Source organism: Streptomyces sp. NPDC018263 (genome assembly GCF_055562575.1).
Map to the genome: position 1 here is coordinate 339,524 of NZ_JBVHFA010000004.1, position 55,793 is coordinate 395,316.

The following is a 55,793-nucleotide window of genomic DNA, read 5'->3' on the forward strand; positions in this document are numbered from 1 at the left end:
GCCCTCGGCGGTCGTGCGGGAACGGTTCCCGAGGCTGGCCGAGTTCCGGGCGCTGGCGGCCGGGCTGGACCCCGCGGGCAAGTTCGCCAATGAATTCGTGCGGGAGATTCTTTCCTAGACCCTCTAGGATGCGGGCTAAGCATCCAAGGAGGTGGGTTCATGGCACGCGCGGGGATCACGGCCGACCGGCTGGTCGCGGCCGCCGCCGAACTCGCGGACGAGGCCGGTTTCGAGCACGTCACCCTCTCCGCCCTGGCCCGGCGCTTCGGGGTGAAGGACGCGAGCCTGTACTCGCACGTGCGGAACCTGAACGACCTGCGCACCCGGCTGGCGCTGTACGCGGGCGGCGAGCTGATCGACCGCATCGCGGCGGCGGTCGCCGGACGCGCCGGCCGGGACGCGCTGACCGCTTTCGCGGACGCCTACCGCGCCTACGCCCTGGAGCACCCCGGCCGGTACGCGGCCACCCAGATCCGTATCGACCAGTCCCTGGTCACCGACTCCCCCGCCCTGCGCCGCACCGCCGAGATCACCTACGGCATGCTGCGCGCCTACGGCCTCTCCGAGCCCGACCTCACCGACGCGGTACGCCTGCTGCGCAGCACCTTCCACGGCTACTGCGTCCTGGAGTCGGCGGGCGGCTTCGGCGCCGGCCGCGCGGTGGACGCCTCCTGGGACAAGGGCGTCGAGGCACTGCACCGGGCGCTCGAACACTGGCCGAGGGAGAGCGAGTGACGACCCCCGACTCCGACATCACCGGCACCGGCCCGGTGCTCCTGCTCCTGCCGGGCGGCGCCGGGCATCCGATGGGGCTGGGCCCGCTGGTCGCGCGGCTGGCGCGCCGGTTCACCGTGGTGACGTACGACCCGCTGGGCCTGGCGCACGGGCGCCTCGGGGAGCCGGTGCCGGACCAGCGGCCGGAGGACTGGGCCGACGGCGCGGAGCGGGTGCTGGCCGCCGTGCTGCCGCCCGGTGAGCGGGGGTATGTGTTCGGGACCAGCTCGGGCGGGATCGCGGCGCTCGCGCTGGCCGCGCGGCATCCGGCGCGGCTGGCGCACGTGGTCGCGCACGAATCGCCGTGCGCGCTGGTGCTGCCGGACGGGGCGGAGCGACGGCGGGAGCTGATCGCCGCGCTGGAGGGCGCCGGGCGTCCGCCCGCCGAGGGTCCGGACGCGACCCCGATGGGAGTCTTCCTCGCCCATGTCCTGCGCCCGTTCACCGCGTACGTCCCGGCACCCGCGCTCGCCCGGATGACGCTCGCCGCAGGAGCGGAGTCACGCGGCCAACTCCCCTACCGCACGGCGGAGTTCCTGGCCGACGGCCCCCTGCTGGAACTCCCCGGCGGTCACCTCGGCGCCCTGGAACACCCCGAGGAGTTCGCGGACCGGCTCGCCGAAACCCTGAGCTCGGTTAACGTCGGGGGATGAGCACCGACCTGACCACCGCGCTCGCCGAGGGGCCGCCGCTGGTCCTGGACGGCGGGCTCTCCAACCAGTTGGCGTCGGCCGGGCACGACCTCGGCGACGAGCTGTGGTCCGCGCGCCTGCTCGCGGAGGACCCGGAGGCGATCACCGAGGCCCACCTCGCCTACTACACGGCCGGGGCGGACGTGGCGATCACCGCCAGCTACCAGGCCACCTTCGAGGGCTTCGCCGGGCGCGGCATCGGCCGGGCGGAAGCCGCACGCCTGCTGGCCTCCAGCGTGGAACTGGCCCGCGAGGCCGCCCGGCGCGCCCAGGCAACCCGCCCCCTGTGGGTGGCCGCCTCGGTGGGCCCGTACGGCGCGATGCTCGCGGACGGCTCCGAGTACCGGGGCCGCTACGGCCTGACCCGCACCGAGCTGGAGCGCTTCCACCGCCCCCGCCTGGAGGTCCTCGCCGAGGCGTCCCCCGACGTCCTGGCCCTGGAGACGATCCCCGACACCGACGAGGCGGAGGCCCTCCTGCGCGCGGTACGCGGCCTGGGCGTCCCCGCGTGGCTCTCCTACAGCATCGACGGCGACCGCACCCGCGCGGGCCAGCCCCTGGAGGAGGCGTTCGCCCTGGCCGCCGACGCCGACGAGATCCTCGCGGTGGGCGTGAACTGCTGTGCCCCGAAGGACGTCCCGCGAGCGGTGGAAACGGCGGCGCGTGTGACGGGCAAGCCGGTGGTCGCCTATCCCAACAGCGGCGAGACCTGGGACGCGCGAACCCGCTCCTGGGACAACGCCCCCACCCTCGGCCCCGCCCTCTCGACCCCCGGCGCCCGCCTGATCGGCGGCTGCTGCCGCGTGGGCCCGGAGACGATCACCGCGCTCGCCCGGGCGCTGGGCCGGGTCTGACCGCCCGGTCAGCGCCTCCGCAGCACCGGTGACCTCCGCAGTCGCCGTACCGCCGCCAGCCGGTCGGCCGAGGGGGGCTGGTGAGGGACGAGGGGGCTGGTCCAGAGGGTGAGTTCCGCGTCTCGGGGGCCGTGGGCGAGGTGGGGGCCGGTGGTGTCGAAGACGCGGGTGGGGTGGGTCGGGCCCCAGGAGGGCCAGCCGGGGTCGCCCGTCGTGGCGAAGTCGACCCAGGAGGCGTGCATGGTGTCGGCCAGGGACTGGGGGGCGCCCTTGCCGGCCAGTTTCACCGCCTCCTCGACCTCGCCGGTGTCGAAGACGAAGCCGAGTTCCAGGGAGTGGCAGGCGCCGAGGGCGGGGCGGAGGGACGGCCAGGCGAACTCGTACACATGGGAGCGGGACGGGCGGGCGTCGGCCAGGCGGTGCAGGGGGAGGCGGAGCATGTGGTCGGTGACCATCTGGCCGACCAGTTCGGCGGCGCCCGCCGAGGGGCGCAGGGCGCGGTAGCCGCGCGGGACCTCGGAGCCGACGTGGCAGCGGGCCATCGCGCCGGCCAGGGCGACCGCGCCGAGCCGGTCGACGTGCTCGACCAGGCCGCCGGGCACCAGCCAGAGCCGGTACTCGTCGCGGGTCCAGCCCATCAGCAGGTCGACGCCGGGCGCCGCGCCGCCGTCGGTGACGGCGGCCAGCGGGTCGGTGGGGACCAGGTCGCCGTCGACGACGATGCCGAAGCCGGGACCGCCCAGGATCGGGCTGCTGCGCCGGCTGACCTCGGCCTGGGTGCGCAGCAGCAGGTCGCGGTCGACGCCGGCGAAGGCGGCGGCGGTCGCGGGGACCTTGAGGCGGGTCGCCATCCGGCGGACCATGCGCCGTACCTTCTCGCGGTCCGAGACCTCCGGCGCCCCGCTCTGGAGCACCGCCCGCCGAAGAAGCCCGCGCGCCTGCGGGGCCGCGATCAGGACGCCCGTGCTGATCGCGCCGGCCGACTGCCCGGCCAGGGTGACGTTGCCGGGGTCGCCGCCGAAGGCCGCGATGGACTCGTGCACCCAGCGCAGCGCGGCGAGCTGGTCGCGCAGGCCGAGGTTGGCGGGGGCGTCGGGGAAGAGGCCGTAGCCCTCGACGCCGAGCCGGTAGTTCACCGAGACGAGGACGACGCCGTCGCGGGCGAAGGCCCGCCCGTCGTACACCGGTACCGCCGAGGAACCCCTGGTCAGCGCGCCGCCGTGCAGCCAGACCAGTACGGGGAGGCGGGCGCCGGGGCCGGGCTCGGGGGTCCAGACGTTGAGGTTGAGACAGTCGTCGCCGGGGATGGAGGGGTCGGAGAGGTACTGGGCGAACGCCTCGGAGTACGGCGGTTTCGGCGGGGTCGGCCCGAAGGCTCCGGCGTCGCGCACACCGTCCCAGGGCTCGGGCGGCTCGGGGGCGCGGAAACGGCGGGTGCCGAAGGGCGGTGCCGCGTACGGAATGCCACGGAACACCGCGTTCCCGTGCTCGTACCGGCCGCGTACCGCGCCGTACGGGGTACGGGCCACCGGGCCCGTCCGGTCAGTCCGGTCAGCCGTCATCGCCCACCAGCCCTTCGTCGCCGGTGCTGCCGCCGTGGCGGCACGCACCACATCTGTCTCCCAGAGCGCCGGGCGGAGTGGATCTATTCCGGCGCACCGACCGTCCGTACGGTCAGTCGTCCGGGGAGCCCTTGGGCGGCTGGTGGCCGTTCCTGGTGTGGCCGCGCAGTCTCCCGGTGATGTCCTCCGGGGGCAGGAAGCGGGACCAGCGCTCGGGGAACTCGGACGGCATGTCCGGGTCGTCCGGGTCGGCCTCGCGCAGCCCGGCCGCCCAGGCGACGTACTCCGCGACCTGGGCCTCCCGCTGGCGCTCGTTGGCCTCACGGGCGGCGGCCGTGGCCGCGGCGGGCCAGACCCGGTCGATGGCGGCGTTGACGGCGGCGCCGACCAGCACGGCGAAGGCGGACACGCCGATCCACAGCAGCACGGCGACGGCGGCGGCGAGGGAGCCGTAGATGGTGGCGCCCTCGATGGTGTGGGTGAGGTAGACACGCAGCAGGAGGCTGCCCAGGACCCACATGGCGAGGGCGACCAGCGCGCCGGGCACGTCCTCGATCCACGGCGAGCGGACCGGGACGGAGACGTGGTAGAGCGTGGTCAGGAAGACGATGGACAGCACGATGACGACCGGCCAGTACAGCACCTGGACGACCGTCGCCGACCAGGGCAGCACCCCCACCACCGCGTCCGGCCCGGCCACCATCAGCGGCAGCGCCACCGAGCCGATCAGCAGGGCGACCACGAAGAGCAGGAACGCCATGATCCGGGTCTTGACGATGCCCCGGACCCCGTCGAGGCCGTACATCACGGTGATGGTGTCGATGAAGACGTTCACCGCGCGCGAGCCCGACCAGAGGGCGAACAGGAAGCCGATGGAGATGACGTCGGGCCGGCCGCCCTTCATCACGTCGTCCAGGATCGGCTCGGCGATCTCCTTGACGCCCTTGTCGGACAGGACGGTGCGGGAGGCTTCCAGGAGGTTGGTCTCCAGGCTGTGGATCGTGTCGGCGCCGGTCCAGTCGTCGACGTAGCCGAGCAGGCCGATGAGGCTGAGCAGCAGCGGGGGCACGGACAGCAGCGTGAAGAACGCGGCCTCGGCGGCGAGGCCCAGGATGCGGTACTCCATGCAGGAATTGACGGTGTCCGTCAGCAGCAGCCAGGCCGTCCTCCGTTTGGAGACGTTCCGGTAGAGAGCCTTGGCCCGGTGGAGGCGACCGTGGGGCCGCTGGGGGGATTCGCTTGCTGACTGCACGTCCTAACGGTATCCGCCGCACCGCGCGCCCCTCACCTCGCGGGGGCACGCTTCGGGGCGGGCCGGGCGGCGGTGCGGCGCCGCGGGGGTGGTGCCGCGCCGACTCGGCACCGCCCCCGCGACACGGGCCCGCGACGGGGCGCGAACGCCGCCCTTGCGGCGGCGCGGGACTCAAGTCTCCTGCCGCCCTTCCGCGTTCACCAGGGTTGCAGGGGGTTGCAAGTTGTCGCCGACAGTGCGCGGAGGGTGTTCCCCCCGTCCCGGACCGACGGCAGTATGGGGGCGTCGGCCGACCGGAAACCGCCGTCCGGACGGCTTGACACAGCCGTACGCGCTGTCCGGACAGGGAAGGACCGACGTGGTGAACCCGCCGAGGGACGTGGCGCGTCCGACCGCCGCCGACGCACCGCGCACGGCGCGGCTGCTCGCGCAGGTCCGCGAGGCCACGCTCGCCGGACGACATGCGCCGATGACCCCCCGGCCGGTGATCGGACAGTCCTGGGAACGGATGCTGCGCGACGGCGTCGACCCCGACCGGGACGTGAGATCGGGGCTGTTGACGGCCGAGGAGGTGCGCCGCCGCCGGGAGGAGTCGCCGCTCAGACACGTCCTGCCGGCCTTGCGCGAGGGGCTGCTTTCGGTCGCGGACGCGGCCCGGCACATCATGGTCGTCGCGGACGCGGACAGCCGGGTGCTGTGGCGGGAGGGGTCGCCCGCGGTGCTGCGCCGGGCGGACGGGCTCGGCTTCGAGATCGGCGCGGACTGGAGCGAGGCGGTCGTGGGCACCAACGGGATCGGCACCCCGGCGGTGGTGCGGCGGCCGGTCCAGGTGTTCGCCGCCGAGCACTTCGTCCGCTCGCACGCCTCCTGGACCTGCGCGGGCGCACCGGTCACCGATCCCCGTGACGGGCGGCTGATCGGCGTGGTGGACGTCAGCGGCCCGCTGGAGAGCATGCACCCGGCGACCCTCGCCTGGGTGGAGTCGGTCGCCCGGCTCGCCGAGGCCCGGCTGCGCGAGCTGCACCTCGGCTCCCTGGAGCAACTGCGGTCGGTGGCCGCGCCGGTGCTCGCCCGGCTGGACGGACGGGCCCTCGTGGTGGACCGGGACGGCTGGTCGGCGGCGGTGACGGGGATGCCGTACGTACGGCGGATCACGCTGCCCAAGTCCCTGTCGCCGGGCAGGCATCGGCTGCCGGGGCTGGGGATGTGCGCGGTGGAGCCGCTGGCCGGAGGCTGGTTGCTGCGGGCGTCCGCGGAATCACCGGCCGGTGCGGGGAGGCTGGTTCTCGACCTGTCCCGGCCGGAGCGCCGGCTGCTCACGGTGTCCGACGCGGGCGGCACCTGGACCCGTGAACCCAGCGAGCGGCACGCGGAGTTGCTGTACCTGCTCGTGGCGCAGCGCGCGGGGCGCAGCGCGGCGGGGCTGGCCGAGGACGTGTTCGGCGACCCGTCCCGCACAGTCACCGTCCGCGCCGAGATGTCCCGGGTACGCCGATATCTCGGGGCGCTCCTCCTGCATCGGCCGTACCGGCTCCGGGAGGACGCGGAGGCCGAGGTGCTGCTCCCGGACGACCCACGTGACCTGCTGCCCCGCTCCACGGCACCGGGGGTGGCGGTGCGCCGTACGGCACACGGGGCGCGTTGAGCGCCCCCTTTCACGCCGGGCGCCTCCCGCCGCACGGCGGGCACCGTCCGCGTATTTGCGGCCTCTTGGCCCCGGCGCACCGCGTGCTGCCGTAGCATCCGAGGCGGGTCCGCCCCGTGCCGGGTGATCAACATGACGATCGCCGGGTGCAGTTGGCCCGCCTCGGGAGGAGACATGAAGCAACGCGGCAGACACCGCAGGCGCAGACGGGGCGTGGCGTTGCGCGCGGCCCTCACCGGGACCGGGCTGGCGCTCACCGCGGCGGCCACGCTGATCAGCACCTCCCAGGCCGAGGTCGCCTCGAACCCCGGCGCGCTCAAGCCGCTCACCTCCGCTTCCGACACCGCCCCGCTGCGCCTCCAGGAGCGGCTGGAGCCCGCTCCCGTACTGAACCGGCTCTCCGCAGCCATGGGCCGCCCGGTCGGCGTGGACACCGTGCTGGGCGACGCCGACCGCCGGATGCGCGTGGGCGCCGACTGCGCGGGCGACGACCGCTCGTCCCTGCCCCTGGCCCCCGAGGCCACCCGTTCCTACTGCTGGGACCCGGCCGACACCGCCGACACCGCCTGGCGCCCCGCCGCCGTGACCACCTCCGGCGACGCCGACGAGGACGGTGTCTGGGGCAGCCACCGGGTGGTGCTGACCGGATGGACGCACGCCACCGACACCGGCCGCGCGGCCGAACGCGGCCTGACCCGCGTCGCCTTCACCGATCTCGACGACCCCGCCCGCCCGGTCTACCGCTGGGTGCTGCTGGTGGTGCCGGTCGACGGCGGCCGGGACTACCGGCCTCTGACCTCGGGCGTCTCCGGCATGGTCTGGAACCACGGAAAACTGCTGGTCAGCGCCTCCGACGGCGGCGCGGAGGCGCTCTACGTCTACGACCTCGACCGCATCCAGCGCACCACCACCAACGAGCCCGCTGTCGGCCGGGTCCCGCACGGCTGGTCGGCCGCCGGATACCGGTACGTGCTGCCCGCCGTGGGCTCCTACCGCTACACCCGCGGCCGCTGCGAGGGTGGCCGGCCGCCCTGTCCCGGCCCGTTGGCGGTGGACCGCAGCACGGGCCCGGACACCCTGGTCGCGGCCGAGCGCACCTCCGCGGACGGTGCGCGCCGCGCGCGGCTGTGGCGGTACGCGTTCAGCTCCGCCCCGGCGCGGGCGGGCCTGCTCGCCACCGACTCCGCCGGGCACACCGACGCCGTCGAGGTGTTCGGGACCAGGGCGCGCGGGGTGCGGGGCGTGCTGTCGTACCGGCACGCCGGGGCGGCGGGAGCGTCCTGGTACACCGGCCAGTTGCCCGGCGCCCAGGACGGGCGGGGCGGCCTCTGGCGGCAGGACGCGGACGGCGCGAAGGGCGCCCGCTGCGGGGCGGACGGCTCGCACCACTGCTGGACGGAGTCGGCGGTGTCGCTGTCGTACTGGCAGGAGACCGGCGAGGTGTGGTCGCTGTCGGACCGCATGCTGTTCGCCGTCCCGCTGGCCTCGCTCGAACGCTCGCTGGACTGAGCCGGGATCTCAACCGGCGACGATCGACAGTCCGGTGGGCGGGATGATTCCCTGAGCCCATGAGCAGCGTCCCTGTCACCACCTGGTCCCTGGAACAGACCTCGCCGTCCGACCTCCTGCCCGCAGCGGCCCCCGAGGACGACGCGGTCCGGATCGTACGGGCCGAGGTGCCGTCCCCCGAGTTCAGCCGCTTCCTGTACGCCTCGGTCGGCGGCGACATCCGCTGGACCGACCGGCTCGGCTGGACGCACGCGCGGTGGCGGGAGTACCTGGGCCGGCCCGGCGTGGAGACCTGGGTGGCGTACGAGCGGGGCACGCCCGCCGGGTACGTCGAGATGGAGGCGACGGAGGAGGGCGTGGTGGAGATCGCCTACTTCGGGCTGCTGCCCGCGTTCCGGGGGCGCCGGATCGGCGGACACCTGCTGTCGGTCGGTACGGCCCGCGCCTGGGACCTGGCGAGCCGGTGGCCGGATCTGGCCCCGGTGAAGCGGGTGTGGCTGCACACGTGCAGCAAGGACGGCCCGTACGCCCTGGACAACTATCTGCGGCGCGGGTTCACCCTGTTCGACACGAAGGTGGAGCTGGAGGCGGACCTCCCGACCCCCGGACCGTGGCCGGGGGCGTTCCTGGGCGACTGACGCGCGCCTCTCTCGCGAAGTTGTCTCGGTATTCAGAATAGATCCGTCCAGATGACGGACAATGGTGGACTGCCCGGAGACGCGCGTGACACGCTGCCGTCATGTCTGGAACTGGAATCGCCTTGGTGAGTCGACGCCACGTCGACCTCGGCCGCATGTCCAGCGCCATGTGTCGGGCGAGCTGAGCACTCCAGCACCGCCGGCCTCTTCTCCACCCCCGTTCAGCGCAACGCCGCGCAGGTATGCCCGCGTGCGCAGATGCGCGCAGGCCAGAGCCGATTTTCCGCCTGTTCCTAAGGACGTACGAACCATGGCCCCCAGCCCCCAGGACCCTGCTGCCGCGCCCCGCCGCAAGGTGAGTCGTCACCGTGGTGAGGGCCAGTGGGCGGCGGGACACCACACCCCGCTCAACGGCAACGAACAGTTCAAGAAGGACGACGACGGTCTCAATGTGCGGACACGCATTGAGACGATCTACTCCAAGCGGGGCTTCGACTCCATCGACCCCAACGACCTGCGCGGCCGCATGCGCTGGTGGGGTCTGTACACCCAGCGCAAGCCCGGTATCGACGGCGGCAAGACCGCGGTGCTCGAACCGGAGGAGTTGGACGACAAGTACTTCATGCTGCGGGTCCGCATCGACGGCGGCCGGCTGACCACCGCCCAGTTGCGCGTGATCGGCGAGCTGTCGCAGGAGTTCGCGCGCGGCACCGCCGACATCACCGACCGGCAGAACATCCAGTTGCACTGGATCAGGATCGAGGACGTGCCGGAGATCTGGCGGCGCCTGGAGGACGTCGGGCTGTCCACCACCGAGGCGTGCGGCGACACCCCGCGCGTGATCCTCGGCTCGCCGGTCGCGGGGATCGCCGAGGACGAGATCATCGACGGGACCCCGGCCATCGAGGAGATCCAGCGCCGGGTCATCGGCAACAAGGCGTTCTCCAACCTGCCCCGCAAGTTCAAGTCCGCGATCTCCGGATCGCCCCTGCTGGACGTGGCGCACGAGATCAACGACATCGCGCTCGTCGGCGTCGAACACCCCGAGCACGGGCCGGGCTTCGACCTGTGGGTGGGCGGCGGCCTGTCCACCAACCCGAAGATCGGTGTCCGGCTGGGCGCCTGGGTGCCGCTCGACGAGGTGGCCGACGTCCACGAGGGCGTCATCTCGATCTTCCGTGACTACGGCTACCGCAGGCTCCGCAACCGCGCCCGGCTGAAGTTCCTGGTCGCGGACTGGGGCCCGGAGAAGTTCCGGCAGGTGCTGGAGGACGAGTACCTGGGGCGCAAGCTGCTCGACGGCCCCGCGCCCGAGCAGCCGGTGGAGCGCTGGCGCGACCACGTCGGCGTGCACCGCCAGCGCGACGGCCGCTTCTACGTCGGGTTCGCCCCGCGCGTCGGCCGGGTCGACGGCGCCACGCTGGCCAAGATCGCCGGGGTCGCCGAGGAGCACGGCTCCGGCCGGGTCCGCACCACCACCGAGCAGAAGATGATCGTGCTGGACGTCGAGGCGGACCAGGTCGACTCCCTGGTCGCCGGTCTGGAGGCGCTGGACCTCCGGGTCAGCCCCTCGTCGTTCCGGCGCGGCACGATGGCCTGCACCGGCATCGAGTTCTGCAAGCTGGCCATCGTCGAGACCAAGGCGCGCGGCAGTGCCCTCATCGACGAACTGGAGCGCCGCCTCCCGGAGTTCGACGAGCCGATCACCATCAACCTCAACGGCTGCCCGAACGCCTGCGCCCGCATCCAGGTGGCGGACATCGGTCTCAAGGGCCAGTTGGTGGTGGACGAGGACGGCAACCAGGTCGAGGGCTACCAGGTGCACCTGGGCGGCGCGCTCGGCCTGGAGGCGGGCTTCGGCCGCAAGGTGCGCGGCCTGAAGGTGACGTCGAAGGAGCTGCCCGACTACGTCGAGCGCGTTCTGCGCCGCTTCGAGGCCGAGCGCGCGGACGGCGAGCGGTTCGCCGCATGGGCCGCGCGGGCCAGCGAGGAGGCGCTGTCGTGAGCGAGCGTGCCGCACCGTTCCACTGCCCCTACTGCGGGGACGAGGACCTGCGCCCGAGCGAGCAGGGCCACGGCGCCTGGGAATGCGGAGCCTGCAATCGCGCCTTTCAGCTCAAGTTCCTCGGGCTGCTCGCCCGGGGGCTGAAGCGGGGCGACGACGGAGGGGACGACCGGATATGACGACCGCTCAGAATGAGCGCACCGAGGACGAGTTGAGGGAACTGGCCGAGCGCGCGGGCCGTGAGCTGGAGGACGCGCCCGCGCTGGAGGTGCTGCGCTGGGCGGTGGACACCTTCGGCGATCAGTTCTGCGTGACCTCGTCCATGGAGGACGCCGTGGTGGCCCACCTGGCCGCGCGCGTACGGCCCGGCGTGGACGTGGTGTTCCTCGACACCGGCTACCACTTCCCCGAGACCATCGGCACCCGGGACGCCGTCGACGCCGTGATGGACGTCAACGTCGTCACGCTCACCCCCGAGAAGACGGTCGCCGAGCAGGACGCGGAGCACGGGCCCCGGCTGCACGACCGCGACCCCGACCTGTGCTGCGCCCTGCGCAAGGTCCAGCCGCTGGAAGCGGGACTGACGGAGTATCGGGCGTGGGCGACCGGGCTGCGCCGGGACGAGTCGCCGACGCGGGCGAACACCCCGGTCGTCGGCTGGGACGCCCGGCGCCGCAAGGTCAAGGTCTCCCCCATCGCCCGCTGGAGCCAGGACGACGTGGACGCCTACGTCGCCGAACACGGCGTGCTGACCAACCCGCTGCTGATGGACGGCTACGCCTCGGTGGGCTGCGCCCCCTGCACCCGGCGGGTGCTGGAGGGCGAGGACGCGCGGGCCGGCCGCTGGGCCGGGCGGGGCAAGACCGAGTGCGGGCTGCACGGATGACGACCGATCGATACGAGGAGCGAGAACACGTGACGAGCGGAGCCACCGTCTGGCTCACCGGTCTGCCGAGCGCCGGCAAGACCACCATCGCCACCGAACTGGCCGGAAGGCTGCGCGCCGAGGGCCGGCGCGTGGAGGTGCTCGACGGCGACGAGATCCGCGAGTTCCTCTCGGCCGGGCTCGGCTTCGCCCGCGAGGACCGGCACACCAACGTCCAGCGCATCGGCTTCGTGGCCGAACTCCTGGCCCGCAACGGTGTGCTGGCGCTGGTCCCGGTGATCGCGCCCTACACGGACAGCCGGGAGGCGGTGCGCAAGCGGCACGCCGCGAACGGCACCGCGTACCTGGAGGTCCATGTGGCGACCCCGGTCGAGGTGTGCGGCGAGCGGGACGTGAAGGGGCTGTACGCCCGGCAGGCCGCGGGCGAGCTGACCGGGCTCACCGGCGTCGACGACCCGTACGAGGAGCCCGAGGCGCCGGATCTCCGGATCGAGACGCAGGAACAGAGCGTCACGCAGTCGGCGGCCGCGGTGCACGCCCTGCTCGGCGAGAGGGGACTGGCATGACGACCGTCGCCGCGGTGACGGGGGGCGGTGAGGGCACGGACAGCCCGTACGCCCTCTCCCACCTGGACGCGCTGGAGTCCGAGGCCGTGCACATCTTCCGCGAGGTGGCGGGCGAGTTCGAGAACCCGGTGATCCTGTTCTCGGGGGGCAAGGACTCGATCGTCATGCTGCATCTGGCGCTGAAGGCGTTCGCGCCCGCCGCCGTGCCCTTCGCGCTGCTCCATGTGGACACCGGACACAACTTCCCCGAGGTGCTGGAGTACCGGGACCGTGTGGTGGCCGCACATGGGCTGCGCCTCCATGTGGCCTCCGTACAGGACTACATCGACCGTGGTGTGCTCAAGGAACGTCCCGACGGCACCCGCAACCCGCTCCAGACGCTTCCGCTGACGGAGAAGATCCAGAGCGAGCGGTTCGACGCGGTGTTCGGCGGCGGCCGGCGCGACGAGGAGAAGGCCCGCGCCAAGGAGCGGGTGTTCTCGCTGCGCGACGAGTTCTCCCAGTGGGACCCGCGCCGCCAGCGCCCGGAGCTGTGGAACCTGTACAACGGCCGCCACGCCCCCGGTGAGCACGTCCGGGTGTTCCCGCTGTCCAACTGGACCGAGCTGGACGTGTGGCAGTACATCGCCCGCGAGTCCATCGAGCTGCCGGAGATCTACTTCGCGCACGAGCGCGAGGTGTTCTCCCGCAGCGGCATGTGGCTCACCGCCGGCGAGTGGGGCGGCCCCAAGGAGACCGAGCCGGTCCAGACGCGGCTGGTGCGGTACCGCACGGTGGGCGACATGTCCTGCACGGGCGCCGTCGACTCCGACGCGACCACGCTGGAGGCGGTCATCACCGAGATCGCCGCGTCCCGGCTCACCGAGCGGGGCGCGACCCGCGCCGACGACAAGCTCTCCGAGGCCGCGATGGAAGACCGCAAGCGCGAGGGGTACTTCTGACCATGAGCACGATCACCGCCGAGGCGCTGTCGGCCACCACCCTGCTCCGGTTCGCCACCGCGGGCTCCGTCGACGACGGCAAGTCCACCCTGGTCGGGCGGCTGCTGCACGACTCCAAGTCGGTCCTGGTGGACCAACTGGAGGCCGTGGAGCGGGTGTCCGCGAGCCGGGGCCAGGAGGCGCCGGACCTGGCGCTGCTCACCGACGGCCTGCGGGCCGAGCGGGAGCAGGGCATCACCATCGACGTGGCCTACCGCTACTTCGCCACCCCGCGCCGCCGCTTCATCCTGGCCGACACGCCGGGGCATGTGCAGTACACCCGGAACATGGTCACCGGCGCCTCCACCGCCGAGCTGACCGTGGTCCTGGTCGACGCCCGCAACGGCGTGGTCGAGCAGACCCGGCGTCACGCGGCCATCGCCGCCCTGCTGCGCGTGCCGCACGTGGTGCTCGCGGTCAACAAGATGGACCTGGTCGGCTACGAAGAGAGCGTCTTCGCCGCCATCGCCGAGGAGTTCACGGCGTACGCGACCGAGCTGGGCGTACCCGAGGTCACCGCGATCCCGATCTCGGCGCTCGCCGGGGACAACGTGGTCGACGCCTCCGCCCGGATGGACTGGTACGGCGGCCCGACCGTGCTGGAGCACCTGGAGACGGTGCCGGTCAGCCACGACCTGGCGCACTGCCACGCCCGGCTGCCGGTGCAGTACGTGATCCGCCCGCAGACCGCCGAACTCCCCGACTACCGGGGGTACGCGGGACAGATCGCGGCGGGCACCTTCCGGGTGGGCGAGGAGGTCACGGTGCTGCCGTCCGGCCGCACCTCCACCATCGCCGGGATCGACCTGCTGGGCGAGCCGGTGGACGTGGCCTGGACCACCCAGTCGGTGACCGTGCTGCTCGCGGACGACGTGGACGTCTCGCGCGGCGACCTGATCGTGCCGAGCAAGGACGCCCCCGCGACCACCCAGGACGTGGAGGCGACCGTCTGCCACGTCGCCGACCAGCCGCTGACCGTCGGCCACCGGGTGCTGCTCAAGCACGGCACCCGCACGGTCAAGGCGATCGTCAAGGACATCCCGTCCCGGCTCACCCTGGCCGACCTGTCCCTGCACCCGCATCCGGGGACGCTCGCCGCCAACGACATCGGCCGGGTCAAGATCCGTACCGCCGAGCCGCTGCCGGTCGACTCCTACGCCGACTCACGCCGCACCGGCTCCTTCATCCTGATCGACCCCAGCGACGGCACCACCCTCACCGCGGGCATGGTCGGCGAGTCCTTCGCCGCGCCCGAGCCGGTGACCGACTCCGACGACGATGGGTGGGACTTCTGACCATGCGGGCCACCGAGGTCTTCTCGACGTTCGCCAAGGAGGGCGGCCGCATCGGCAGCGGCGCGCTCGGCTCCGGGCAGGGCGGGGTCGCGCGATGTGCGCGCTGACGTACGCGCACCGCTCGCGCGCCCTGCTCCCCCACGCAAGCCCCTCCTCCCACCCGACGACGTCCCGGTTGCGACGACGAAGACCCATCGACCTCCCGGCCACGGCCTGAACCGCCGTGACCGCCGGGCCGACGAGAGGAAACGCCTCCCGTGCCTGCCATCAGTTCGCCGCTGCCGCGCCGCGGTCTGACCGTCCTCGCCGTACTCCCCCTGCTGGCCCTCGCGGCCTGCGGTTACGGGTCCGAGGCCAAGGACGACACCGCCAACCAGAAGGTCGCCGCCGGAGCCAAGAAGGTCGACGGTCTGGACTCCGTCAAGATCGGTTACTTCGGCAACCTCACGCACGCCACCGCGCTGGTCGGCCGCCAACAGGGCCTGTTCCAGAAGGAACTGGGCGCCACCAGGGCCGACTACGCCACCTTCAACGCGGGCCCCTCCGAGATCGAGGCGCTCAACTCCGGCTCCATCGACATCGGCTGGATCGGCCCCTCCCCCGCGATCAACGGCTACACCAAGTCCGGTGGCCGCAGCCTGAAGATCATCGGCGGTTCGGCGTCCGGCGGGGTCAAGCTGGTCGTGAACCCCAAGAAGATCAAGTCGCTGAAGGACGTCAAGGGCAAGCGCATCGCCACGCCCCAGCTCGGCAACACCCAGGACGTCGCCTTCCTCAACTGGGCGGCGGAGCAGGGCTACACGGTCGACGCGCAGAGCGGCAAGGGTGACGTCACCGTGGTCCGCAGCGACAACAAGGTGACCCCGGACGCCTTCAAGGCCGGTTCCGTGGACGGTGCCTGGGTGCCGGAGCCGACCGCGTCCAAGCTGGTCGCCGAGGGCGGCAAGGTGCTGCTGGACGAGTCCGACCTGTGGCCGGACAAGAAGTTCGTGATCACCAACGTGATCGTGTCGCAGAAGTTCCTCAAGGAGCATCCGAAGGCCGTCGAGGCGGTGCTGCGGGCCTCGGTGCGCACCAACAAGTGGATCAAGGCCAACCCGGACGCGGCGAAGGCGGCGGCGAACAAGCAGTTGGAGGCCGACTCGGGCAAGGCGCTGCCCCCGGCCGTGCTGGACCCGGCGTGGAAGTCGATCCAGACCACGGACGATCCGCTGGCCGCCACGCTGAACACCGAGGCCGACCACGCGGTCAGGGCGGGCCTGCTGAAGAAGCCCGACCTCAAGGGCATCTACGACCTGACCCTGCTCAACAAGGTCCTCGGCGCCGAGGGCGCCCCCAAGGTCGACGCCGCCGGGCTCGGCACCGACTGACCGACGCCAACCGATGAGTCCCCAGGAGGTGACGACCATGGCCACCACCCTCGCCGAGGCCGGCCCGGCGGTCGATTACGCCGCCCGCCTCGACCACGTCTCGAAGTCCTTTGCGGGGCCGGGCGGGCAGCAGCTCGTGCTGGACGACATCAGCCTCGATGTCGCGCCCGGCGAGTTCGTCACCCTCCTGGGGGCCTCGGGCTGCGGCAAGTCGACCCTGCTCAACCTGGTGGCGGGACTGGACCGGCCCAGCGCCGGGTCCATCGACACCGACGGCCGCCCGGCCCTGATGTTCCAGGAGCACGCCCTCTTCCCGTGGCTGACCGCGGGCAAGAACATCGAACTCGCCCTGCGCCTGCGGGGCGTGCCCAAGGGCGAGCGCCGGGACAAGGCCGAGTCGCTGCTCGAACTGGTCCGGCTGAAGGGCGCGTACGGCAAGCGGGTGCACGAACTCTCCGGCGGTATGCGGCAGCGGGTGGCGCTGGCCCGCGCGCTGGCGCAGGAGAGCGGACTGCTGCTGATGGACGAGCCGTTCGCGGCCCTCGACGCCATCACCCGCGACGTGCTGCACGACGAGCTGACCCGCGTCTGGACGGAGACCGGCCTGTCCGTGCTCTTCGTGACGCACAACGTCCGCGAGGCGGTACGGCTGGCCCAGCGGGTCGTGCTGCTGTCCTCCCGGCCCGGCAAGGTGGCGCACGAGTGGACGGTGGACATCCCGCAGCCCCGCCGGATCGAGGACGCCCCCGTGGCGGAACTGTCCCTGGAGATCACCGAGGCGCTGCGAGGGGAGATCCGCCGCCATGGCCAGCACTGAGACGACACCGGCTCCCGGCACCGGGAGCGTGGAGGCGGGCCTCGACGCCCTGGAGACCCCGCGCGGCGCACGGGTGCCGCTGCGGCAGACCCTCGTCACGAAGGTCCTGCCGCCGGTCACCGCCGTGCTGGTGGTGCTGCTGGTCTGGCAGGCCCTGGTGTCCTTCGGGGTCGTCTCCGACCCGACCAAGCTGCCGGCGCCGAGGGCGGTGTGGGAGGCGGTCCGGCAGGACTGGCTGGAGGGCAAGCTCCTCGGCTACATCTGGACCAGCGTCTCGCGCGGCCTGCTCGGTTTCGGCCTGGCGCTGCTCATCGGCACCCCGCTGGGGCTGCTGGTGGCGCGGGTCAGGTTCGTGCGCGCGGCCATCGGCCCGATCCTGTCCGGCCTCCAGTCGCTGCCCTCGGTGGCCTGGGTGCCCCCGGCGGTGATCTGGCTGGGCCTGAACAACTCGATGATGTACGCGGTGATCCTGCTCGGCGCGGTGCCCTCCATCGCCAACGGCCTGGTGTCCGGCATCGACCAGGTGCCGCCGCTGTTCCTGCGGGCGGGCCGGACCATGGGCGCCGGCGGGCTGCGCGGGGTGTGGCACATCACGCTGCCGGCCGCGCTGCCCGGCTATGTGGCCGGGATGAAGCAGGGCTGGGCGTTCTCCTGGCGCTCGCTGATGGCCGCCGAGATCATCGCGTCCTTCCCCGATCTGGGCGTCGGGCTGGGCCAGTTGCTGGAGAACGGCCGCAACGCCCTGGACATGGCGATGGTGTTCGAGGCCATCCTGCTGATCCTGTTCGTCGGCATCGCGGTTGACCTGCTGCTCTTCAGTCCGCTGGAGCGGTGGGTGCTGCGCAGCCGGGGCCTGTTGGTGAAGAGCTGAACTCCCATGCGCCACACACCCGTTCTCCTGATCGTCGCCCACGGCAGCCGTGACCCCCGGCACGCCGCGACCGTGCACGCCCTGGTCGCGCGGGTGCGGTCGATGCGCCCGGACCTGCGCGTGGTGACCGGCTTCCTCGACTTCAACGTGCCCTCGGTCGGCGGCGTGCTCGAAGCGCTGGCGGCCGACGGGGTGCGCGAGGTGGTGGCGCAGCCGTTGCTGCTGACCCGCGCCTTCCACGCCAAGGCCGACATCCCGGCCGTGCTGCGGGCGGCACCGCGCGGGATGCGCGTCCGGCAGGCGGAGGTGCTCGGTCCGTCGCCGCTGCTGGTGTCGGCACTGGAGCGGCGCCTGTACGAGGCGGGGCTGAGCCCCGCCGACAAGTCCTCGACCGGGGTCGTGCTGGCCTCGGCGGGGTCCTCCGACGCGGAGGCGATCGCGGTGATCGCCGACATCGCGCGGGAGTGGTGGCGCACCGGTTGGTGCGCCGTGCGACCCGCGTTCGCCTCCGCCCGCCTTCCGCGCACCGAGGACGCCGTCCGCGAGCTGCGCGCCCGGGGGTGCGAGCGGGTCGCCGTCGCGCCCTATGTGCTGGCGCCGGGCTTCCTGCCCGACCGGATCGCGCGGGGCGCGGCGGACGCGGATGTCCTGGCCGATGTACTGGGCCCCGCGCCGGAGGTGGCGCGGCTGCTGCTCGACCGCTACACCGAGGCGCTGCGGTCGGTCCCGTTGGCCGTGGGGGCCTAGAGGTTGAGCGCGGTCGTCAGGCGCCGGGTGTACTCCAGCGTGCCGGTGCCGGCGGCGGCGCCGATGCAGAGGTCGTCGAGCTGGTGGCGGATGCGGCCGCGGTTGGGCGGGAAGCCGTCGTCGGCCGCGAGGGCCAGCTCGGCCTGGATGATCTCGCCGTGTTCGAGGAGCACCGGGTACTCGGCGTGCAGCGCGGCGACGAGTCCGTCGGCGAGCTGGATCAGGGTCTCCAGGTCGGTCCCGTCGCCACCGGGTACCGGGCGGCCGGAGGTGCTGCCGGGGTGGTTGTACGCGTTCACGTCTTTCGTCCTCACTCCTGATCCGGGGACCTTACGGGGGCCGGGCTGCGGCGAGGGAAGCGTGCCGGGTCGGCTCGGTCGGCGACGTTACCCACGAAGCGGCCGTCGGCACCAGCAATCAACCCCTTTGGAGTGAAAGGGGGTTGACATTCCCCGGCGGTCCGGTAGAGGGCGCCGTCAGCCGGTCAGCTCGACCAGTTTGCGGACGGTGTTCCAGTTCCGGGTGGTCGCGATCAGCCCCTTGGTGACACGCGGGCGGCCCAGCTCGTCGGCGAGCTTGGAGCGGCCGAGTCCGTCGGGTGCGTAGAGGTACAGACAGCGGTCGCCGAGGCGGAACTCCTCGGGGAGGCGGGCGGCGGTGTCGATCCCGGCGAAGCGCTCGGCGTCCACCGGGCCGGAGAAGTAGGTGACGTGCACCTGCTTGGGTTCCAGCGTGTCGGCGGGGAACGGGCAGGCTTCCGCGACCGCCGTCAGATAGGCGTGGTCGCGCACGATCACGTCGACCGGGAACCCGAACCGCTTCTCGATGGCCGTGCTCAACTCCCCCGCCAGAATGCCCTCGTCGCCCTGGGAGGCGGTGAACACGGCCTGGCCGCTCTGGAGATGGGTGCGTACGTCGTCATGGCCCAGCTCGGCCAGGAGAGTTCGCAACTCGGCCATGGGGAGTTTCCTGGTGCCGCCTACGTTGATGCCGCGCAGCAGCGCCGCGTACGTCGTCGTCATCTGCCCACGATAGACACGATAGAACGGCCGTCGTGCCCCGTGGGGGCGGGCACGACGGCCGTACCGGACGGTACGCCCGTTGCGGGAAACTCTGTCGGACCGAGCGGGCGCGGAGCAACTCCTCCACGATCTTGTGACTGGTTCAACAACGTTTCTCCACCGGGGTCAGCGCCCGGGCAGCTCCGCCTCGATCAGGTCGGCGGCGCGTGTCGTGCCCCCTTCGCGCACCATGTCGGCCTGGATCTCCGTCAGCCGGCGCGCCACCTCGGGGTCGTCGGCCAGGGCGAGGGCGGTCTCGCGCAGGCGGCCGGCGGTGGCCTCCTCGGTGAGCAGGACGCGGGCCACGCCGATCGCCTGGAGCATGTCGGCGTTGCCGAACTGGTCGACGGCCTGCGGCACGGCGATCATCGGGGTGGCGGTGGCCAGCCCCTCCTGGCTGCCGCCCGCGCCCGCGTGGGTGACGAACAGATCGGCCTGGCGCAGCACCGCCAACTGCGGCACCCAGGAGTGCACTTCGACGTTGGCGGGCAGCTCACCGAGTTCGGCCGGGTCCACGTGCCGCCCGATCTGGAGGACGAGGTGCCAGCCGGGCAGGTCACCGAAGGCGCGTACGCACTCCGCGTAGAAGGCGGGCCGCTTGGTGAAGGCCGAGCCGAGGGAGACGAGGACGACCTTCTCGGCGCCCTCGGGCCGCTCCCAGGTGCCCTGGTCGGCGCGGTCGCCCTGGCAGGCGCCGACGAAGGTGTGCACGCGCTCGTCGACCCGGTCGGCGTTCGGCTGGAGCGCCTTGGGGATGAGGACCAGGGAGCGGGCGGGGCGGCCGGTGAACGGGTCCGGGTGCTGGGTGATCCCGTTCTCCGCGAGCCATCCCGCGAACCGGGCGTAGTACGCCTGGCCGCGCTCGGTCTTGCGCGGCTCGGCCCACATGGGCTCCGCCACCTCCTCCTCGTAGCCGTCCCAGGCGACGAGGTTCGGGGAGAGGGAGACGGCGGGCACGCCCCAGCGGTGGGCCAGGACGCGGGCGGGGTAGGAGGCGATGTCGTGCAGGACCAGGTCGGGTTCGTCGCCCTCGTACGCCTTGATGAGCTGGGGCAGCGCCTGGATGGCGTCGGCGAGGAAGGGCTCGACGTTGTCCAGCAGCGTGGTCCCCCATGCCGAGGGGTCGTCGTCGGGTCCGGGCAGGGTGGAGGTGTAGGGCACGGGTACGGCGCCCGTGGCGGCGACCTTCTCGGCGAAGAGCGGCGGGATGGCGTAGGTGACGCGGTGGCCGCGGGCGACGAGTTCCCTGATCACCTCCAGGCTGGGGTTCACATGGCCGTGCTGGGCGATGGAGAACATGGCGATATGGGCGGGGCCGGCGGAGGTCATGACCCTGAGGCTAGGTGGCGCCCGGTGGCCCGCTCCAGCGAATTTCGCCCGCCCGCTCAGCGCTGGTAGCGGGCGAGGACCAGGTTGCCGTCCTTCTCCAGCCGTTTGCGCAGCTCACCGAGGCCGATGGCACCGCTGTAGTACTCCTGGAAGGCGGGGGTGGCTATCTTGTCCTTCCACTCCGGGTAGCCGCGCACCGACTGGGCGGGCGCCGGGCGGAGGTGGGCGGCCAGGGCGGTACCGGTGGCCCAGCCGTGGTCGGTGGTGTGCAGGGCGGGGTCGGCGAGTGCCTCGGTGCCGGTGGGGAGCATCCAGTCGCCGAGGGCCAGGCGGACCATGTTCTTCGGCCGCAGCAGGAAGTCGATGAACCGGGCGGCCTCCTTCTTGTGCGGGCAGTCCTGGGCGATGGAGAGGGTCTGCGGGCTGACGCCCTGGGTGAGCCCGTCGGCGCCGGCCGGGGCAGGCAGCACCTCCCACTCGAAGCCCTCGGGGGCCTGCTGCTCGATCTGCTGGCGGTAGGAGAAGCCCAGCGGGACCATGGCGTACCGCCCGCCGAAGAAGCCGGGCAGCGTGTCCGAGCCGCCGCTGCCGAGCGTCGAGGCGGGCGCGCTGCGGTCGCGGGCGACCTGGTCGTGCACGGTGCGCGGTACGACGGCGTCACCGGCGCCGAACCGCACGCTCACCTTGCCGTCGCTCCCCCGCTGGAAGAGCGTGCCGCCCGCCGAGAGCCCGAGGTTGAGGGTGACGGACACGGGCTCCTTGAGCGGCCAGGCGACGCCGTACTTGCCGTCGCCGCTGAGCCGCGCGGTAATCTCCCGGAACTCGGCCCAGCTCCACGGGTGTTCGGGCGTCGGGATGCGCACCTTGGCCTTCCGCAGCCAGGCGGAGTTGGCGATCAGCACGCGGGGTTCCTGGAGGAAGGGCACGCCGTAGACGCCCTTGCCGAAGGTGGTCGCCCGCCAACTGCGCTGCGGGATGTCGGACTTCAGCCGGGCCGGCAGCAGACCGCTCAGGTCGGCGAGGTCGCCGCCGTAGGCGAAGTCGGCCAGGTCGTCGGAGGCGTCGTGGATGACGTCGGGGGCCTCGCCGCCCTCGAAGGAGGTGAGCAACTGGTCGTGCACGCCGTCCCAGTTGCCCTGCACGTACTCGACCTGGACGTCCGGGTGGGCGGCGTTCCACTCCCGGACCAACTCTTTGTTGGCGGCGACCGACTCCTGCTGCCAGGCGAGGGACTGGAAGCGCAGGGTGACGGGTCCGCCGTCCTGGTGGCCGCCGGAGGAGCAGCCCGCGAGGAGCAGCAGGAGGGCGGCGACCGCCATGGTGATCCTGGTCCGCATCAGCTCTTCACCGCTCCGGCGATCAGGCCCCCGGTGATCCGCCGCTGGAGCAGCGCGAACACCACGAGGGAGGGCAGGGTGGCGAGGAACGCGGCCGCGGCCAGCGGGCCGAGGTCGGCGACGCCCTCCGCGCCGATGAAATGGGTCAGCACGACCGGCAGGGTCTGGTTGCCGGGGCTCTTGAGCAGCACGAGCGCGAAGAAGAACTCGTTCCACGCCGTGACGAACGCGAACAGCGCGGTCGCCGCGATGCCCGGCGCGAGCAGCGGCGCCGTCACCGATATCAGCGTCCGCAGCCGCCCGGCTCCGTCGACGGCGGCCGCCTCCTCCAGTTCGACGGGGACCGCCCGCACGTATCCGACCAGCATCCACAGCGCGAAGGGCAGCGACCACACCACGTAGACCAGGGTGAGCCCGGCCAGGGAGTCGATGAGCCGCAACTGCTTCAGCACCAGGAACAGCGGGATGATGATCAGCACGAACGGGAACGCCTGGCTGACCACCACCCACCCGCTCGCCGCCCGCGCCAGCCGGGTGCGGTGCCGGGCCATGACGTACGCCATCGGGGTGGCGATCAGTACGGCGACGACGGCCGCGCCGAGCGCCGCCAGCAGGGAGTTGAGGGCGGCGTGCAGAAGGGGCTGTTCGTCGAACGCCTGCCGGAAGTTGGCGAGGGTGGGGTGGCGCGGAATCCAGGTGGGGTGCAGGCTGCCGAGTTCGCGCGCGGGCTTGAACGCGGTGGACAGCAGCCAGAGGAACGGGAACGCCAGGAAGATCAGATAGGCCAGCAGGGCGGCGTACTGCCCCACGCGGGCCGCGGGCCGGGTCCTCACGCGTCCTCGCCTCCCTTCAGCCGGCCCGCCAGGAACACCGCGAGCACGACGGAGATGACGGCGACCATCACGCAGCCCATCGCGGCCGCGTAACCGAACTGGCCGTAGCGGAAAGCCTCTTCGTAGGCGAACAGCATGGGCAGCCGGGTCTTTCCGCCGGGTCCGCCGCTGGTGAGCACGTACACCAGGGCGAAGGAGTTGAAGTTCCAGATCAGGTTGAGCGCGGTGATGGAGAGGGCCACGGGTCTGAGCGCGGGCCAGGTGACCGCGCGGAACCGCCGCCAGGCGCCCGCGCCGTCCACGGCCGCCGCCTCGTGCAGTTCGCGCGGGGTGTTCTGGAGCCCGGCGAGCAGGGCCACCGTGGTCTGCGGCATCCCGGCCCAGATGCCGACGACGATGACGGCGGGGAGCGCGGTGGCCAGACCGCTCAGCCAGTCCCGTCCGTCGCCGAGGCCGAGGTTCCGCAGCGTCTCGTTGAGGATGCCCGCGTCCGGGTTGTAGACCAGGCGCCACATGATGCCGACGACCACCTCGGGCATCGCCCAGGGGACGATGGCGAGGGCGCGGGCGAGCCACCGCAGCCTCAGCTCCTGGCTGAGCAGCAGGGCGAGGCCGAGCGCCAGCAGGAACTGGGGCACGGTCACGCCGACCGCCCAGACCAGGCCGATCCGGAACGACTCCCAGAACAGCGTGTCGTGCAGGAGGTCCCGGAAGTTCAGGGCGCCGATCCAGCGGGTCGGCGCGGTGCGGCCGGACTGGGCGTCGGTGAGGGACAGCAGGACGCCGTAGAGCAGCGGGCCCACGCTGAGCACGAGGATCGGGATCAGGGCGGGCAGCACCAGGAACCAGACGGCACGGTCGCGGCCGCCGGTGCGCGCGGGCGGATGCCGCACGCCGGCCGGTGATGTCACCGGCGATCTCACCGGTGATGTCATGGAATCAGCCCCTTTGCCTGGCTCGGTTGGCGTGTTCATGGTCGTGAACGCAGCGCAGTCCGTCAAGGGACCGCACACCGTCCGACCTGTGCGAATGCGAGACTGGCCCGGAGCGGGACACACGACGGCGACAGGCCACGGAGGCGGACGATGGACGAGGCACGGGCGCGGGCGGTACTGGCCGGGGCGAAGGTGCTGCCCCCGGCGGCGGACGCGCGCCTCCTCGCCCTGGGCGAGAACGCCGTGTTCGCCGCCGGGGATCTGGTCGTCAAGGTCGGCCGGGACGCCGAACTGCTCGACCGGGCGCGCCGCGAGCTGGCCGTGGCCACCTGGCTGGCCGAGTCCGGGGTGCCCGCCGTACGCGCGGCCGAGCCCGAACCGCTGCTGATGGACGGCCACCCGGTCACCGTCTGGCACCGGCTGCCCGACGCCGTGCGCCCCGCAGAACCCCGCGACCTCGCCGAACTGCTCCGGCTGGTGCACGCCCTGCCCGCTCCCCCGGTGCCGCTGCCGCCCCGCGAACTGCTGGGCGGGGTGGAGCGCTGGCTGCGGCTCGCGGGCGACGCCGTCGACCCCGAGGACGCGGCCTATCTGCGGGCCCGCCGCGACGGCTTCGCCTCGACCGCCGCCGCACTGACCCCCCGCCTGACGCCCGGCCCGATCCACGGGGACGCGCTGCCCCGCAATGTACACATCGGCCCGGACGGCCCGGTCCTGGTGGACCTGGAGACCTTCTCCGCCGACCTGCGCGAGCACGACCTCGTGGTGATGGCCCTCTCCCGCGACCGCTACGGCCTGCCCGCCGAGGCGTACGACGCCTTCACCTCGGCCTACGGCTGGGACGTGCGCGAGTGGGACGGCTGCTCGGTGCTGCGTGGCGCCCGCGAGACGGCGAGCTGCGCCTGGGTCGCCCAGCACGCCCCGGCCAACCCCAAGGCGCTCGCGGAGTTCGAACGACGGGTGGCGTCGCTGCGGGACGGCGACGAGTCGGTGCGCTGGTACCCGTTCTGAGCGCGCCCGGTACCGGCTACGACACGACGGCGTCCGTCAGCTCGCGCACGGGCCAGACCCGGTCGATCACCGCGTCCGCCTCGCCCTTGCGGCGCAGGAACGCCTCGAAGTCGGCGGCCCATTCGGCGTACCACTCGACCTGGCAGCGGTGCAGCTCCGCCAGGCCGAGCCCGGCTATCTTCGGGTACCGCTCGGCTATCGCGGTGGCGAGCCGGGCGGCGGCCAGCGCGTCCGCCGAGGCGTCGTGGGCCGCGTCGAGCACCACCCCGTACTCCCCGCAGACCGCCTCCAGATTGCGCTTGCCCCTGCGGTAGCGGTCGACCCGGCGGTCGATGGTGTACGGGTCGACGACCGGGGCCGGGACGCGCCCGCCCAGCCGCTCGGCCAGCGAGGGCAGTCCGTAGCGGTGCAGCTCGGCGGAGAGCAGGGTGAGGTCGAAGGCGGCGTTGTACGCGACGACCGGCATGCCCGAATCCCAGGCGGAGACCAGTGCGTTCGCCAAGGCGTCGGCGACCTGGTCGGCCGGGCGGCCCTCGGCCGCGGCGCGTTCGTTGCTGATGCCGTGCACGGCGACCGCGTCGGCCGGTATCTCCACGCCCGGATCGGCCAGCCACTCCCGGCGTCCCATGGCCTCGCCGGCCCTGACCTCCAGCACGGCGCCCGTGACGATGCGCGACCGCAGCGGATCGGTCCCGGTCGTCTCCAGGTCGAAGCCGATCAGCGGCTCCCGGTGCCAGCCCATGGGCGGCCCCCCTTCTTGGTGGTGCGTTCCCCCAGTGGCCTCCACCATGACATGGGGCACTGACAACGCCCCCGGCCGCCTGGGGACGGCTGCCGTCAGGACACCGGCCGCGAGTCCGCCCAGGCCAGCTCGAACTCCTCCCGATAGGTGGGGAAGAGTCCTGAATCGCCCGACTGGTCCGATGTGACCACCCGGCTGCCACCCCGCAGCACCAGGACCGGCGACTCCATGCCGCGCGCCCCGCGCAGATAGGACTGCACCACCGCGACACCGTCCGCGCCGTCACCGTCCACCAGGTAGGCGGTGAAGCGCGGGGTCTCGTCGTACACCTGGATCTCGAAGGCGCCGGGGTCCCGCAGCCGGGAGCGGACCCGGCGCATGTGCAGGATGTTCATCTCGACCGAGCGAGCCAACTCACCGCGCTTCATGCCAAGTTCGCGCTCCCGGCGCTTGACCGCGCTGGAGGCCGGGTTGAGGAAGAGCAGCCGGATGCGGCAGCCGGACTCCGCCAGCCGGACCAGGCGGCGGCCGGAGAAGTTCTGCACCAGCAGGTTGAGCCCGATACCGATGGCGTCCAGCCGGCGCGCCCCGCCGAACAGGTCCTCGGCCGGGAACTGGCCCATCAGCCGCACCCGGTCGGAGTGCACCGCGACCACGTCCGCGTACCGGTCGCCGACCAGGTCCTCGACCGCGTCCACCGGGAGCCGGCCCGCCGAGGGCACGTCACCGGCGGCACCCAGCAGCTCCAGCAGCTTGGCGGAGGCGCGCTCGGCCTGGTTCAGCACCGCCTCGGACAGCGCCCGGTTGCGGGAGACCACATTGCGGGTCACCTCCAGCTCGTCCAGGGCGAGTTCGAGGTCCCGGCGCTCGTCGAAGTACGGCTCGAAGCACGGCCAGTGCTGCACCATCAGCTCGCGCAGTTGCGGCAACGTCAGGAAACTGAGCACATTGTCGTCGGCCGGGTCGAGCAAGTAGCCCTTGCGGCGGCTGACTTCACGCACCGCGACGGCCCGCTGCACCCACTCCTGGCCGGCCGGGCCGGCGGCCGCCACCACCCAGTCGTCGCCGTGCACGGGTTCGTAGACGGGGCGCAGCACGGCGGCCACGACGGCGCGCAGCCGCTGCTCGACGAGGTTGAGCCAGATGTAGGCGCGGCCCGCCCGCTGGGCCCGGGTGCGCACCTCCCGCCAGGCACCCGCGTCCCAGTCCAGTTCCGGTCCGATCGACCCCGCGCCCATCGGACGCGCCAGGGACACCGCGCCGGGCGGGACGTCCGTGGAACCGCTCCCCTCGTGACCCTCGCCACCAGGGGGCAGCTCCAGCCCTCCCGAGCCCACCCTGCACCGCCTTCCGTCCCCCGGACCTTCCCCGTCCCAACGATCAAGGAAGGGTACTCCGGGAGCGGTCGGCGGTGCAGCCGGATGGACAGGTCGGTTTCTCAACTTGCCTGTCACCAGTGGCCGTTCCAGGCATCCGGGAGCGGAGGAAGTGAGCGGAGTCATAGCGGCCCGAACCGGTCCCGAAGGCGGCGCACCGCTGGTGAGCGGCCCGTGTGCCGTCGGCCTCCGCCGGGAGCGCCCCGGCCGGCCCCGGATCGTGTCCCGCCCGCCGGGGCCGGCGCGGCTTCCCTCCTTCGGGTGCGGGTAGAGGTCATCCGTGACCACGGGTCGGCCGGCAAGCGGAGGGCGGCAGCCATCAGGTGCCCTCACTTTCGGGGAGACTCGCCGCCAACGCGCCCCCACCGGGGCCCCGCACCTGGAAGAGTCGAGCGCATGCAGGTCTGGCCTGGAGAGGCGTATCCCCTCGGCGCCACCTATGACGGTGCCGGTACCAATTTCGCGGTCTTCACCGAAGCCGCGGACCGAGTGGAGCTGTGTCTGCTGCACGACGACGGCTCCGAGACGGCGGTGGAACTGCGCGAGAGCGACGCGTTCGTCCGGCACGCGTACCTGCCCGGCGTGATGCCGGGCCAGCGGTACGGGTTCCGCGTGCACGGCCCCTTCGCGCCCGAGCGGGGGCTGCGCTGCAACTCGGCGAAGCTGCTGCTCGACCCGTACGCGAAGGCGGTCAGCGGGCAGGTCCAGTGGGGCGAGGAGGTGTACGGCTACCACTTCGGCGCCCCCGACCGGCGCAACGACCTGGACTCCGCGCCGCACACCATGAGTTCGGTGGTGATCAACCCCTACTTCGACTGGGGCGACGACCGCCCGCCGCGCACCGACTACCACCGCACGGTGATCTACGAGGCCCATGTGAAGGGCCTGACCATGCGCCATCCGGGGCTGCCGGACGAGCTGCGCGGCACCTACGCGGGGCTCGCCCACCCCGCCGTCATCGAGCATCTGACCCGGCTCGGGGTGACCGCGCTGGAGCTGATGCCGGTCCACCAGTTCGTCAACGACCACCGCCTGGTCGACATGGGCCTGAACAACTACTGGGGCTACAACACCATCGGCTTCTTCGCCCCGCACAACGCCTACGCCTCCTGGGGCGACCGGGGCCAGCAGGTGCTGGAGTTCAAGTCGGCGGTACGGGCGCTGCACGAGGCCGGGATCGAGGTCATCCTCGACGTGGTCTACAACCACACCGCCGAGGGCAATCACCTGGGCCCGACGCTGTCGTTCAAGGGCATCGACAACCCGTCGTACTACCGGCTGACCGACGACCCGCGCTACTACATGGACACCACCGGCACCGGCAACAGCCTGCTGATGCGCTCGCCGCACGTCCTCCAGCTCATCATGGACTCGCTGCGGTACTGGGTGACCGAGATGCATGTCGACGGGTTCCGCTTCGACCTCGCGGCCACCCTGGCCCGGCAGTTCCACGAGGTGGACCGGCTGTCGTCGTTCTTCGACCTGGTCCAGCAGGACCCGGTGGTCTCCCAGGTGAAGCTGATCGCCGAGCCGTGGGACGTGGGCGAGGGCGGCTACCAGGTGGGCAACTTCCCGCCGTTGTGGACCGAGTGGAACGGCAAGTACCGGGACACCGTGCGGGACCTGTGGCGCGGGGAGCCGCGCGCGCTGGCGGAGTTCGCCTCCCGGCTCACCGGCTCCTCCGACCTGTACCAGGACGACGGCCGCCGCCCGCTGGCCTCGATCAACTTCGTCACCTGCCACGACGGCTTCACCCTGCACGACCTCGTCTCGTACAACGACAAGCACAACGACGCCAACGGCGAGGACAACAGGGACGGCGAGAGCCACAACCGGTCGTGGAACTGCGGCGTGGAGGGCGACACCGACGACGCGGGCGTGCGCGAGCTGCGCGGCCGGCAGATGCGCAACTTCATCGCCACCCTGATGCTGTCCCAGGGCGTGCCGATGATCAGCCACGGCGACGAGTTCGCCCGCACCCAGCGCGGCAACAACAACGCCTACTGCCAGGACAACGAGATCTCCTGGGTGGACTGGCCGGACCCCGAGGACGCGGTGGAGGCCACCGGTGCCGAGGGCGACGAGCGGGCCGCGCTGCTGGAGTTCACCCGCGCGATGGTGGGGCTGCGCAGCGAGCACCCGGTGTTCCGGCGCCGCCGCTTCCTGCACGGGCGCCCGGTGGAGGGCACCCGGGACGAGCTGTCGGACGTCGCCTGGTTCACCCCCGAGGGCGAGCAGATGGCCCAGGCCGACTGGGACTCGGCGCCCGCCTCCGCGCTGGCCGTCTTCCTGAACGGCAACGCCATCTCCGAGCCCGGCCCGCGCGGGGAGCGCATCGCGGACGACTCGTTCCTGCTGATGTTCAACGCCTCGCACGAGACGCTGGACTTCCTGGTTCCGGTGGACCACGGCCGGCAGTGGCAGGTGGTCGTGGACACCGCGCGGCCCGAAGGGGTGCCGCCGGGCCAGGGTCCGAAGGTGGCGGCCGGTGATCACCTCACCCTGCCGGACCGCAGCCTGACCGTGCTCCAGCGCCCGGCGTGACGCGTACCGGCCGGGGGCACACCGCCGTGTCCCCGGCCGGTGTCCGGTTCGCGTGGGCCGTCCCGGGCCTGATGCCCCGGCGGATGACACGAAGAGCGGCAGGCGGGGTACGTAGCTCTGCATGACTTCAGTGCGACCCGGACCAGGGGTGCCCACGGCCACCTACCGCCTTCAGCTCCAGCCCTCGTTCCCCTTCGCCGCCGCCGAGGCGGCCGTGCCCTATCTGGCGTCGCTGGGCGTCTCGCACCTGCATCTGTCCCCCGTCCTGGAGGCCGTCCCCGGCTCCACCCACGGCTACGACGTCGTGGACCACGCCCGCGTGCGCGCGGAGCTGGGCGGCGAGGATGGGCTCAGGTCGCTGTCGCGCACCGCGCGGGAGCACGGGCTCGGCCTGGTGGTGGACATCGTGCCCAACCACATGGCGATGGCCCCGCGCTACAACCGCGCCCTGTGGGAGGTGCTCCGGGAGGGCCCCGAGTCGCCGTACGCGCGCTGGTTCGACATCGACTGGGCCTCGCGGGGCGGCCAGGTGCTGCTGCCGGTGCTCGGCGGGCCCATCGCCGCCGAGCGGGAGCATCTGATGGCCGACGGCGAGCTGCTGCGCTACCACGACCACCTCTTCCCGCTGCGCTCCGGCACCGAGGGCCTCCCGCTGCCCGAGCTGCTGGACGCCCAGTGGTACCGCCCGGTGTGGTGGCGGCTGGCCCGCACCGAGCTGAACTACCGGCGCTTCTTCAGCATCTCCGAGCTGATCGGGGTGCGGGTGGAGGACCCCGAGGTCTTCGACGCCACCCACGGCAAGATCCTCCAGTTGCTGGCCGAGGACGTGATCGACGGCCTGCGCGTCGACCACCCGGACGGCCTCGCCGACCCCGACGCCTATCTGGCCCGGCTGGACGAGGCGACCGGGGGCCGCTGGACGGTGGTGGAGAAGATCCTCGCCGACGAGGAGCAGCTCCCCGACTCCTGGCCCGTCGCCGGCACCACCGGCTACGACGCCCTGCGCCGCATCGACGGCGTGTTCACCGGTCCGGCCGGCGCCGCCGAACTCGAAGCCCACTACCGGGCGTTCGCGGCCCCCCAGCTCGACCGGGGCGGCGACTGGGACGCCACGGTGCGCCGGGCCGCGTACAAGGTGCTCACCCATGAGCTGGCCGCCGAGGCCGACCGGCTCACCCGCTCGGCGGTCCGGCTGTGTGCCGCCTCCCCGGACCTCGCGCTGCGCGACCGGGCGCCGTGGGCGCTGCGCACGGCCCTGGAGGAGCTGCTGGTCCGGATGCCGGTCTACCGGCCGTACACCTCCGGGGACGCCGCCGCCGTCGTCACCGAGGCGGCCGCGGCGGAGGCCCGGCGGGCGTTCGCGGTGGCGGAGGAGGCCGACGCGGTCGACCTGGTGCGCGGGCTGCTGATCGGCCCGGACGACGGCACGCTGCCCGAACTCACCGAGTTCCGCAGCCGGTTCGCGCAGACCGCCTCGGCGCTGCGGGCCAAGTCGGTGGAGGACACGGCGTTCTACCGCTACGTCCCGCTGCTGTCGGCGACCGAGGTCGGCGGCGACCCGGGCCGGGTGGGGGTCTCCCCGGCGGAGTTCCACGCCTACTGCGCCCGGCTGGCGAGCCACTGGCCGGACACCGGCACGGTGGTCACCACGCACGACACCAAGCGCAGCGCGGACGTCCGGGCGGCGCTGAACGTACTCACCGAGTGCCCCGGCCGCTGGGCCAAGCTGCTCGCCGAGGTGAGCCGGGAGCCGGAGGTCGTCCCCGACGGCCAACTGGCCTGGGCCGCCTGGCAGACGGTGTTCGGGCTCGGCCCGGCCGAGGAGGAGCGGGTGCGCGAGGCGCTGCTGAAGCACGTCCGCGAGGCGGGCATGTACACGAGCTGGACCGAGCAGGAACCGCCGTACGAGGACGCGGTGGCCGCGTTCGTCGCCGCCGGGCCCTGCGGACCGCCCGGTGAGCGGGTTGCCGCCTTCCGCAAGGGGCTGGAGCCGCACATCCGGGCCAACGTGCTCGGCACCGCGCTGGTCCACCTGACGATGCCGGGGGTGCCGGACCTCTACCAGGGCACGGAGAGCGAGTACCGGGCGCTGGTGGACCCCGACAACCGGCGTCCGGTGCCCTTCCCGCCGGCCGCGCCGGGCGAGAAGGAGGCGCTGACCAGGGCCGCGCTCCAGCTCCGGGCGCGCCGGCCGGAGATCTTCGGCACGGCGGGGACGTACGCCCCGCTGCTCGCCGAGGGGCCGTCGGCCGAGCATGTGCTGGCGTTCTCCCGCTCCGGCGAGGTGATCACGGCGGTGACCCGGCTCTCGGTGCACCTGGAGGAGGCGGGCGGCTGGCACGACACCCACCTCCCGCTGCCGCCCGGCCGCTGGCGGGACGTCCTCGCCCCGGACCGCGAGTTCACCGGCGAGGTGCGCGCGGCGGACCTCTTCTCGGCGCTGCCGGTGGGGCTGCTGGAGCGGGTGGACGAAGCGGGCTGAGCGAGCGGGGCGGACCGGGTGGCGGAAGGGACTTGCCGGGCGCCACCCGGCCTCGCCGTCAGCCCTCCAGGGCGAATACGGAGCCCGTCTCGGCGCCCATCTCGCACGCGTTGCCGTACGTCCGCTCGAAGTTGATCCGCTTGCCGTGCCAATTGCCGTGGGCGCTCGCGCGGACCGGTGCGTAGATGAGCGGGCAGAGCGCGTCGCGGTCGCCCAGGCGGCTGAAGTCGCCTTCGACGGCGGTGAGTTCCGCGCATGCCTCGGCGGCCTCGGGGTGGCCCTGCGGGGGGTCGCAGAGCAGCAGGGCGGCGCGGGTGCCGCCGCCGGTGGTGCCGGGCCGGGTGACGGTGAGGGAGAGCCAGTCACCGGACGCCGCGTGGGCGGTGGTGCCGGGGGCGAGCAGACAGGTGGCCATGAGGGTGGCGGCGAGCGCCGCCGTACGTGTCAGACGGTTCATGCCCGGTGCATCGGCACGTCGGCCGGGCCGCGCCAGCCCGCCTCACCCGAACGGCGGCCATGACCTCGGCCACAGCACACCAGTTCGGGCCCGGTGCGTCAGTCCGCGGCGAGCCGGTAGGCGACCGTGCCGAAGCCGACGAGGTCCCCCTCGCGCACCGCCACGGCGCCCAGCACGCGGCGCCCGTTCACGGTGGTGCCGTTGGTGGAGCCGAGGTCCCGGAGCACCCACATGCCGCCCTGGTAGCGGAGCTCGGCGTGCACGCGGGACACGGTGTCGTGGTTGAGGCGGAGCCCGCTGGCGGGGTCGCGGCCGATGCGCAGCGGGTGGCCGTGCGTCGGATGGGGCAGCAGCAGCTTGGGCAGCCGCTCGGCGCGCCAGGCCCGGCTCAGCCGGACACCGAAGCCCGACACGGCCTCCACGGTGCCGAACAGGGCGCGGCTCAGCCGGTTGCCGTCCTTGAGGTCGGCGGTGAGCACGGCGAGTTCACGGGGGCTGCGCGCGGCGAGGACCAGCTCCATGCGGTGCACGAACGTGTCGTGCGACAGCCTGCCCAGGGCGACGCCGTCCCGCAGTACCCGCAGCGCCTTGTCGCGTTCCGCGTCGGAGACCCGTACGGGATACACGGGGAATTCGAAGGACGACGTCACGTTCGTGATTGTCGGGCAGCGCACCCCGAGGTGTCCAGAAGAGGCAACCGGCGTCCCCCGGCGCCCACTTCCGCGACACCCGGGCGGAAAGCCCCGATTCGAAAGCGGATTGATCGAATTCGCGGCACGATGGACCGACTGCATCACGGTGAGCAGACGAAGGGGAACCGTCCGTGAAGTTCGAGGTGTGGGCACCACAGGCAGACCGGGTCGCGCTCAGTTGCGAGGGCACCACGCGGGCGATGGAACCCGATCCGGGACGGAAGGGCTGGTGGACGGCGGAGGCGGACGCGGCGGACGGCGCGCGGTACGGCTTCGCGCTGGACGACGGCCCCGTCCTGCCCGACCCCCGCTCGCGCCGCCTGCCGGACGGCCCCGACGGGCTGAGCGCGGTCGTAAACCAGGACCGGTACGCGTGGCGCGCCGACTGGCCGGGGCGCGGGCTGCCGGGCGCGGTGCTGTACGAGCTGCACGTGGGCACGTACACCCCCGAGGGCACGCTGGACGCGGCCGCCGACCGGCTCGGTCATCTGAGGGAACTGGGCATCACCCACGTCGAGTTGATGCCGCTGTCCTCCTTCCCCGGCCGGCACGGCTGGGGGTACGACGGGGTGGCGCCGTGGGCGGTGCACGAGCCGTACGGCGGGCCGGAGGCGCTGAAGCGGTTCGTGGACCGGGCGCATGAACTGGGCCTGGGTGTCGTGCTGGACGTGGTGCACAACCACCTCGGCCCCTCCGGGAACCAACTCCCCGCTTTCGGACCGTACTTCACCGAGACGCACCAGACCCCGTGGGGCGCCGCGGTGAACCTGGACGCGCCGGACTCGGACGAGGTGCGCGCCTACTTCCGGGACAGCGCCCTGGCCTGGCTGCGGGACTACCGTCTCGACGGGCTCCGCCTGGACGCCGTGCACGCCCTGCACGACGACCGCGCCCGGCACTTCCTTGAGGAGCTGTCGGAGGCGGTGGACGCCCTGGGCGAGGAGGTGGGCCGCCCGCTGTTCCTGATCGCGGAGTCCGACCTCAACGACCCCCGGATGATCACCCCGCGCACCGAGCACGGCCTCGGTCTGCACGCCCAGTGGAACGACGACTTCCACCACGCCCTGCACACCGCCCTGACCGGCGAGTCCCAGGGCTACTACGCCGACTTCGCCCGCGCCCCGCTCGCCGCGCTGGCCAAGACCCTGACCGGCGGCTACTTCCACGACGGCACCTACTCCAGCTTCCGGGGCCGGGCCCACGGCCGTCCGCTGGACCGTGCCCGGCTGAGCGGGCACCGGCTGCTGGGGTACAGCCAGACCCACGACCAGATCGGCAACCGCGCCCAGGGCGACCGCCTCGCCGCCACCCTCTCCCCCGGCCTGCTGGCCTGCGCGGCCACGCTCACCCTGACCTCGCCGCTCACCCCGATGCTGTTCATGGGCGAGGAGTGGGCGGCCGGCACCCCCTGGCAGTACTTCACCGACCACACCGACCCCGAGCTGGCGGAGGCCGTACGGCGGGGCAGGCGGCGGGAGTTCGCGTCGCACGGCTGGGCGGAGGAGGACGTGCCCGACCCGCAGGACCCCGCCACCCGCGACCGTTCCTGCCTGGACTGGTCCGAGCCGGAGCGCGATCCCCACGCCCGCGTCCTCGCCTGGTACCGCCGCCTCATCGCGCTGCGGCACGAACGCCCCGACCTCACCGTGCCCGACCTCGCGGACACCAAGGTCGCCTACGACGAGTCCGCCCACTGGCTCGCCTTCCGCCGGGGCGACATCCGCGTCGCGGTCAACCTCGGCAAGGAACCCGCCGCCATCCCCCTGGGCACGGGCCACCTGGAGATCCTGGCCGCGTGGGACGAGTCGGTGCAGCCGCCGGGACCGAACGGGCTGCTCCAGGTACCGGGCGAGTCCTGCGTGGTGCTGTCCCAGCCGTAGGCTGCCGCCGGCTTGGGGGGGGGTCGGCTGGGGGTGGGGTCTGCTGATCCCCCTACCCCTCGTCCTTCAGCTCCGTCACCCGTTCCAGCATGATCGGCTCCCACGCCCGGAGCAGGGCCGCGTGCAGCGGGCCGGCCGCGGGGGTGCCGAGGTGCTCCGTCAGGGCGGTCACCGTGTCGCAGCGGGCGAGCCAGAGGCCACGCAGGCAGGGGCGGGGGCCGTAGCCGGCGAGGGTGGCGGCGCGGACGGCAGCGGGGGCGCCGACCGAGGTGGCGAGGGCGGCGATGTCCTCGGCCGGGTCGCCCAGGGCCGCGCCGGTCCAGTCGAGGACCGCGCGGACCCGCCCGTCGGCGCTGATCAGCACGTGCTCGTCGGTGAGCCGGTGGTGGGTGAGGACCGCCGAGCCGGGCTGGGCGGCGAGCTGCGCGGCCCCGGACGGCGTGAGCTGGCGCAGCCGCCCCGCGTCGAACTCGTCGGCCGCGGCGAGCCGTTCGGCCGCGTGGGCGGCGATACGGCGCAGCGCCCCCAGCGAGCGCGGGGCGGCACGCGGCACCCCGAGCGTCTCGGCCTGCCGTACCGGAACCGCGCGCAGCCCGGTGAGCAGCCCCGCGAGGTCGGCCTCACCGAGCGCGGACACCTCGTGGCCGCCGCCGTAGTCGCCCGGCAGCCGGGCGTCGAGCGTGCAGGCGAGGCCGGGCGTCCAGTCGCCGTGCGCCACCGCGGACGGCACGACGACGGGCACGTGCGGCCGCACCAGATCCCGTAGCCGCGTCTCCCGCCGCAGCCGGACGGACGCCTCCCGGTCGGGCGCGAGCCGCAGCACGTACCGGGTCCCGACCCACCAGGTGTACGGCCGCTCCGGCGCGACCGGCCGTACCTCGGGCCCCGCGGCCGTACCGCTCCTGAGCAGCGAGCGGACCAGTGCGCGCACGGTGTCCGGGGTGGGGATCGGTGGCCGGGTCATGGGTCGTGTCTCGCCGTTCCGGAAGGTCGTCGCTGAGGTCGCTGACTGGGTCTCGTCAGTCCACCACGACCATCTCACGGGTGGTGTCGTTCAGGCGGCGTCCGCCGTCCTCCGTCACCGTCACGATGTCCTCGATCCGGACCCCGAACCGGCCGGGCAGGTAGATGCCGGGTTCGATCGAGAAGCACATGCCGGGCACGAGCGGCTGCTCCTCGCCCTCGATCATGTACGGAGGCTCGTGCGTGGTGACGCCGATGCCGTGCCCGGTGCGGTGGATGAAGTACGGCCCGTACCCCGCGTCCTCGATCACCGCGCGGGCGGCCCGGTCGACGTCCTGGCAGGTGGCGCCCGGCCGGACGGCGCGGAACCCGGCCTCCTGCGCGGCGCGCACCACGTCGTGCACCCGGCGCTCCTCCTCGGTCGGCTCGCCCACGTGGACCGTGCGCGTGGTGTCGGAGCCGTAGCCGTCCTTGAGGCCGCCGAAGTCGAGCACGACCATGTCGCCCCGCTGGATGACCCGCTCCCCGACCTCGTGGTGCGGGTTGGCGCCGTTGGGGCCGGAGCCGACGATGGTGAAGTCCACCTGGGAGTGTCCGAAGCGGCGCAGCAGACCGGCGAGGTCGCGCCCCACCTCGTCCTCGCGCCGCCCGGCGAAGGGCAGCTTGCGGATCTCCTCGAAGGCGGCGTCGGCCGCGGCCCCGGCGGCGGCCAGCAGCTCCAGCTCGGCCGCGTCCTTGACGGCACGCAGCATGGGCAGGGCGTCGGTGAGCGCGGCGCACCTGAGGTCCGGCAGGGCCCGCTGGAGGGCGAGCAGATGCAGCGCCCAGGTGTTGTCGCTGACGCCGACACCGGCCTTGGGGTCGAGCAGCTCGGCGGTGAGCGAGTGCGGGTCCTCGCCGTCGGTCCACTTCAGCAGGGTGAGCGCGGGCGCACCGGGGGCGCGCTCGGCGTCGGGTGCCTCCAGCGCGGGCACCACGAGCACGGGCTCGCGGCCGGGCACGAGGACCAGCAGGGTGAGCCGCTCGGTGACCGGGGGCGCGTACCCCGTGAGCCAGACCAGGTCGGGACCCGGCGCCACGAGCAGTCCCCCGAGCCCCGCCTCGGCGGCGGCGCCGGTCGCGCGCGCCATCCGGGCGCGGTAGTCGTCGGCGGTGAAGATCGCGGGCGTGCTGCCGGTCATCCGGGCCTCCGGGTGGGGTCGTGGCGGCGGGGTGTGCGGCCGGCCGGACGCGGGGTGGGGCGGGCGGTCGGCATGAGGCCATCATGACGCGCGGGGCATAGGGCGACCACCGGGTTTCCGGTGGTCGCCGGGGCGCGGGAGCGCCGTCAGCCGGTCAACTGGAGCCGCGCCGGTGTCTGGCCGGGGACGAACCCGTGGGCCCGGCCGGCCAGCCACTCGGCCTTGTAACGGTCGACCTCCCGGTGCCAGTTGAGGATGCCCGCGAGCCAGTTCTGGAGGTCGAGGACATAGTGGTCCATCGCCGCGCGCGCCTCCTCGGAGAGCTGGAAGTCGTCGTAGAGCACCGGCAGTTCGTGTGCGGTCACATGCTCGAACTGCTCCATGCGCTGGGTCATCAGGTCATGGACGACGGCCAGCGCGGCCGGGTAGTCGATGCCGAAGAAGTTCTGCACGACGAGGATCGCGTTGTGGATCTCGCCCTCGTACTCGATCTCCTTCTGGTACGAGAAGACGTCGTTGAGCAGGCAGGCGTAGTCGATGGCCGCGTTCTCCAGCGAGCGCACCGGCCCGGTGCGGTACACCTCCGGGGGGACGGCCGGGCCCTGGCCCATCCGGCACATGCTCAGGGTGAGGTCGGAGCCGAAGGTGGCGCGGCGCATCTCCAGGTAGTCGACGGGGTCGGGGACGCGCTGCTGGAGCTGGTTGGACAGCTCCCACACCCAGCTCTCGGTCATCACGTCGACGGCGGCCTTCAGGGTCTGCCGCTGCTCGACGCTCATCGGCGCGGTGGTCCGCGTCCACAGGTCGACGAGCCCGCGCTCCATGGCGTTGGCCGGGACCACCCCCGGTTCGCCGTCCACGGACATGCACTGGGACAGCCGGGCCGTGGTCAGCCGGGCGGCGGCCAGGTCACGGCGGTGGCCGTACACCAGGGGGTAGTAGTCGTCGCCGTACGTCCCCCAGGCGAGCCACTGCGCGCTCAGGTCGAGCGCCTCGGGTGTGGCGTCGGGATCGAGTCCGGCGGAGCACAGCGCGAGGTCGTACGCGGCGAGCTTGTCCTCGTCCCAGACGCCCTCGCTCAGGATGCCCATGGTGTGGCACCACGTGACGAGGTTCTGCCGGGAGGCGTCGACATGCGGGCTCAGCTCCAGCGGGAACGGCATGTGGAAGTCGGGCAGCAGCGACGGCCCGACCTTCTGGTACGGCACGTGCGTGTACGCGCGCAGCCGTTCGGCGCCCGCCGAGGCGAGCAGGGCGCGGACGTCGGCGGCGGAGGTGCCGGGGCCGCTCGGCACCCGCCAGGGCGTCTCGGAGCGGGCGCCCTGGTTCATGTAGCGGCTGGAGCGCAGGTGCCACTCGTGGCCGCCGGACTGCCAGTCCTGAAGCCCCTTGGTGTACGCGGCCACCGCCGCGACCTCGTCGGGCCGCAGGCCGTTCTCCAGCGCGACGGCGGGCACTTCGGTGAGCGCGGTGTGCTCGAACTGGTGCAGCCGTGAGGTGAGGACATCGTTGACGGTCTCGGCGGCCTCCTGGGTGGAGCAGCCGAAGAACCGCTCCAGCACCAGCACGCCGTTGCTGTTCTCGCCCTCCTCCTCCACCTCCCGCTGGTAGGAGAACAGGTCGTTGCGCAGGTGGACGGCGTCGGAGAACGTCTCCATCAGCACCCGCAGCGGCCGGGACCGCGCGACCGAGGCGGGCACCTCGGCGGTCGCGTACTCCACGAGCCCCGCGGACCAGGGAGCGCCGCCCACCTTGCGGCGCATCTCGATGTACTCGACCGGGTTGGCGATCCGGCCCTCGTGGATGTTGGACAGCTCCCACATCGACTCGTTGAGCAGATGCTCGGTCGCCACGGCGAAGCGGCGCCGCCACTCCTCGGACATCGCCGGAACGGTGCGCGCCCAGAGGTCGGCGAGGCCCGCCTCGACCGGGTTCTCCGGCTCGGGGACGGGGGTGGCGGGGTCGAGCGGCATGAAGAGCGGGAGCCGGTCCAGGTGGGCCTTGCCGGCCGCGCGGTCGGGGGTGCGCTTGAACATGTCGAGGAAGTGGTCGTCGAAGAAGAACACCCACACGTACCAGTCGGTGATCAGCGAGAGCGCCGGCCCGTCGCAGTCGGGGTGGGTGTAGGCGCACAGCAGGCCGTAGTCGTGTGCCTCCAGGTCGTCCTGGTCCCAGATCCCGGAGCCCTCCAGCATGCCCATCTCGCGCGCCCACGCGGTGGAGTGGGCACGGGCCTCGTCGAGATGCGGGTTGAGCCGCGCGGGATACGGCATGTAGAAGTGCGGGAGTTCGAACGGCTGCGTCATGGCGGGGGGCTACCCGCCGGGCAAATGGGTCATCCACCGCGACTGGGATGATCACACCATCGCGTGAATCAGCGCCGAATCCGGGAACTCGCTCCGCACAGTGTGGCGTTGAGCGTCACAGCCACACCCCTGCCCGGAGTCCGTTTTCCGGCCCGGCCGACGACATCCGGACAGCCCGGCACCGGAGGCCGTCACTCCCCTTGTCCCTCCCCCGGGCCGGGGCCACGGTATGGGCCATGATCCCCTCCCCGCGCCCCCGGCACCGATTACCGCTCGCCCCCGCCCCGGTGTCCTGGCAGGACGAGCCCGGCACGGCGGACGCGCGGCCCGGCCCCGGCTTCTGGGCGGTGTCCCGGCACGCCGACGCCCTCCGCGTGCTCCAGGACCCGGGGACGTACTCCTCCCGCCCCGGCCCCGGTGAACTCCCGCTCCTCAGAAGGCTGCTGTCCCACCAGGACCCGCCCCAGCACACCCGCCTGCGAGACCACGCGGCCCGCGCCCTTGGCCCCGAGCGCGTCCGGCGCTTCACACAGACCGCCCGCGAGCGCGCCCGCACCCTGCTCACCCGGGCCCTGGACGCGGCCCGCGCCGCCGACGGCGTCCTCGACCTCGTCACCGCCGTGTCCGACCCGTACACCGCGCTCAACCTGGCCGACCTGCTGGGCGTCCCGCACGCCGACCGGCGCCGCCTGCCCGGCTGGAGCGGCCCGTGCGCGCTGGAGGACATGACCGGCTACGCCCCCCACCTCGTCGCTCACCGGCGCCGCTACCCGGACGACGACCTCACGACGGTGCTCGCCCACAACGCCCGACTGACCTCCGACGAGCTGGAGATGCTGGTCCCCCTGCTCCTGACCACCGGCCTCGCCCCCATGCGCGACGCGGCGGCGGGCGGCCTCGCGGTACTGGCACAGCACCCCGAGGCGTACCGGGAGCTGCGGGACGGAAGGACGGAACCCGGCGTCGTCATCGAGGAGTTGCTGCGCCTGCACCCACCCCTGCTCACCGTCCGCCGCACCGCCGCCACGGACACCGAACTCTCCGGCCACCGCGTCCGGCGCGGTGACCAGGTCGTCGTCTCCCTCGCGGCCGCGAACCACGACGAGCGCGTCTTCACCGCCCCCGGCCGGCTGGACCCGGCCCGCACGCCCAACCCGCACCTCTCCCTCGGCGCGGGCCCGCACCTCTGTCTGGGCGCCGACTTCGCCCGGCTGCAATTGCGCGTCCTCCACGAGGAGGTGCTGCGCGCGCTGCCGGAACTGCGGTTAGCCGGGCCGGTGTTGCCGTCCGGCTCCGCCGTCACCAACGGGGTGGCGTCACTGCCCGTCCGGGCCGGTTGACGGGTTGACCTGGATGAGGGCGTGGGTGCCGCTGGTGAGCCACTTCCTCCCCTCCGCCTTGTCCAGCGCGGCCTCGGCGGACGCCGAGAGTCCGGTGATCACCTCGGACTTGAGGGTGCGCAGCGCGGCCACCGGGCCGGGGAAGTAGGCGGTGACCTCGTCGAAGGGCGTGGTGGCCGGCCAGTACCGGTCGCCCACCAGACGGCGGTAGTTGAGGTCACCCTTGAACAGGGTGAGGTCGGCCGCCGCGAACTCGGCGCGGAGATCGTCCGGCATGTCGGCGTAGGGCAGCGGTGAGCAGGAGAAGGGGTGGGCGCGCAGGACGAGGCGTCCGTCGCCCAGGGCCGACCAGAGCGTGTCGCCGTACTCCCCCGCCAGGCCGCCGGCCCGGCGCAGGCGGTGCAGGGCGTCGATCACGTCGGCGGTGGTGGCGTCGGAGACGTAGTACGGGTCCGGCTTGAGGTGCAGGACCGCCCGGCCGATGCGGGGCTCGGTGAGGAGCGCGGCGATGAGCAGCAGGTCGGGGACGAGTTCGCGGCCGGCGTTGTCCGCGACCAGGCAGAGGGTGCCGGTGCCGCCGGGCGGGAGCAGCGACCAGAGGAGGTCGCTGTCGTCGGCGACCAGTCCGGGAGCCGCTTCGCGCCGCTCGCCGCCCTCCGAGGACAACTGGAAGCTGAGGTCGGCGCGGTTGCCCCAGAGGGAGCCGCTCAGCAGGGCGCGATCGCGTTCGTCGGCCGGGCGGGTGCTCAGTTCCTCGAGCGCGGACAGCTCGGCGCCGGTCTCGGGGGAGTCGAGTTCGCCGGTCTTGGAGGGGCGGAACGGGTCGATGCCCCGCCAGGCGCCGGGCCCGAAGTAGCCGACGGCGCCGAGCAGACGGCGGTAGAAGTAGCTCTCGGCCCACAGCCACGGAACGTCGAACCAGGACCGGCCGGCGTAGGTGTCCATGCCCCAGCTCACCCAGCGCTCACGGTCGGGGGCGTCGGCGGGGAGGGGTTCGACGACGCCCTCGGTGCAGTTCTTCAGCAGGGCGTCCAGTGCGCGCCGCTGCGGGGGTTCGTAAGGGAGGCCGGCGCGGACCTGGCGGATGATCGCGGGATGCCGTTCGGCCAGGGTGCGGTGCGGGAAGGTGCCGGGTTCGTCGGCGCGGATGACGGGCGCGGTGGGGGCGGCGTCGGACATGCCGTCACCGTACCCCGCAGGTCAGCCGGTCCTGGTCTCCCGCTCCAGTTGCGCCGCGAGGGCGAGATAGCGGGGGCGGCGGTGCACCGGGACCAGGCTGCGGAGCATGAGGTACCACATCTCGGCGACCCTGCGGGGCAGCCGCGCGGGCGGTTCCAGGGTGCGCCCGGCGACCCGGGTGCCGACGAAGAAACAGACCAGGGAGTGGGCGACGATCCCGGCGTCCAGCTCGGTGTGCACATCGCAGTCCCGGACCGCGCCGTGGAGCTTGCGGGTGGCGAACTCCAGCCACTCGGTGAAGGGGTGCCGCAGCGGTGGCCGCATGGGCAGGTTGGTGGTGACCAGGCGGAGTCCGGCGCGGGGCACCGGGTCGTGCACGGCGAGGCGGGCGAGGGCGAACGTGGCGCGCATCAGCGCCTCCAGGGAGGAGCAGCCCCGGCTCTCCACCTCGGCCACCACCTGCCGGGCCGCCACCGACTGGAGTTCGAGGATGGCGTGGGCCAGGTCCTCCTTGGCGGCGAAGTGGAAGTACAGGGCGCCCTTGGTGACGTTCGCGTGTCCGACGATGTCGCTCAGACTGGTGGATTCATACCCTTGCCGGTCGAACAGGTCGGCTGCGGCCGTGATGATCGTCGTCCGGGTCTGTTCAGCGCGCAACTGCCTCGCCATCGGCCGACCCCTCTCCTGCACGAACGGGACACGCGGTTTGTTTTGACCCCTCGCATACGATAACTCACCGAGCGGCAAGGGGAGTCACGCGGGACGCACCGAGATTCCGCGCTCTTCCACACTTCCTCCCCTGCTCCACCGGGGTGAACTGGGCCTTCCGCTTTTATCCGGCCCTGGGGGCCTCCGGGTGCACTGCGTCGCTTACGCGAAGATTCCGGAGCGGGCAAGGGCGTGGCAAAAACAGCCGATGCGGTCTGTGAATTGACATCTTCGGCCGGGAGTGGATGTGAACACCCCAGTGCCGTCAGCCGTATTGGGGATGCAGACCCCTTCACCGCCCCGCCGAGGAGACGTCCCGGATGACTCGGATGACCGCCCGCCTGAGCACCCTGGCGGCCGCCGCCGCGACCCCGCTCCTGCTGCTGCCGTGGACGGCGGGCCCGGCCCTGGCACATGGCGCGCCCACCGATCCGGTCAGCCGGGTCTACGCCTGCTCGCCCCAGGGCAGCAGCGCGAACCAGTCGTCCGCCTGCCGGGCCGCGATCGCGGCGAACGGCGCACCCTTCACCGCGTGGGACAACCTGCGGGTGCCGGGCGTCAACGGCCGTGACCGGCAGGTGATTCCGGACGGCAGGCTGTGCAGCGGGAACCTCCCCGCCTACCGGGGTCTGGACCTGGCCCGCACCGACTGGCCCGCCACCCGGCTGACCCCGGGCGCCCGGATGACCCTGACGTACGCCTCGACGATCGCCCACGAGGGCTCGTTCCGGCTGTACTTGACCAAGCCCGGTTACGACCCGGCGAAGCCGCTGAAGTGGTCCGACCTGCCGGACCGCCCGTTCGCCGAGTTCAGGAACCCGCCGCTGAGCAACGGGGCGTACCGCCTTCAGTTGACGCTGCCCTCGGACCGGACGGGACGTCAGATGCTGTACACCGTCTGGCAGAACACGAGCACGCCGGACACCTATTACTCGTGCTCCGACGTGGTGCTCACGAAGAAGACCGCGGCTCCGGGCGGCGGTTCGGGCGCCACGCGACCCGCGGCCACCAGGAAACCGGCCTCGAAGGCGGTGGCGACACCCTCCGCACATGCCTCGCACCCGGCGTCCGCGCACCCGTCGGCGGAGGCGTCAACTCCCCTGCCGCGCAAAGATTCCTCGTACGCCGCCGTGCCGGACGACGGCAGGCCGGTGGCCGAGGCGACCCGTGCGAAGTCGGGTCCCTCGGCTCCATTGCTGGCAGGCGGTGCGGCCGCGGTGCTGGTGGTCACCGCGGCCGCCGCGCTCGTCCCGCGCCTGCGCCGGCGCTGAACGGGCTGTCAGTGGAAGGTCAGTTGACGAACACCCTCGCCCCCGCGTCGGTGACCGGGGCGTACTTGGCGGTGAAGTAGCCGCTGGCGAAGCACAGCGACGAGCCGGACACCTTGGTGAACTGCTGGTTGGTGAAGGTGATGCTGCTGTCGGCGTTGTCCGCCTTCCCGCTCAGACCCGGCGCCTGGTAGACGCAGGTGACCGAGCCCAGCAGGGTGCGCAGCTTGACGGTGGTCTGGATGGTCGAGCCGCTCGGCGGGGCGACCGAGAGGGTGCCGTCGGAGGAGACCGAGGCGGTGTAGGGCAGGTGGTCGACGGTGATGCCGTTGACGCCGAGGACCCCGGTGACGTTGCTGGTACAGGTCGAGCTGTCGAAGGTGTGCCCGGTGACCGACTCGGTGGCGGCGCCGGGGGCCGCCGGGTTGCCGGTGACCTGCGCCGTGAACTGGGACGCCGTGCAGGTGACGCCGCTGGTGCCGGTCGCGCTGGAGTACAGGGTGGCGGAGGTGCCGGCGGCCAGCGGTGCGGTGAGGGTGTCGCCGACGGCCACGGCGGTGCCGCCTACGGCGCCCGTGGTCAGGACGGCGCTCGCGTCGGCGGACGCGGGGACGGCCGCCGCCACGGTGAGCGCGGTGACGGTTCCGGCAAGGGCGAGGAAGGTGCGCATGCGGGTGCCTCTCTTCCGAGGTGGGGGGCGGAGAGCAGGGTGCGCCGGGATGCGATGCGAGGTGCGGGATTCCGTATACGGGACGGCCGCCCGGAGAAGCCGGGAAGCGGCGCGCGCCGCGGCTCGGGCCCGGCGCCACGGTCCCGAGGAGATCAGGCAGAGTTGTAGACCTGATGTGACGCCAACGTCAATACGGCGCAAGGGAGTTGAGGGTCACCGGTGACCGTCTGCGCAGGACCGGCACCTACTTTTCACAACTCTCTTGACCCTTCAATGTAACCGGCGGTAACTTCCGAGAAGGCTACCGTCGCGTAACCGGCCTGAGCCCCTCGCGTCCCTCGGGAACAGCGAGGGCGGGCCCGCGCGGCAGCCCTTGTCCGCGCCAGGACAACGCGCCACCTGAAACCCGCATGGATCTACGCCCATGGGAGCAGACATGGCCTCGTCCCCGGACCTCTCGTCCACCGACCCCACCCCCGCGCCCGGACCGGCCGGCGCACGGCGCGGGCGCGTCCGGTACCGCCGGGCCGCCGTACTGGCGGTCCCCGCCACCCTCGTCGCGGCCGGGCTCGCGATCCTGACCGCCGAGGGCGCACTGGGCGTGCAGTTCGCCATCTCCGGCATGCCGTTCACCGTCACCGCGACCGATCTCACCGGCACCGGCTTCGAGCAGTTCGGCGGCCTGGACAACATGGCGGACGGCAGCCCGAACGCGGGTGACACCGGCGGGCAGGTGCTCGTCGTCACTTCCGCGATCAAGAGCGCGACCCTCACCAAGCTGTGCCAGAGCGTCGACCTGGGCGGCACCAACCTGCTGATCAAGGCGGGCCAGGGCGAGAAGAAGGTGACGGCGACCGATCTGACCACGGACTCCACCGAGTTGTCGGGTGACGCCTCCTTCGACCGCATCGAGATCGGCAACGACGCCAGCACCCTGAACAAGGCCAACGCCAAGGGCCCGATCGGTGTCTTCTCCCAGCAGGCCGACACCGTGCACATCGCCAACCTGCGCCAGACCAACTACGCCACCACCGCGGGCGTGTTCAAGCTGCCCGGCCTGAAGCTGGGCTTCAGCGACTCGGGCTGCTGAGCCGATGGCGGAGCCTGGACGCCGGACAGCGCGGGCGGCCTTCCGCGACTGGCGGGGGCGGCGGCCGTTCTGGGGCGGGCTGCTGCTCGCGCTGGGCGGCGCCGAGATCCTGCTCACCGAGAAGGCGTCGCTGAAGGTCGTCATGCACATCGGCATGCAGGGGCTCGCGGGCTATCTGCTGCCGGCCCTGATGCTGCTGCTCGGACTGCTGGTCCTCTTCAACCCGGCCCAGCGGCTGTTCTACTCGATCGTCGGCGTCCTGGTCTCGCTGGGCAGTTGGCTCACGTCCAACCTGGGCGGCTTCTTCATCGGCCTGCTCCTCGGCGTCGTCGGCAGTTGCCTCGCCTTCGGCTGGCTGCCCGACCAGGAGGCCCGCGTGTCCCGGCGGCAGCGGCGCCGGGAGCGCGCCCGCGCCTGAACACCGGTTTCCCCGGCCCGGCGGCACCCTGCCGCCGGGTCCTCCCTCTTTCAGGTGATACGGGAACTACGACCCCGGCGTGCCGAGTTCACTGAACAGCGGGGTCGACGGGCGCGGTGGCGGCGGGAGCGGTGCTCTCGTCCTTCAGCGCCTTCGCCTCGCTCTTGAGGATGCGCAGGGACCGGCCCAGCGAGCGAGCGGTGTCCGGCAGCTTCTTGGAGCCGAACAGCACGATGAAGACGATCGCCACGACCAGCAGATGCCAGGGTTCCAGTCCGTTGCGGAGCATGGCCGCCCTCCCTATTCCCACGCGGTTCCCGACGGCCAGGGGCTCCCGCGCCTCCGGTCCGGTCAGGGATGATTGCTACATTGCGCAACTGTACAACCCAGGGAGAGGCACAAGAGGGCGGGCGATGAGCATCACGAGCAGCCGGGGGACGGCACCGTCACGGCGACGCGGCGGCGGCCGGGGCTCCCCGGCGGGCGACGGCGGTTCCGGCGACGCGGGGAGCGGCACCCGGTCCGGCGCGCGGGACCGGCGGCGCCGCCGTGCGCGCAGGGCACGGGTGGCGCTGCTCGTCTGCCTGTCGCTGGTGATCCTCGGCGGGGCGGGGGCCGGCTGGGTGTATCTGAAGCTCAACGGCAACATCCAGACCTTCGACGCGGGCGGCCTCTCCGACAACCGCCCGGCCGGCTCCTCCAAGGGCGAGAACGTCCTGGTGATCGGCTCGGACGCGCGTACCGACGGCAACGCGGCGCTGGGCGGCGGCGACAAGGACGGCATCGGCCGCTCCGACACCACGCTGCTGCTGCACATATACGCCGACCACAAGCACGCGCTGGCCGTGTCGATACCGCGCGACACCCTGGTGACGATCCCGCCCTGCAAGCTGCCCACCGGCGGCTGGACCCAGGCCCAGCCGAACACCATGTTCAACGCGGCCTTCTCGGTCGGCGAGACCGACAAGGGCAACCCGGCCTGCACGCAGAACACCGTGGAGCAGCTCACCGGGCTCCGCATGGACCACACGGTGGTCGTGGACTTCAAGGGCTTCGCCGCGCTCACCCAGGTCGTCGGCGGGGTGAAGGTGTGCCTGCCCAACGACGTCTACCAGAAGGACCTCAACCCCAACCGGGCCAGCCGGGGCACGCTCCTCTTCCGGCAGGGCGAGCAGCGCGTCGCGGGCAAGCAGGCGCTGGACTACGTGCGGCTGCGGCACGGCATCGGGGACGGCTCCGACATAGGGCGGATCAAGCGGCAACAGGCGTTCGTGGGCAGCCTGTTGAAGGAGGTCAAGGACAAGGGGTTCACCCCGACCAAGCTGCTGCCGCTGGCCGACGCGGCGACCAGGTCGATGACCGTCGACCCTGGCCTCGGCAGCGCGGACAAGCTGCTGTCGTTCGCCATGTCGCTGAAGAACGTCGACCTGCACAACACCAAGTTCGTCACCGTGCCCTGGCGGTACGAGGGCGCGCGGGTGGCGGTCGTGGAGCCGGACGCGGGCGAGCTGTGGGCCGCGCTGAGGGCGGACCGTACGATCGACGGCGCGGACGCCAGCGGCGGGAAGGGCCACGCCACGAAGAAGCCGGGGCCGGCCACGCACTCCCCCGCCCCCGTCTCCGGCAGGGGCATCGCCGTGGCCGTGTACAACGGCACCACGGTGACCGGGCTCGCCGCCAAGGGCTCGGCCGCGCTGACCGCGTCCGGCTTCACCGTCACCGGCACGGCCACCGCGCTCTCCCAGAACCATCTGGCGACGGTCGTCCAGTACGGCCCCGGCATGGCGGACCGCGCCCGGACGGTGGCCAAGGTGTTCCCCGGCGCCCAGTTGGAGCAGATCGGCGCGCCCCGGATCAACGTGGTCCTCGGCCAGGCGTACGCGACCGACCCCACGCCGTCCTCCACCTCGTCCTCGGTGCCCAACGAGGTGGCCAACGGGGCGCGTTCGGCGGACGACAACCCCTGCGCGAACCTGACCTACGGCTGACGCCGGTCGTGGCGCACCCGCGCCCCGACCAGCGCGAGCGCGTACGGCACGAGGACGGCGGCCAGCAGCAGATAGCGGTCGGCGGGCAGCGCGGTCAGCCCGAGGACCGCGCCCAGCGGGGTGGCCGGCAGCACCAGCGCGGCACCGGCCAGCGCGGCCGAGGCCCAGCCGACCGGGCCGGGGCGGCCGCCCGCGATGCGGCGCCCGGAGCGCAGCAGCAGCATCGCCAGCGCCTGGGCGAGCAGGTTCTCGGTGAACCAGGCCGAGTGGAACAGCGCCTCGTCGTCCAGCCCGCCGCCCTCCTGCGGGGCGAGCGTGAGCACGGCGAAGGTGGCGAGGTCCGCGACCGCGTTGAGCAGGCCGAAGCCGGTGAGGAAGCGCAGGAAGGCGGGCGGCCGCAGCTTGGTCGGCCGGCGCAGCGCCTCGGGGTCGGGGCGGTCGTCGGCGAAGGCGAGCTGGGAGGCGTCGAAGCAGAGGTTCTGCGCGAGGACCTGGGCCGGGAGCATCGGCAGGAAGGGCAGCAGCAGTCCGGCGGCGAGCATGGCGAGGACGTTGCCGAGGTTGGAGGAGAGGGTGACGCGCAGGTAGGAGGCGATGTTGGCGCTGCTGTGCCGTCCCGCGAGCACGGCGTGCCCGAGCGCGCCGAGGTCCTTCTCGCCGAGCACCACGTCCGCGCTCTCGCGGGCCACGTCGACGGATCCGCGCGGGGCGACGCCCACGTCGGCGGCGAGCATCGCGGGCACGTCGTTGACACCGTCCCCGAGGAACCCGACCGTGTGCCCGGCGGCGCGGAGTCCGGCCACGACGAGCGCCTTGTCCTCGGCCGTGCACCGGGCCACGACGGTGACGGCGCCCGGTGCCCCGGCCGCCTCCGGTGCGGCGCCGGTGCGCACCTCCCCCACGGTCAGCCCCAGGTCCCGGCAGGCGCGTACGGCGGTGGCCGGGTGGTCGCCGGTCAGGACGCGCACCTCGACGCCGAGCCCGGTCAGGGTGCGCAGGGCGTCGGCGGCGCCGGGGGCCAGGTCGTCGCGGAAGGTGAGCAGGCCGCGGAAGGTGAGGCCGCGGGCGTCCTCGGCGCGGTAGGGCCGGGTGCGGGCGGGGAGTTCGGCGGTGGCGACGGCGAGCACACGCAGTCCGGACTCCGCCTGCCGCCCGGCGAGCCCCAGCAGCCGCTCCCGCTCGGCGTCGGACAGTTCACACCGCTCCAGCACGGTCTCGGCGGCGCCCTTGGTGATCAGCACATGCCGGCCGAGAGCACCCATGACCACGGCGGAGGCCAGCCGGTGGGCGGGGTCGAAGGGGAGCGCGGCGACCCCGTCGTACTCCTCCCCCACCGGTCCGGCGGCGGTGAGCAGGGCCTCGTCCAGGGCGTCGGGGGCCGGGAGTTCGGAGAGGGTGAGGCCCCACCAGGCGGCGACGGCGGCCCAGCGCAGCACCTCGGGGTCGTCCCGGCCGTCCGGCCCGAGCGTGGCGGCGAGCACGGGCCGGTCCTGGGTGAGGGTGCCGGTCTTGTCGAGGCACAGCACGTCGACCGCGCCGAGGTCGTGCAGCGCGGGCAGCCGCCGTACGACGACCCGGTGGGCGTCGGCCAGCCGGGACGCGCCGCGCGCCAGACAGGTGGTGACGATCACCGGGAGCATCTCGGGGGTGAGCCCCACGGCCACCGCGACGGCGAACGGCAGCGTCTGAAGGCCCCTGCCGTGCACGGCGGCGCTCGCCATGAGCACGAGCGGCGGGGTGAGCAGCATGAACCGGACCAGCACCCAGGAGATGCCGTGCACGGACCGGTCGAAGGCGCTCGGCCCCCGCCGCACGGGCGCCCGCTGGACGGCACCGAACCGGGTGTGCGCCCCGGTCGCCACCACCACGGCACTCGCGCTCCCCGAGACGACCTGGCTGCCCTGGAAGCACAGATGGGACTCCGCGAACCGCCCCGGCACCTCGGCCGCCTCCTTGGCGACCGGCACCGACTCCCCGGTGAGCGTGTCCTGCCGCACGGTCAGCCCCCGGGCACGCAGCAGCCGTACGTCGGCCGGTACGAGGTCGCCGGGGCCGAGCCGGACGATGTCACCCGGTACGAGATCCGCGACCGGCACCTCGCGGGCGCGCGGCTCGTCCGCGCGGCCGGCGCGGCGCAGGACGGTCGCTGTGCCGGTGACCAGGCCGCGCAGCGCGGCCAGCGAGCGGTCGGCGCGGCGTTCCCCGGCGGCGCGGAGCGCGCAGCTCACCGCGACCAGGGCGAGGATCACGGCGGCGGTGCCCCAGGAGGCGACGAACGCGGAGACCAGGCCGAGGGTGAGCAGTACGGCGGTGAACGGGTCGCGCAGGGCCCGTGCGGAGCGGCGCGGCCAGGACGGGGCGGGCGGTGCGGCGGCCGGGGTGTTCTCCCCGTGCCCGGCCAGCCGGGCGGCGGCCTCGGTGTCGGTCAGTCCGCGCGGGCCGGTCTCCAGCCGCCGCAGGAGCCGCAGCGAGGTGTCCGGCACGTCGGTCACAGTCCGCGCAGGCGGCGGGCCGGGGCGGCGGGGGCCGTCTGTTCGGTGAGCCGGCCGACCAGCAGGTGGACGACGTCCACCAGCGCGGCCTGTTCGTCGGCGTCGACGAAGTACACCTGGCGGCGGCCCTCGCGGCGGGAGCGGACGAGTCCGGCGAGCTTGAGCTTGGTGAGGTGCTGGCTGACGGCGGGCAGCGCGCCGCCGACGCGTTCGGCGAGCCCGGTGACATCGCTCTCGCCCTGGGCGAGCGCCCACACCAGGTGGAGCCGGGCCGGGGAGGCGAGCAGCCCGAAGGCGGCCGCCGCCTCGGCGAGGACCTGGGGAGAGGGGTCCTGCCGGCCGGTGCCGGGCCCTGTCGCCACTGCTCTCCTCCTCGCGCGGTCTCGGCTGTTCGGTCGCTGTCCGACCAGTCAGTCTAGGTGCCGTGCGGGTGCACGCGGACCGCCCGGCGACGCGGTGTGCGCCGGCCGGGCGGTCCGGGTGGTGTGGTGCGGCGGGGTCAGCCGAGGCCGTTGGCCTTCAGCCACGCCTTGGCCACGTCCAGCGGGTCCTTGTGCTGGACCTGCACCTGGGTGTCCAGGTCGAGCAGGGCCTTGGTGTCCAGCTTGGCGGAGACGGCGTTGAGCGCGTCGACACCCTTCTGCGGCACCGCGTTCTTGCGCACGAGCGGCTGGACGTTCTGGAAGCCGAAGAGGTTCTTCGGGTCGCTCAGGACGACGAACTTCTCCTTGGCGATCACCGGGTCGGTGGTGAAGAGGTCCGCGGCCTGCACGGAGTCCTTCTTCAGCGCCGCCTGGGTGAGCGGGCCGCCCGCGTCCAGGGACTTGAAGGACTTGAACTCCAGGCCGTACAGCGACTTCAGGCCGGCCAGGCCCTGGTGGCGGGTCTGGAACTCCGGGGAGCCGCCGATGACCAGGTCCTTGGCGATGCCCTTGAGGTCACCGATGGAGGACTTGGCGGTCAGGTTGTACTTCTTGGCGGTGGCCGCGTTGATGGTGACCGAGTCCTTGTCCTCCGCCGGGGAGGGGTCCAGCAGGGTCAGCTTGGAGTCCAGCTTGGCCTCGATGGCCTTGGTGGTCTCCTCGGTCGACTTGGGGGCCGCCTTCTGGTCGAGGTAGGCCAGCAGCGCGCCGTTGTACTCGGGCAGCAGCGTCACGGAGCCGTTCTTCAGCAGGCCGTAGGTGGTCTCGCGGCTGCCGATGTTGGGCTGGTACTTGACCTTGACGCCCTTGGCCTTGAGGGCCTCGCCGTAGATGTCGGCGAGCAGGATGCTCTCGGCGAAGTTGTTGGAGCCGACGACGACGGTGTCACCGCTCGCCGCGCCTCCGGTCAGCGGGTTGTCGGACTTGCCGTCGGAGGAGCCACAGCCCGCAAGCAGCGTCGTCGCCGCCGCGAGGGCGACCAGCGCCGCCCCTCGGTTCCCCCGGATGGACTTGCTGATGCGGTTGTTGTAAGTCACCTGTTGATCCAAGCCAGTTCGTGATTTGTCAGTCAAGGGAAGCGAGGTCACCGATCGGCCTCGATACGCGTACGTTTGTGTCGGCGGTATGAACGCGCCGGTGGAGCCGTCACCCACTGCGCCGCACTCCCGGCGAGACAGTGAGCTTCGACAGCGCCCAGAACACCAGGAGCGTCACCAGGGCGAGTCCGGCGACCAGGGTGGCGCCGCCGACGACCTTCTCGTAGTCCTTCTGGTAGAGCCCGTCGATGATGTACCGGCCGAGCCCGCCGAAGCTGACGTACGCGGCGATGGTCGCCGTGGAGACGATCTGGACGGCCGCGGTGCGCAGTCCGCCGAGGATCACCGGGAGCACGACCGGGAGTTCGACCTGGAACAGGATGCGCGGCTCGGTCATGCCCATCCCGCGCGCCGCGTCCACGGGGGACGGGTCGACGGTCTGGATCGCCTCGTAGGTGGTGACGAGGATCGGCGGTACGGCGAGCACGACGAGCGGCACCATCACGGGCAGCGTGCCGAAGCCGAACCAGATGAACAGCAGCACCAGCAGACCGAAGCTGGGCAGCGCCCGGCCCGCCGTGGCGACCATCGACAGGGCGTTGCCGCCGCGCCTCAGGTGCCCGGCGACCAGCCCCACGGGCAGCGCGATGAGCGCCGCGACGGCGAGCGCCTCCAGGGAGTAACCGACGTGTTCCAGCAGGCGGGTGGGGATGCCGTCGTAGCCGTGCCAGCGGGCGGAGTCGGCGAAGAAGGAGTGCGCGAAGTCCAGGACGTTCACCGGGCGGCACCCTTCTTCGGCATCCACGGGGTCAGCAGATTGCGGGTGAGCACCAGCGCCGCGTCGACGAGGATCGCCAACAGGGCTGTGGTCACCACGGAGTTCACCGCGAGTTCCGGCCGGTGGTAGAGGTTGGCGTCGTTCAGCATGTTGCCGAGGGCGCCCTGGTTGCCGATGAGCATGCCGACGCTGACCAGCGAGATGCTGGACACGGTGGCGACCCTGAGGCCCGCGATGATGGCGGGCACCGCGATGGGCAACTGCACCTGGACGTACCGCCGCACCGCGCCGAGCCCCATCGCCTCGGCGGCGGCCAGGGTCTCCGGGGGCACCGAGCGGACGCCGTCCACGATGGCGGGGACGAGCACGACCAGGCTGTACACGGCGAGCGGGATCATCACCGTCAGCTCGCTCTGGCCGGTGTAGTCGATGAGGATGACGAAGAACGCCAGCGACGGGATCGCGTACAGCACCGTGGTGACGCCGAGGACCGGCGGGTACAGCCAGCGGAAGCGGGCGCAGAGCTGGGCGACGGGCAGCGACAGCAGAAGTCCGGCCAGCACCGGCAGCAGCGCTTCGCGCAGATGCAGGCCGATCAGGCCGAGGTAGCTGTGCTGGAGGTCGCTGGGGAGGTCGAAGAAGCCGTTCATCCGGCCGCCGTCACCTCCGGACGGTCCTCGGTGTGCGCGGTGCGGATGGCCTCGCCGATCGCCGCCTGCGAGACCACGCCGACGGCGCGCCCCTCGCCGTCCACGGCCACGGCCCAGCCGGTCGGCGACAGCACGGCGCCGTCGAGCGCGGTGCGCAGCGAGTCCTTGCCCGGCCGGAACGGCCTGCCGTGCGACAGGAGCCGGCCGGTGTCGATGGCGCCCGCGGTGAGCGCGCCCGGCTCGCCCCAGCCGAGCGGGCGGCCGTCTGCGTCGGTGACGAGCAGGTACGGGGCGCCGCCGCGCGGGGTGAGCCGGGTGGCGTCGGCGTCCACCGGGACGATCGGCCCGGTCTCCAGCTCCAGCGCGTCGGACGGGAAGAAGGACAGCCGGCGGATGCCCCGGTCGGCGCCGAGGAAGTCCTCCACGAACGGGTCGGCGGGCGCGGTGAGCAGTTCGGCGGGCGGCGCGAACTGGGCCAGGTGTCCGCCGGTGCGCAGCACGGCGACCATGGTGCCGAGCTTCACGGCCTCGTCGATGTCATGGGTGACGAAGACGATGGTCTTGCCCAGCTCGTCCTGGATGCGCAGCAGTTCGTCCTGGAGTCCCTTGCGGACCACCGGGTCGACGGCGGAGAACGGCTCGTCCATGAGCAGCACCGGCGGGTCGGCGGCGAGCGCCCGTGCCACGCCGACGCGCTGCTGCTGGCCGCCGGAGAGCTGGTAGGGATAACGCTTGGCGAGCGAACTGTCCAGTCCCACCCGCTCCATGAGCTCCGCCGCGCGCTCGCGGGCCTTGCCCTTGCTCCAGCCGAGGAGCCGGGGCACGGTGATGATGTTGTCGATGATGGTGCGGTGCTGGAAGAGCCCGGCGTTCTGGATGACGTAACCCATGGACCGGCGCAGGGAGTTGACGGGCTGCTGCCGGATGTCGGCGCCGTCGAGGAGGATGTTGCCCTCGCTGGGCTCCACCATCCGGTTGATCATCCGCAGGGTGGTCGTCTTGCCGCAGCCGGAGGGGCCGACGAGGACGGTGATCGCGCGGTCCGGTATGTCGAGCGACAGCCGGTCGACCGCGACCGTGCCGTCCGGGTATCGCTTGCTGACTGAATCTATCCGTATCAAAACGCCGCGCGCCCTTCGGTTGGCAGGAGTGCCTGGAACGTGCCGGCCGAGTCTAGACGGCACGAGCCACGCCACCCGGAGAGCGCGAACGGGCGACCGGACCGGGTGCGGGCGCGCGCACCCGTGGTCGTGCCACGGCCGGACGGTCCCATGAATCGGGAGGCTGCTACCCAGCCACGGTCATCTCATTCATCTGATCATGTGACGCCGCTCATACCGCCCCGCCCGCACGACGATGCCCACCCGCCGCATCCGGCAGGTGGGCATCGTGGGGGCCGGGGTCAGCCCTCCTGGGGCGTGAGCCGCAGCGAGATGCTGTTGATGCAGTACCGCTGGTCGGTGGGCGTGGGGTAGCCCTCGCCCTCGAAGACGTGCCCGAGGTGGGAGCCGCAGTTGGAGCAGCGGACCTCGGTGCGGACCATCCCGTGCGAGCGGTCCTCGATCAGCTCGACCGCGTCGGTGTCCTTCGGGTCGAAGAAGGACGGCCAGCCGCAGTGCGAGGCGAACTTGGTGTCCGAGGTGAACAGATCGGCGCCGCAGGCCCGGCAGGAGTAGACACCCTCGGTCTTGGTGTCCGTGTACTCACCGGTGAAGGCGGGTTCGGTGCCCGCCTGGCGCAGCACCGTGTACTCGGCCGGGCTCAGCTCCGCCCGCCACTGCTCGTCCGGCTTCTCGACGTCGTACGCCATGAGGATCAGCCCCTTTACTTCTGCGACAGGCGGTCCAGGATCAGCGGGCCCAGGTCGGTGACGTCACCCGCGCCCATGGTGAGAACGAGATCACCGGGCTTCGCCATTCCCGCGACGACCTCGGGGATGTCCGCCTTGTCGTGCACGGCGGTGACGTCGGCGCCGGCCGCGCGGGCGGCCTCGATGATCAGCGCGCTGGTGATGCCGGGGATCGGGTCCTCGCGGGCCGGATAGATGTCGAGCACCACGGAGGCGTCGGCGAGGGCGAGCGCCTGGCCCATCTCCTTGCCCAGCTCCTGGGTGCGGGAGAACAGGTGCGGCTGGAAGACGACGAGGATGCGGCGGTCGTCC

At 72.7% G+C, this 55,793-nt stretch carries 54 protein-coding genes (2 of these 54 running past the window's edge); 27 read left to right on the top strand and 27 right to left on the bottom strand.

The genetic code is table 11. The features are described 5' to 3' along the window. The 4 genes in view from ACZ3HQ_RS13940 to mmuM are tightly spaced (at most 41 nt apart) and all read left to right on the top strand, a layout consistent with a single transcriptional unit that may run on beyond the window. Window positions 1-118, top strand: partial view of an FAD-binding protein gene (locus ACZ3HQ_RS13940; RefSeq protein ID WP_467510548.1) — the final stretch only. Its footprint begins 1,133 nt before the window's first position; only the last 118 of its 1,251 coding nucleotides appear in the window; its start codon lies off the left edge, out of view; it ends in the stop codon at window positions 116-118. 41 nt (window positions 119-159) lie between these two features. Beyond that, window positions 160-735, top strand: coding sequence for a TetR/AcrR family transcriptional regulator (locus ACZ3HQ_RS13945; RefSeq protein ID WP_467510550.1), 576 nt, complete (start codon window positions 160-162; stop codon window positions 733-735). Beyond that, complete coding sequence (locus ACZ3HQ_RS13950) at window positions 732-1,427, top strand: alpha/beta fold hydrolase (protein WP_467510552.1); 696 nt, start codon at window positions 732-734, stop codon at window positions 1,425-1,427. The genes ACZ3HQ_RS13945 and ACZ3HQ_RS13950 overlap by 4 nt, the downstream gene beginning before the upstream one ends. After that, the gene (gene mmuM, locus ACZ3HQ_RS13955) at window positions 1,424-2,320 is read left to right on the top strand and encodes a homocysteine S-methyltransferase (protein WP_467510554.1); all 897 of its coding nucleotides are present in this window, start codon (window positions 1,424-1,426) and stop codon (window positions 2,318-2,320) included. The genes ACZ3HQ_RS13950 and mmuM overlap by 4 nt, the downstream gene beginning before the upstream one ends. A gap of 8 nt (window positions 2,321-2,328) precedes the next feature. Here mmuM and ACZ3HQ_RS13960 read toward each other — a convergent pair whose 3' ends face one another. After that, on the bottom strand, window positions 2,329-3,882 hold the full coding sequence (locus ACZ3HQ_RS13960; protein ID WP_467510556.1) for a carboxylesterase/lipase family protein: 1,554 nt from the start codon (window positions 3,880-3,882) through the stop codon (window positions 2,329-2,331). A gap of 112 nt (window positions 3,883-3,994) precedes the next feature. Further along, window positions 3,995-5,134 carry a YihY/virulence factor BrkB family protein gene (locus ACZ3HQ_RS13965; protein WP_467510558.1) on the bottom strand — a complete coding sequence of 380 codons (1,140 nt, stop codon included), beginning with the start codon at window positions 5,132-5,134 and terminating at the stop codon, window positions 3,995-3,997. 358 nt (window positions 5,135-5,492) lie between these two features. Here ACZ3HQ_RS13965 and ACZ3HQ_RS13970 point away from each other — a divergent pair, with 358 nt between their 5' ends. The 14 genes from ACZ3HQ_RS13970 (at window position 5,493) to ACZ3HQ_RS14035 (ending at window position 18,463) form a co-directional block, all read left to right on the top strand. Then, complete coding sequence (locus ACZ3HQ_RS13970; protein ID WP_467510560.1) at window positions 5,493-6,779, top strand: GAF domain-containing protein; 1,287 nt, start codon at window positions 5,493-5,495, stop codon at window positions 6,777-6,779. Window positions 6,780-6,953: 174 nt separating this feature from the next. After that, a complete protein-coding gene (locus tag ACZ3HQ_RS13975; RefSeq protein WP_467510562.1) occupies window positions 6,954-8,288 on the top strand; it encodes a hypothetical protein in 1,335 nt (444 codons plus the stop codon). Window positions 8,289-8,347: 59 nt separating this feature from the next. Further along, complete coding sequence (locus ACZ3HQ_RS13980; protein ID WP_467510564.1) at window positions 8,348-8,926, top strand: GNAT family N-acetyltransferase; 579 nt, start codon at window positions 8,348-8,350, stop codon at window positions 8,924-8,926. A 101-nt stretch (window positions 8,927-9,027) separates the two neighbouring features. After that, complete coding sequence (locus ACZ3HQ_RS13985) at window positions 9,028-9,111, top strand: putative leader peptide (protein ID WP_350748019.1); 84 nt, start codon at window positions 9,028-9,030, stop codon at window positions 9,109-9,111. A 125-nt stretch (window positions 9,112-9,236) separates the two neighbouring features. Next, window positions 9,237-10,931 carry a nitrite/sulfite reductase gene (locus ACZ3HQ_RS13990; RefSeq protein ID WP_467510566.1) on the top strand — a complete coding sequence of 565 codons (1,695 nt, stop codon included), beginning with the start codon at window positions 9,237-9,239 and terminating at the stop codon, window positions 10,929-10,931. Then, a complete protein-coding gene (locus tag ACZ3HQ_RS13995) occupies window positions 10,928-11,110 on the top strand; it encodes a hypothetical protein (protein WP_467510568.1) in 183 nt (60 codons plus the stop codon). The genes ACZ3HQ_RS13990 and ACZ3HQ_RS13995 overlap by 4 nt, the downstream gene beginning before the upstream one ends. Continuing rightward, window positions 11,107-11,817 carry a phosphoadenylyl-sulfate reductase gene (locus ACZ3HQ_RS14000; protein ID WP_467510570.1) on the top strand — a complete coding sequence of 237 codons (711 nt, stop codon included), beginning with the start codon at window positions 11,107-11,109 and terminating at the stop codon, window positions 11,815-11,817. The genes ACZ3HQ_RS13995 and ACZ3HQ_RS14000 overlap by 4 nt, the downstream gene beginning before the upstream one ends. Continuing rightward, window positions 11,814-12,383 carry an adenylyl-sulfate kinase gene (gene cysC / locus ACZ3HQ_RS14005; protein WP_467510572.1) on the top strand — a complete coding sequence of 190 codons (570 nt, stop codon included), beginning with the start codon at window positions 11,814-11,816 and terminating at the stop codon, window positions 12,381-12,383. Before ACZ3HQ_RS14000 ends, cysC begins: the two co-directional genes overlap by 4 nt. Further along, window positions 12,380-13,324 (top strand): sulfate adenylyltransferase subunit CysD, encoded by a 945-nt coding sequence (gene cysD, locus ACZ3HQ_RS14010; protein WP_467510574.1) that lies wholly within the window; start codon window positions 12,380-12,382, stop codon window positions 13,322-13,324. The genes cysC and cysD overlap by 4 nt, the downstream gene beginning before the upstream one ends. A gap of 2 nt (window positions 13,325-13,326) precedes the next feature. Continuing rightward, entirely contained in the window at window positions 13,327-14,658 is a 1,332-nt protein-coding gene (locus tag ACZ3HQ_RS14015; protein ID WP_467510576.1) for a sulfate adenylyltransferase subunit 1, read from the top strand. A gap of 257 nt (window positions 14,659-14,915) precedes the next feature. Next, on the top strand, window positions 14,916-16,028 hold the full coding sequence (locus ACZ3HQ_RS14020) for an aliphatic sulfonate ABC transporter substrate-binding protein (protein ID WP_467510578.1): 1,113 nt from the start codon (window positions 14,916-14,918) through the stop codon (window positions 16,026-16,028). A gap of 37 nt (window positions 16,029-16,065) precedes the next feature. Further along, complete coding sequence (locus tag ACZ3HQ_RS14025) at window positions 16,066-16,845, top strand: ABC transporter ATP-binding protein (RefSeq protein ID WP_467510580.1); 780 nt, start codon at window positions 16,066-16,068, stop codon at window positions 16,843-16,845. Beyond that, on the top strand, window positions 16,832-17,716 hold the full coding sequence (locus ACZ3HQ_RS14030; protein WP_467510582.1) for an ABC transporter permease: 885 nt from the start codon (window positions 16,832-16,834) through the stop codon (window positions 17,714-17,716). Before ACZ3HQ_RS14025 ends, ACZ3HQ_RS14030 begins: the two co-directional genes overlap by 14 nt. A gap of 6 nt (window positions 17,717-17,722) precedes the next feature. Continuing rightward, the gene (locus ACZ3HQ_RS14035; RefSeq protein ID WP_467510584.1) at window positions 17,723-18,463 is read left to right on the top strand and encodes a sirohydrochlorin chelatase; all 741 of its coding nucleotides are present in this window, start codon (window positions 17,723-17,725) and stop codon (window positions 18,461-18,463) included. Here ACZ3HQ_RS14035 and ACZ3HQ_RS14040 read toward each other — a convergent pair. From ACZ3HQ_RS14040 to ACZ3HQ_RS14065, 6 genes are all read right to left on the bottom strand, one after another. Continuing rightward, the gene (locus tag ACZ3HQ_RS14040; protein WP_130336926.1) at window positions 18,460-18,762 is read right to left on the bottom strand and encodes a hypothetical protein; all 303 of its coding nucleotides are present in this window, start codon (window positions 18,760-18,762) and stop codon (window positions 18,460-18,462) included. The two genes, ACZ3HQ_RS14035 and ACZ3HQ_RS14040, sit on opposite strands and share 4 nt — an antisense overlap. A 177-nt stretch (window positions 18,763-18,939) precedes the next feature. Further along, complete coding sequence (locus ACZ3HQ_RS14045; RefSeq protein WP_467510586.1) at window positions 18,940-19,485, bottom strand: DUF1697 domain-containing protein; 546 nt, start codon at window positions 19,483-19,485, stop codon at window positions 18,940-18,942. Window positions 19,486-19,650: 165 nt separating this feature from the next. Continuing rightward, window positions 19,651-20,853, bottom strand: coding sequence for a macrolide-inactivating glycosyltransferase (gene mgt, locus ACZ3HQ_RS14050; protein WP_467510588.1), 1,203 nt, complete (start codon window positions 20,851-20,853; stop codon window positions 19,651-19,653). 56 nt (window positions 20,854-20,909) lie between these two features. After that, window positions 20,910-22,190 carry an ABC transporter substrate-binding protein gene (locus ACZ3HQ_RS14055; protein ID WP_467510590.1) on the bottom strand — a complete coding sequence of 427 codons (1,281 nt, stop codon included), beginning with the start codon at window positions 22,188-22,190 and terminating at the stop codon, window positions 20,910-20,912. Next, on the bottom strand, window positions 22,190-23,023 hold the full coding sequence (locus ACZ3HQ_RS14060; RefSeq protein WP_467510592.1) for a carbohydrate ABC transporter permease: 834 nt from the start codon (window positions 23,021-23,023) through the stop codon (window positions 22,190-22,192). The genes ACZ3HQ_RS14055 and ACZ3HQ_RS14060 overlap by 1 nt, the downstream gene beginning before the upstream one ends. Further along, the gene (locus ACZ3HQ_RS14065; RefSeq protein ID WP_467510594.1) at window positions 23,020-23,958 is read right to left on the bottom strand and encodes a carbohydrate ABC transporter permease; all 939 of its coding nucleotides are present in this window, start codon (window positions 23,956-23,958) and stop codon (window positions 23,020-23,022) included. Before ACZ3HQ_RS14065 ends, ACZ3HQ_RS14060 begins: the two co-directional genes overlap by 4 nt. Window positions 23,959-24,108: 150 nt before the next feature. Here ACZ3HQ_RS14065 and ACZ3HQ_RS14070 point away from each other — a divergent pair, with 150 nt between their 5' ends. Continuing rightward, the gene (locus tag ACZ3HQ_RS14070) at window positions 24,109-24,969 is read left to right on the top strand and encodes a phosphotransferase enzyme family protein (protein ID WP_467510596.1); all 861 of its coding nucleotides are present in this window, start codon (window positions 24,109-24,111) and stop codon (window positions 24,967-24,969) included. A gap of 16 nt (window positions 24,970-24,985) precedes the next feature. On the opposite strand, the gene ACZ3HQ_RS14075 is transcribed toward ACZ3HQ_RS14070, so the two are convergent. Both ACZ3HQ_RS14075 and ACZ3HQ_RS14080 read right to left on the bottom strand, forming a co-directional pair. Then, the gene (locus tag ACZ3HQ_RS14075; protein ID WP_467510598.1) at window positions 24,986-25,711 is read right to left on the bottom strand and encodes an exonuclease domain-containing protein; all 726 of its coding nucleotides are present in this window, start codon (window positions 25,709-25,711) and stop codon (window positions 24,986-24,988) included. 95 nt (window positions 25,712-25,806) lie between these two features. Beyond that, a complete protein-coding gene (locus ACZ3HQ_RS14080; protein ID WP_467510600.1) occupies window positions 25,807-27,048 on the bottom strand; it encodes an SAV2148 family HEPN domain-containing protein in 1,242 nt (413 codons plus the stop codon). A gap of 435 nt (window positions 27,049-27,483) precedes the next feature. Here ACZ3HQ_RS14080 and glgX point away from each other — a divergent pair, with 435 nt between their 5' ends. Continuing rightward, window positions 27,484-29,631: a glycogen debranching protein GlgX gene (glgX, locus tag ACZ3HQ_RS14085; RefSeq protein ID WP_467510602.1), complete on the top strand. Its 2,148-nt coding sequence runs from the start codon at window positions 27,484-27,486 to the stop codon at window positions 29,629-29,631. A gap of 121 nt (window positions 29,632-29,752) precedes the next feature. Beyond that, window positions 29,753-32,113: a malto-oligosyltrehalose synthase gene (gene treY, locus ACZ3HQ_RS14090; protein WP_467510604.1), complete on the top strand. Its 2,361-nt coding sequence runs from the start codon at window positions 29,753-29,755 to the stop codon at window positions 32,111-32,113. Window positions 32,114-32,171: 58 nt separating this feature from the next. Here treY and ACZ3HQ_RS14095 read toward each other — a convergent pair whose 3' ends face one another. After that, window positions 32,172-32,570: an SSI family serine proteinase inhibitor gene (locus ACZ3HQ_RS14095; protein ID WP_467510606.1), complete on the bottom strand. Its 399-nt coding sequence runs from the start codon at window positions 32,568-32,570 to the stop codon at window positions 32,172-32,174. A gap of 98 nt (window positions 32,571-32,668) precedes the next feature. Next, complete coding sequence (locus tag ACZ3HQ_RS14100) at window positions 32,669-33,220, bottom strand: DUF1707 and FHA domain-containing protein (protein WP_350901690.1); 552 nt, start codon at window positions 33,218-33,220, stop codon at window positions 32,669-32,671. Window positions 33,221-33,393: 173 nt separating this feature from the next. On the opposite strand from ACZ3HQ_RS14100, the gene treZ reads away from it, so the two are divergent. Further along, window positions 33,394-35,142 (top strand): malto-oligosyltrehalose trehalohydrolase, encoded by a 1,749-nt coding sequence (gene treZ, locus ACZ3HQ_RS14105; protein ID WP_467510608.1) that lies wholly within the window; start codon window positions 33,394-33,396, stop codon window positions 35,140-35,142. 52 nt (window positions 35,143-35,194) lie between these two features. On the opposite strand, the gene ACZ3HQ_RS14110 is transcribed toward treZ, so the two are convergent. The 3 genes from ACZ3HQ_RS14110 to cyc2 form a co-directional block, all read right to left on the bottom strand. Continuing rightward, window positions 35,195-36,106, bottom strand: a complete 912-nt coding sequence (locus ACZ3HQ_RS14110; RefSeq protein ID WP_467510610.1) for an aminoglycoside phosphotransferase family protein — start codon at window positions 36,104-36,106, stop codon at window positions 35,195-35,197. A 55-nt stretch (window positions 36,107-36,161) separates the two neighbouring features. Further along, window positions 36,162-37,286, bottom strand: coding sequence for a M24 family metallopeptidase (locus ACZ3HQ_RS14115; protein ID WP_467510612.1), 1,125 nt, complete (start codon window positions 37,284-37,286; stop codon window positions 36,162-36,164). Between the two features lie 146 nt (window positions 37,287-37,432). Beyond that, window positions 37,433-39,592 carry a germacradienol/geosmin synthase Cyc2 gene (gene cyc2 / locus ACZ3HQ_RS14120; RefSeq protein ID WP_467510614.1) on the bottom strand — a complete coding sequence of 720 codons (2,160 nt, stop codon included), beginning with the start codon at window positions 39,590-39,592 and terminating at the stop codon, window positions 37,433-37,435. A 236-nt stretch (window positions 39,593-39,828) separates the two neighbouring features. Here cyc2 and ACZ3HQ_RS14125 point away from each other — a divergent pair, with 236 nt between their 5' ends. After that, window positions 39,829-40,932 (top strand): cytochrome P450, encoded by a 1,104-nt coding sequence (locus ACZ3HQ_RS14125; protein ID WP_467510616.1) that lies wholly within the window; start codon window positions 39,829-39,831, stop codon window positions 40,930-40,932. On the opposite strand, the gene ACZ3HQ_RS14130 is transcribed toward ACZ3HQ_RS14125, so the two are convergent. Then, window positions 40,909-42,111, bottom strand: coding sequence for a damage-control phosphatase ARMT1 family protein (locus ACZ3HQ_RS14130; protein WP_467510618.1), 1,203 nt, complete (start codon window positions 42,109-42,111; stop codon window positions 40,909-40,911). The genes ACZ3HQ_RS14125 and ACZ3HQ_RS14130 overlap by 24 nt on opposite strands. Window positions 42,112-42,132: 21 nt before the next feature. Next, a complete protein-coding gene (locus tag ACZ3HQ_RS14135) occupies window positions 42,133-42,780 on the bottom strand; it encodes a ScbR family autoregulator-binding transcription factor (protein ID WP_467510620.1) in 648 nt (215 codons plus the stop codon). A gap of 359 nt (window positions 42,781-43,139) precedes the next feature. Between ACZ3HQ_RS14135 and ACZ3HQ_RS14140 the strand changes: the two genes are divergently transcribed. Next, entirely contained in the window at window positions 43,140-44,090 is a 951-nt protein-coding gene (locus ACZ3HQ_RS14140; RefSeq protein ID WP_467510622.1) for a lytic polysaccharide monooxygenase auxiliary activity family 9 protein, read from the top strand. 19 nt (window positions 44,091-44,109) lie between these two features. Here ACZ3HQ_RS14140 and ACZ3HQ_RS14145 read toward each other — a convergent pair whose 3' ends face one another. Next, window positions 44,110-44,757: a Tat pathway signal sequence domain protein gene (locus tag ACZ3HQ_RS14145; RefSeq protein WP_467510624.1), complete on the bottom strand. Its 648-nt coding sequence runs from the start codon at window positions 44,755-44,757 to the stop codon at window positions 44,110-44,112. Window positions 44,758-45,193: 436 nt separating this feature from the next. Between ACZ3HQ_RS14145 and ACZ3HQ_RS14150 the strand changes: the two genes are divergently transcribed. After that, window positions 45,194-45,847: a DUF6230 family protein gene (locus ACZ3HQ_RS14150; RefSeq protein WP_467511068.1), complete on the top strand. Its 654-nt coding sequence runs from the start codon at window positions 45,194-45,196 to the stop codon at window positions 45,845-45,847. Window positions 45,848-45,851: 4 nt separating this feature from the next. Continuing rightward, a complete protein-coding gene (locus ACZ3HQ_RS14155; RefSeq protein WP_467510626.1) occupies window positions 45,852-46,265 on the top strand; it encodes a DUF6114 domain-containing protein in 414 nt (137 codons plus the stop codon). Window positions 46,266-46,353: 88 nt separating this feature from the next. On the opposite strand, the gene tatA is transcribed toward ACZ3HQ_RS14155, so the two are convergent. After that, entirely contained in the window at window positions 46,354-46,554 is a 201-nt protein-coding gene (tatA, locus tag ACZ3HQ_RS14160; protein WP_467510628.1) for a Sec-independent protein translocase subunit TatA, read from the bottom strand. A 124-nt stretch (window positions 46,555-46,678) separates the two neighbouring features. Between tatA and ACZ3HQ_RS14165 the strand changes: the two genes are divergently transcribed. Next, complete coding sequence (locus ACZ3HQ_RS14165) at window positions 46,679-48,253, top strand: LCP family protein (protein ID WP_467510630.1); 1,575 nt, start codon at window positions 46,679-46,681, stop codon at window positions 48,251-48,253. Here the strand turns inward: ACZ3HQ_RS14165 and mgtA are convergent. The 8 genes from mgtA to murC all read right to left on the bottom strand — a co-directional run. Continuing rightward, entirely contained in the window at window positions 48,244-50,736 is a 2,493-nt protein-coding gene (mgtA, locus tag ACZ3HQ_RS14170; protein ID WP_467510632.1) for a magnesium-translocating P-type ATPase, read from the bottom strand. The two genes, ACZ3HQ_RS14165 and mgtA, sit on opposite strands and share 10 nt — an antisense overlap. 5 nt (window positions 50,737-50,741) lie before the next feature. Further along, the gene (locus tag ACZ3HQ_RS14175) at window positions 50,742-51,107 is read right to left on the bottom strand and encodes an ArsR/SmtB family transcription factor (protein ID WP_391292654.1); all 366 of its coding nucleotides are present in this window, start codon (window positions 51,105-51,107) and stop codon (window positions 50,742-50,744) included. Window positions 51,108-51,244: 137 nt separating this feature from the next. Continuing rightward, complete coding sequence (locus ACZ3HQ_RS14180; protein WP_467510634.1) at window positions 51,245-52,204, bottom strand: ABC transporter substrate-binding protein; 960 nt, start codon at window positions 52,202-52,204, stop codon at window positions 51,245-51,247. A gap of 109 nt (window positions 52,205-52,313) precedes the next feature. Then, window positions 52,314-52,982 (bottom strand): ABC transporter permease, encoded by a 669-nt coding sequence (locus ACZ3HQ_RS14185; protein ID WP_467510636.1) that lies wholly within the window; start codon window positions 52,980-52,982, stop codon window positions 52,314-52,316. Continuing rightward, window positions 52,979-53,632 carry an ABC transporter permease gene (locus ACZ3HQ_RS14190; protein WP_467510638.1) on the bottom strand — a complete coding sequence of 218 codons (654 nt, stop codon included), beginning with the start codon at window positions 53,630-53,632 and terminating at the stop codon, window positions 52,979-52,981. The genes ACZ3HQ_RS14185 and ACZ3HQ_RS14190 overlap by 4 nt, the downstream gene beginning before the upstream one ends. Further along, window positions 53,629-54,753 (bottom strand): ABC transporter ATP-binding protein, encoded by a 1,125-nt coding sequence (locus ACZ3HQ_RS14195; RefSeq protein ID WP_467510640.1) that lies wholly within the window; start codon window positions 54,751-54,753, stop codon window positions 53,629-53,631. Before ACZ3HQ_RS14195 ends, ACZ3HQ_RS14190 begins: the two co-directional genes overlap by 4 nt. Before the next feature lie 281 nt (window positions 54,754-55,034). Further along, entirely contained in the window at window positions 55,035-55,442 is a 408-nt protein-coding gene (gene msrB / locus ACZ3HQ_RS14200) for a peptide-methionine (R)-S-oxide reductase MsrB (protein WP_467510642.1), read from the bottom strand. Window positions 55,443-55,456: 14 nt separating this feature from the next. Next, window positions 55,457-55,793, bottom strand: the 3' portion of a protein-coding gene (gene murC / locus ACZ3HQ_RS14205; protein ID WP_467510643.1) for a UDP-N-acetylmuramate--L-alanine ligase. Its footprint extends 1,055 nt past the window's final position; only the last 337 of its 1,392 coding nucleotides appear in the window; its start codon lies off the right edge, out of view; it ends in the stop codon at window positions 55,457-55,459.

Bases quoted from the DNA above. Each gene is read 5' to 3' on its own strand.
- ACZ3HQ_RS13945 (WP_467510550.1), top strand. From the start codon at position 160: ATGGCACGCGCGGGGATCACGGCCGACCGGCTGGTCGCGGCCGCCGCC.
- mmuM (WP_467510554.1), top strand. From the start codon at position 1,424: ATGAGCACCGACCTGACCACCGCGCTCGCCGAGGGGCCGCCGCTGGTC.
- ACZ3HQ_RS13960 (WP_467510556.1), bottom strand. From the start codon at position 3,882: ATGACGGCTGACCGGACTGACCGGACGGGCCCGGTGGCCCGTACCCCG.
- ACZ3HQ_RS13975 (WP_467510562.1), top strand. From the start codon at position 6,954: ATGAAGCAACGCGGCAGACACCGCAGGCGCAGACGGGGCGTGGCGTTG.
- ACZ3HQ_RS13980 (WP_467510564.1), top strand. From the start codon at position 8,348: ATGAGCAGCGTCCCTGTCACCACCTGGTCCCTGGAACAGACCTCGCCG.
- ACZ3HQ_RS13985 (WP_350748019.1), top strand. From the start codon at position 9,028: ATGTCTGGAACTGGAATCGCCTTGGTGAGTCGACGCCACGTCGACCTC.
- ACZ3HQ_RS13990 (WP_467510566.1), top strand. From the start codon at position 9,237: ATGGCCCCCAGCCCCCAGGACCCTGCTGCCGCGCCCCGCCGCAAGGTG.
- ACZ3HQ_RS14000 (WP_467510570.1), top strand. From the start codon at position 11,107: ATGACGACCGCTCAGAATGAGCGCACCGAGGACGAGTTGAGGGAACTG.
- cysC (WP_467510572.1), top strand. From the start codon at position 11,814: ATGACGACCGATCGATACGAGGAGCGAGAACACGTGACGAGCGGAGCC.
- cysD (WP_467510574.1), top strand. From the start codon at position 12,380: ATGACGACCGTCGCCGCGGTGACGGGGGGCGGTGAGGGCACGGACAGC.
- ACZ3HQ_RS14015 (WP_467510576.1), top strand. From the start codon at position 13,327: ATGAGCACGATCACCGCCGAGGCGCTGTCGGCCACCACCCTGCTCCGG.
- ACZ3HQ_RS14025 (WP_467510580.1), top strand. From the start codon at position 16,066: ATGGCCACCACCCTCGCCGAGGCCGGCCCGGCGGTCGATTACGCCGCC.
- ACZ3HQ_RS14030 (WP_467510582.1), top strand. From the start codon at position 16,832: ATGGCCAGCACTGAGACGACACCGGCTCCCGGCACCGGGAGCGTGGAG.
- ACZ3HQ_RS14035 (WP_467510584.1), top strand. From the start codon at position 17,723: ATGCGCCACACACCCGTTCTCCTGATCGTCGCCCACGGCAGCCGTGAC.
- ACZ3HQ_RS14045 (WP_467510586.1), bottom strand. From the start codon at position 19,485: ATGACGACGACGTACGCGGCGCTGCTGCGCGGCATCAACGTAGGCGGC.
- mgt (WP_467510588.1), bottom strand. From the start codon at position 20,853: ATGACCTCCGCCGGCCCCGCCCATATCGCCATGTTCTCCATCGCCCAG.
- ACZ3HQ_RS14055 (WP_467510590.1), bottom strand. From the start codon at position 22,190: ATGCGGACCAGGATCACCATGGCGGTCGCCGCCCTCCTGCTGCTCCTC.
- ACZ3HQ_RS14065 (WP_467510594.1), bottom strand. From the start codon at position 23,958: ATGACATCACCGGTGAGATCGCCGGTGACATCACCGGCCGGCGTGCGG.
- ACZ3HQ_RS14070 (WP_467510596.1), top strand. From the start codon at position 24,109: ATGGACGAGGCACGGGCGCGGGCGGTACTGGCCGGGGCGAAGGTGCTG.
- ACZ3HQ_RS14075 (WP_467510598.1), bottom strand. From the start codon at position 25,711: ATGGGCTGGCACCGGGAGCCGCTGATCGGCTTCGACCTGGAGACGACC.
- glgX (WP_467510602.1), top strand. From the start codon at position 27,484: ATGCAGGTCTGGCCTGGAGAGGCGTATCCCCTCGGCGCCACCTATGAC.
- treY (WP_467510604.1), top strand. From the start codon at position 29,753: ATGACTTCAGTGCGACCCGGACCAGGGGTGCCCACGGCCACCTACCGC.
- ACZ3HQ_RS14095 (WP_467510606.1), bottom strand. From the start codon at position 32,570: ATGAACCGTCTGACACGTACGGCGGCGCTCGCCGCCACCCTCATGGCC.
- ACZ3HQ_RS14110 (WP_467510610.1), bottom strand. From the start codon at position 36,106: ATGACCCGGCCACCGATCCCCACCCCGGACACCGTGCGCGCACTGGTC.
- ACZ3HQ_RS14115 (WP_467510612.1), bottom strand. From the start codon at position 37,286: ATGACCGGCAGCACGCCCGCGATCTTCACCGCCGACGACTACCGCGCC.
- cyc2 (WP_467510614.1), bottom strand. From the start codon at position 39,592: ATGACGCAGCCGTTCGAACTCCCGCACTTCTACATGCCGTATCCCGCG.
- ACZ3HQ_RS14125 (WP_467510616.1), top strand. From the start codon at position 39,829: ATGATCCCCTCCCCGCGCCCCCGGCACCGATTACCGCTCGCCCCCGCC.
- ACZ3HQ_RS14130 (WP_467510618.1), bottom strand. From the start codon at position 42,111: ATGTCCGACGCCGCCCCCACCGCGCCCGTCATCCGCGCCGACGAACCC.
- ACZ3HQ_RS14135 (WP_467510620.1), bottom strand. From the start codon at position 42,780: ATGGCGAGGCAGTTGCGCGCTGAACAGACCCGGACGACGATCATCACG.
- ACZ3HQ_RS14140 (WP_467510622.1), top strand. From the start codon at position 43,140: ATGACTCGGATGACCGCCCGCCTGAGCACCCTGGCGGCCGCCGCCGCG.
- ACZ3HQ_RS14145 (WP_467510624.1), bottom strand. From the start codon at position 44,757: ATGCGCACCTTCCTCGCCCTTGCCGGAACCGTCACCGCGCTCACCGTG.
- ACZ3HQ_RS14150 (WP_467511068.1), top strand. From the start codon at position 45,194: ATGGCCTCGTCCCCGGACCTCTCGTCCACCGACCCCACCCCCGCGCCC.
- ACZ3HQ_RS14155 (WP_467510626.1), top strand. From the start codon at position 45,852: ATGGCGGAGCCTGGACGCCGGACAGCGCGGGCGGCCTTCCGCGACTGG.
- tatA (WP_467510628.1), bottom strand. From the start codon at position 46,554: ATGCTCCGCAACGGACTGGAACCCTGGCATCTGCTGGTCGTGGCGATC.
- ACZ3HQ_RS14165 (WP_467510630.1), top strand. From the start codon at position 46,679: ATGAGCATCACGAGCAGCCGGGGGACGGCACCGTCACGGCGACGCGGC.
- ACZ3HQ_RS14190 (WP_467510638.1), bottom strand. From the start codon at position 53,632: ATGAACGGCTTCTTCGACCTCCCCAGCGACCTCCAGCACAGCTACCTC.
- msrB (WP_467510642.1), bottom strand. From the start codon at position 55,442: ATGGCGTACGACGTCGAGAAGCCGGACGAGCAGTGGCGGGCGGAGCTG.